This is a genomic window from Methylobacterium sp. EM32, assembly GCF_040593685.1.
Classification (GTDB): domain Bacteria; phylum Pseudomonadota; class Alphaproteobacteria; order Rhizobiales; family Beijerinckiaceae; genus Methylobacterium.
In genome coordinates, this window is sequence record NZ_JBEXZS010000140.1 from 1 (window position 1) to 47,307 (window position 47,307).

The following is a 47,307-nucleotide window of genomic DNA, read 5'->3' on the forward strand; positions in this document are numbered from 1 at the left end:
GCCCCCACCCCCGCCGCCGCGCCGCAGCCCACGGCCGCCTTCATCACCCCGATCGTCGCCAGCACCGTCGAGCGGTCGACCTTCTTACCCGACGGATCTGCCACGGCGACGGCCCGGATCGTCGGCAATCCCGTCCTGTCCGGACCGGCCTCCGTCGCCGATCCCCGGTTCGACAAGACCGTGGTCTGCCTGACGGGCGCGGGCGGCTGCTTCGTCGTCGCGCCGACCGGCCTCCTCACCCGGCCGCTCGGCGCCACCAACGGCCCTCGCGCCGAGGCCGTCCTGCCCACCCCCTGAGGAACGGGGCCCCAGCGGGCCATCCCGCCGGGGCCGCGTCCATGACTTCGTTCGCATGAGTCCCTGTGCATGACGTCCCTGCCGCTGTTCTACCGCTCGGTCATCCCCCTCGACCGTGACGCCCACCGCGCCTGGCACCTCGCCCAGCCGCAACGTTTCGCCTTCGCCCGAGCGAGCCACATCGTCCCGGCGCTGGCCGAGGAGATCGGCGCCGCCTGCCGCCACCTGCCCGTCGTCTTCCTGCCCGAGAGCCTCGGCCCCGTGCCGGTCTTCCTCGTCGGGGCCGCGCCGGGACAGTGCGCGCTGATCGACGACGCCGGCACCTGGACCGGCCGCTACCTGCCCGCCTACCTGCGCCGCTACCCCTTCATCATGGGCGAGAGCGAGGGCAGCGAGCCTCTTGTCTGCATCGACACCGAGACCGACCTCCTTCGTCGCGACGCCGCCGATCCGGCGGAGGCGAGCCTGCCGCTGTTCACCGGGGATGGCCGGGAGACGCCGCTGCTGCAGGAGCGGATCCGCCTCGTCGCCGACTACGCCGAGTCCGCCCGGCGCACCGCCGCCTTCGGGCGCCTCTTGCAGGATCTCAAGCTGCTGCGGGCTCTCACCATCCAGGTCCATCACCCGTTGACCGGCGAGAGCCACGTCCTGCACGGCGCGCTCGGCATCGACGAGGCCGCCCTGGCCGCGCTGCCGGAGGACGCCTTCGCCCGGCTTCGCCGCGAGGGCTGGCTGGCGACGATCTATGCCCACCTCGTCAGCCTGCAGGCCCTCTCGGACTTCCTCGTGCCTGGCTCTCCCCCCACGGCGCCTGCCGCTCCCATGGATGATGCTGCCTGATGCCTCCGTCTCTCCTGTCCTCCCCGCGCGACATGCGCCTCGTTCTCCGCTCCGCCCTCGTCGCCTCCGGCCTGCTCGCCGTCGCAGCGTCGATGCCGGCGCAGGCCCAGTCCCCGCGCGCCAAGCCGGCCGCCGAGGCCGCGCCGACGGTCCCGGCCGAGCCCGGGCTGACGACCGCCACCTACGGCGACTGGGTCCTGCGCTGCCAGCGGCTCGCCGGCGACAACGCGGGCCGCGTCTGCGAGGTGTCGCAGACGATCCAGGCGCAGGGCCAGCCGGCCCCGGTGGCGCAGATCGCGATCGGCCGCCTGCCGGGGCAGGACGGCCTGCGCATGACGGTGCTGCTGCCCGCCAATGTCAGCTTCCCCTCGAGCGTGCGGGTGGCGGAGGTGAAGGACGCGAAGAGCGGCCTCGACCTGGCGTGGCGGCGGTGCAACCCCGGCGCGTGCGTGGCGGATGGGGCGGCGACGGAGGCGGTGCTGGGCAACTGGCGCAAGACCGAGGATGCGGGCCGGATCGCGTTCAAGGATGCGGACGGGCGCGAGGTGGCCGTGTCGCTGTCCCTGCGCGGGTTCGGCCCGGCGCTGGACGCGCTCGCGAAGGAGAAGATCTGAGCCGCTATCCACGACCCGGGAACGCATCCGGGTCGCGCCGCCGCGCGAGCGGCCGGTGGCCGGTGCAGGTCCGCTTGCCGTCACTGCACACGAGGTCGTCGTGGGATTGCCCTGAAGTGTGTTATGAACCTATGCCATAGCGTGAGCGTCGAGGGGAATGAGCGCCGATCGCCCCGCCTACCCGTCCGATGTAGAATGGGCGGTGGTTGCGCCGTACCGAGCGCTTCTGCGCGAGGATTCGGGCCAGCGCGATCACGAGTTGCACGAGGTGTTCAACGGGCTGCGCTGCATCGTGAAGAGCGGCGCACCGTGGTGCTACTTGCCGCACGACCTGCTGCCCTGGGCGGCGGTCTACCAGCAGACCCAGCGCTGGTTGGCGGCCGATTGCTTTTCCGAGGTCGCCGGCGACCTGCGGGAGGCGGCGGGACGCGAGCCGGCGCCGTCTGCGGTGATCCTGGACAGCCGGACCCAACGCTCGTCGCCCGAGAGCGGCGAGCGGGCGGGCTACGGCGGAGCCGGCGCAAGCGCGGCTCGAAGGTGCAGCTGGCGGTGGACACGCCCGGGCACGTCACGCCGGCGAACGTGGACGACCGCATCCCGGTCGGCGCGCTGACGTGCGCGGTGCAGGCGGAGAGTAAGCGCTCGGTGACGGCCGGCTTGTGCCTGTAGTGCTTTGCTCTGGATACAGGTGCTGGCGTCAGATGGCGCTGTATCGGCCCTGTGTCTGGACCTACGACCAACTCTCCTCACGTCGTCGTTGCGGGCACGCGCCGCGTCTGGTCGCCCGAGCAGAAGCGCGCCATCCTGGCTGAGGCGGACGACCCCGCTACAACCGCCTCGGAGGTGGCGCGCCGGCATGGTCTGCACTCCAGCCTGCTGTTCCGATGGCGGCGCGCCTTGCTGGCCGAGCGGCAGGCCTCGGTTGCCCCACCGACCTTCACCCCGCTCGCGCTGCCGCCCCCGGTCACGACGGCAGCCGGCGTGCCGGCCGGGTCGGGCCTGATCGAGATCGAGCTGTCGGGCGGGCATCGGGTGCGGGCTGCAGCCGGGGCGGACCTGACGCTCCTGCGGGGCGCGATCGCCGCGCTGCTCGGTCGATGATCCCCGTCCCGTCCGGCTCGCGCGTCTGGCTGGCCCACCGGGCACCCCGACATGCGCAAGGGCTTCGACGGGCTGGCCGCCCTCGTCCAAGACCATCTGGCCCGCGATCCGTTCTGGGTGCCGCTGCCCGACCTCGTGACGGTGCCGCCCGTAGATGCTCCCGCGGCTGTGGAGCCACCGGCGGTGTCTCCAGCGCCAAAGCCTCCCGCGCCCGCGCCGGCACCACCTGCGTCGCTTCGAGCCGCTCGGCCTGCAACTGTCGTTGCCTGCTACACCTCCGCGCCACCACCGGCCCCGCCGAACCGAAAGGACATGGTGCTGAACGCCTAAGCCAGCTCGTTCCTGTTGGCTCGCGAGATCGGCGCGAAGCTCGGCATCGACCCGGCCACCGCCTCGACCTTCATCGCCAACGGCCGCACGGCCCGGGATCAGCGCGTGGTCCGCGGCGATGCGGCGTGCCTGGAGCGCGCCCCCGATCGCAAGGCGCCGACGAAGACCGCCAAGCCCGCGTCGGAGCCCGCGGTCCCGGCCTCGACTCCGGCCCGCTTCGAGCAGGTGCTCAACCTCTACGCCGAGACCCTGAAGGCGACCGGCGACATCGCGCTCGAGGCCGGCTTGCCCGGCACGCAGCTCGTCGGTGTGCTCACCCGAGCCCGCGACCGCAACGACCCCCGCGTGATCAAGGGCGACGCCGCGCGGCGAGCCAAGGCCGGCCAGACGGGGATCGCACCATGACGCCTCAATCGCTCAGTGAGGCTGCCATTTATTTCAGATTTGTCCTTGGGAAATTCGGTGATGCATTGTTGATCATGCTCTCGAACTCGTTGGCGACCTGTTGGAGCATTAGCTCAAACAGCGTTGGGAAGCGGGGCGCCACCGAGCGCAGCGCCCGGATCTTGGTAATAAGCGTGGCGTTGGCAGCCTGAGTCTCTGCGGGGACGAGGGCGGTGAGCGCCGCGTTCTTGATCCCGTTGAGGATGTCGATGACCTCGTCAACGGTCCGCTCGCCCGGCGAGCCTACAACGAGGTAGTGAAACTGCCTGAAGGCAGCCTCCATGTTGCCGACAGACACCGCGTTGTTGGAGAGCGCAAGGATCAGCAGCCCCGAGGGAGACTTGCTCGCGGCCGAGCGCTCCCGAGTAAGCCAAGTCTCGTCCCGCAGCGACTCGATCACCCTCTTGAACGGCGAGGTTGGCGAGGCGACCGCCTGCAGGGCAAGGTAGCGCGGCATGTCGCTGGACAGCGAGCGCAACTTCAGAAGCGCGAGAGCCTGGTTCCAGGCCGGGACGAAGTCGCGGCCGTAGAGCTTCAGCAGGTCACTAAACAGCGAGCGGTATTGCTCCCGGGCGCCCGGCTGCTCGCCGGCCGGGCCGAGCACCCAGCGGTCCCGGTCCACCGCCTCCTTAACGTCGCCGAAGCGGTCGATGAAGGCCTCGTAAAAACCCGCATAGGTGAAGAAGAAGGGTACGCGCACGCTATCGAGGTCACCGCCCACTGCCTCGAACACCATGATGGTGTCAGGGCCGCCGGCACGCACCGCCGTCCAGTCACGCTGCACCGCGGTGCGCGCGTCCGACTTCAGGATCTCGTAGGCCCGCTCGGCGACGCTCAGCCCCGCGAGGATGCGCTGGCAGTCCTCGACTAAGGACGCGTTGATCGAGAAAAAGGGGGCGCCAGTCTCAAGGTCGAGCATGGCCCGCAGGTGCTCCTCAAGTAATTCGCGGCCCCGGGCGAAGCCCTGTCCAGGGAAGAGGTTCTCGGCCCAGTCGCGCCGCATCCAGGCGATCACAAGGTCGCGGTCAAGCGGGGCCTCGGGACGCCCGCCAATCATCAGGTAGACCTTCAGCGCTTCGAAAAGGACGCTCGGGCTGTTGCGGCTAGCATCAAGCTGCTCCTCCAGGCGGAAGATTAGTCGCGGTCGCAGCATGCGCTCAAGACCGACCTGATAGGCCGTCAAGGCGGCTGACTTCAGGCGGCCGTACTGGCTCAGGCCGAAGCCCGCAAGAACGGGCGCCGTCTCGTCGCGCGAAGCGTAGCCAGCGGGCATGTAGCGCAGAGTATTAAGAAGCGGCAACACTCGTCCGAACTGCCGGTCCGCCACGATCGGCTCGCTCAGGATGTAAGTCGCGTCTCCTCTGTAGTGGGCGAGCATGGCTTCAGTTTGCCGGACCAACTTGCTGTTCGTTAAATAGCTCTCCCATATTGCTGTCAATAAACAAGCCGAGATTAAAGGTATGCTAGCAAACGAAAGGAATGTTTTTATATTCCTGAATAATTCCATCATTCCACCTATTGATGATCCTATTTGCTTAACACTCGTTTGATAATCATCTCGGTTTGTGGGTGAATGGACGCTAATGTTCCCGCTACAGTTTCTGCATCTTGACTAACGCTCAAGTACATAACGTACCACAATAAAGATAAAATGCAGATGGAAGATATATTAATGTAATTCGAAATAATTTGAATTCTTGATTTATATTTTATCGTAATTCGTCGCTGACGATTTGCCTCAATCGAGCTGGAATGCAAGGGATTGTTTGTTAATTGAGGAGCATTTAGATTATTGAAGAAATTATAAAACGAATATATATTCCGTTTATCTTTCAATATTCTATCTATAATCTTCGTTATACGAATCATATGAATATCAAAATCAATACCAGAACTTAAATTTACGGCGTTTATCTTGCAAATATTCTTCATAGACTCGGGTAGTTCTTCAGATTTGGGCGTTGTTGTGTGATCGATCAGTACAGGAACAATTGGAATTTTCAGACCTAGAGCTTCTTCGATTTCGATTCGGACGGGATCATTCGAGTCTCTGATTCTTTCGCCAGACGAATCGCCAGTCCATCGAGGGCCAATCACAGCTAGCATCACATCGCATTTACTAATCGCAGCCCGTGTATATTCGCTGAATTCTATCCCAAATGGAATGCTATCGATGTCTATAAAAACATTTTTACTTCCATATCTTTTTTTTAAGCGATCAGAAATTCTTCCGGTTATTCCGCCAGAGTCGGACCTCCTATAGGATATTATAATCTTGCATGACATTGTACAAATCCCTGGATATTCGTAACTTTTACATAATTGCCCTCAACTCGACACAAGCTTGACGATAACATAGACCATTTATTGGACTGGATCTCAAAATAAGCTCCGAACCACGTATCTCATAACACCTCCTCCTAAATATGATAGTAAGCCCATTGGCGGATTTTGAACACGGGAGAAGCGAAAATACCTCCGAATTCCTGTTAAATAATATATTATTCATATTCGCCATGATTGCTTATGAAAAATCGTATTATGCGAGGTGCGATATCAAGAATTACAATCGTATTTTGATGATTATTTTCCGAGAAGCGTCTTATTTGTATGGCGATTCACTTCAGTTTTAGCTTGCCTTATCAAAGTGGCTGCACGGTGCCGTCGTACGGGGCCGTGTCCGGATCGGCGGCTCTCGACGCGCCGCCGCCGGCGCGCAATGCTGCGGCCTCCTGCCCGCCGATCCCGGATCCCGCCGCATGCCCCATCGCCTGACCGCCTCGCCCGAGACCTGCCGCTGGGGCTACCTCGACGCGGGCGTCCCGCCGGTCCTCACGGTCCGCAGCGGCGAGCGGGTCACGATCGAGACCGTCTCGGGCGGGCCCGACGCCCTGCCGCCGGCGGGCTTCCACGTGCCGCCGGAGCTGCGGGCGATCCACGCCGCCGAGACCGGCATCCCCCAGGGCCACATCCTGACCGGTCCGGTGGCGATCGAGGGAGCGCGGCCCGGCGACGTGCTGGAGGTGCGGATCCTCGACGTGTCCTTGCGCCAGGACTGGGGCTACAACCGCCATCGGCCGCTCGCCGGCACCCTGCCGGACGACTTCCCGGTCCTCCACCAGATGAACATCCCCCTCGACCGCGAGCGGCTGACCGCCCGGATGCCCTGGGGGCTCGACATCCCGCTGTCGCCGTTCTTCGGCGTGATGGCGGTCGCCCCGCCGCCGGCCTGGGGGCGCTGCACCTCGATCATCCCGCGCGCCTTCGGCGGCAACCTCGACAACAAGGAACTCACCGCCGGCACCACGCTCTTCCTGCCGGTCTTCACCGAGGGCGCGCTGTTCTCCTGCGGCGACGGGCACGGCGCGCAGGGTGACGGCGAGGTCAACGTCACGGCGATCGAGACCGCGCTCTCGGGCACCTTCGAGTTCGTCCTGCGCCGGGACCTGCGACTCACGACGCCCCGGGCCGAGACACCGACCCACGTGATCACGATGGGCCTCGATCCCGACCTCGACCGCTGCGCCGAGCGCGCTTTGCGCGAGATGATCGACCTCGTGGTCGCCCGCGCCGGCATCACCCGCGACGAGGCCTACGCCCTGTGCAGCATCGCCGCCGACCTGCGGGTGACGCAGACGGTCAACCAGCACAAGGGCGTGCATTGCATGCTGCGCAAGGACTACCTGGTGCGGTGAGGCGATCTATGTCGGGCCTGGCGATTTTCGTGGAGAACCCGCCCGCCCGTTTGTAGTGCCGGTCGTGATCCGGCTGCGCCGTGCCGATCGACGGCGCCCACTGCGACTGGACCCCGTGGGCGACCCTGACGACGCCGCCGGGCGCACCGCACTCGCACTACGACGAGGGCGCATCCCGCGCCCGCATCCTGGTCGTGCAGGATGGCGGCCTGAACGACCATGCCCGCACGACGGACGTCGCGTTCCTGAGGTGAGCCGGGCGCGGGCAGGACAGCTGCCGGTCATCGCGCCAGTTGCACGCGACCGCGCTCATGAAATGAGCTTTACGCTCGCAATCGCCGATGCAATGATCATTGCATCGGCGGGCTCTTCTTCCCTCGCGCCGCCCGCAGCCTCGGAGGACAGTGCATGTCCGTGTCCGCTCCTGTGGCGATCGTGACGGGCGGGGCGCGGGGCATCGGCCTCGCGACCGCCCTCGCCCTCGCCGAGAAGGGTTACCGCATCGCCGTCTCGGACCTCGACGGGCCCGACCTCGCCGCGGGGATCGCGCGGCTCGAAGCGGCCGGCGCCACAATCCTGCCGCTGCCGGGCGACGTCAGCGCCTTCGCGGCCGTCGGCGCCCACGCCGCGACCTGCCTCGACCGGTTCGGGCGCATCGACGTGCTGGTCAACAATGCGGGAATCTCGCAGCCGAAATCCCTGATCGACATCTCGGAGGACGAGTACGACCGGACGATCGCGGTCAACCTCAAGAGCTGCTTCAACTGGTGCAAGAGCGTGGCGCCGGCGATGCTGGCGGCCGGGCGCGGGCGCATCGTCAACGTCTCGTCGGTCAGCGCCAATACCGGCGGCGCCCGCTCGGCGGTGAGCAAGTTCGCCTATTGCACCGCCAAGGCCGGCATCCTCGGCATGACCCGCGCCCTCGCCAAGGAGCTGGCGCCGGCGATCAGCGTCAACGCGGTCTGCCCGGGCTCGATCGAGACGGCGCTGACCTCCGGCCTGATCGCGGCGAACCGCGAAGCGATCACCAACACGATTCCCCTCGGCCGCATCGGCACGCCCGAGGACGTGGCCGTGGTCATCACCTTCCTGGCCACCGTCGAGCCGAACTTTCTCACCGGGGAGATCATCGATGTCGATGGCGGTCAGTGGGTCAACTGACGTCCCCTTCGCGGCCGCCCCGCCGCGGCGGACCATCCACCGCCAGGCCTTCGGGCTCGGCCTGCTGCTGGCGCCGGGCCTCCTGATCCTGGCGGCCGGGCTGCTGTGGCCGTGCCTGACGATGCTGCAGGTCTCGCTCCAGGACCGCTTCCCCGACCCGACCGGCTACACCCTCGACCATTACCGCGCCGTCCTCTCCGACGCCTACTACCTGCGCATCATCGGGCGCACCTTCCTGCTCGCCGGCGTGGTCACGCTGATCACCGCGGTTCTGGGCTTTCCGGTCGCCTGGTACCTCGCGCGCTCCTCCTCGCGGCGCAAGCACCTGATCTTCCTCGGGATCATCGCGCCGCTGCTCGTCAGCATCATCACGCGCACCTTAGGGTGGACGATCATCCTCGGCAACGAGGGCCTGGTGAACGCGATTCTACGCGGCCTCGGCGTGATCGACGAGCCGCTCAAGCTGATGCAGGGCTTCTGGAGCGTGGTGCTGGGCATGGTCCACATCCTCCTGCCGTTCATGATCCTCTCGGTCGCCGCGGTGGTCGGCAAGATCGACCGGTCCTGCCTCGAGGCCGCGACGGTGCTGGGCGCCGATCCGCTGCGCCGCTTCCTCAAGGTCGCCCTGCCGCTCTCGGTCCAGGGCATCGCCTCGGGCTCGGTCATCGTGTTCTGCCTCACGGTCGGCGCCTTCGTCACCCCGGTGATGCTCGGGCGCGGGCAGGTCAGCGTGCTCGCGGTCACCATCCACGAGCAGATGGTGGTGCTGGTCGACTGGCCGACCGGTGCCGCGGCGGCGATGATCCTGACCTCCGGCACCCTCGTGGTGCTCGCCGCCTACGGCCTGTTCCTGCGCCGCCACGCCCGCCGCTGAAGGAGCACCATCATGGCCGCTCACGATCTCCCCGCCCCGCCCGTCCAGGCGGTGCCCCGCGGCGAGCGCCTGCTCGCGGCCTATGTCGGCCTCGTCATCCTGTTCCTGGCCCTGCCGGTGCTGATCGTGGTGCCGCTCGCCTTCAGCAGCGACGTGTCGCTCACCTTCCCGCCCCGCGGATTCTCGCTGCACTGGTTCGCCAACATCTGGGCCAGGCCGGAATTCCTCAGCGCCTTCGCGCTCAGCGCCGGGGTGGCTCTGGTCGCGACCGCGATCTCGATGGTGGCCGGCGTGCTCGCCGCGATCGCGTTCGTGCGCCACACCTTTCCCGGCCGCGACGCCCTCCTGATGCTGTTCATGACCCCGCTGGTCTTCCCGGCCATCGTGCTCGCGGCGGCGCTCGCCCTGGTGATGACCCCGCTCGGGCTCCTGCGCAGCTTCTGGGGCCTGGCGCTGGCCCATGTCGTGCTGACGCTGCCCTACATCCTGCGCACCGCGGTCGCGACCCTGTCGGAGATCGACCGCAGCTACCAGGAGGCGGCCCACACCCTCGGGGCCGACCGCTGGCAGGCCTTCCGCCACGTGACGCTGCCGATGCTGCGCCCGGGGCTGCTCGCCGGCGCGACCTTCGCGCTGATCATCTCGTTCGACGAGTTCACGGTGTCGATGTTCCTGGTCGGCCCCGGCGTGATGACCCTGCCGCTCGAGATGTACAATTACAGCGAGTTCACCCTCGACCCGACGCTGGCAGCGATCTCGACGGTGCTGCTCGCCCTGACCAGTCTGGCGATCCTGATCATCGAGCGCCTCGTCGGCCTCGGCAAGCAGTTCGGCGGCTGAAAGCGCCTCCCCTCCCCCCTTCGCGCAGCAACGGGATGCTGAAGACCATGGCCGAGACCGACGACCTCCTCGCCGCCTTCGCGGGCCATCCCCACCGCCGCTCGCTCCTGAAGGGGCTGGTCGGCGCGGGCGCCGCCGGCACCTCGCTCCTGTCCTTCGCCGAGGCCCTGGCCCAGGCTCCGGCCGCCGAGGTCGCCAAGCTGGTGATCCTGTCCCAGCCCGGCATCGTCCCGGACATCCTGCGCGACGTCACCCTGCCGGCCTTCCGCAAGGAGGCGCCGAAGACCGAGGTGGCGTTCGAGGCCGCCTCGAACGCCGTCGCCTACCCGAAGATGCTGGCCCAGCGCGGCAACCCGGTGGTCAGCGGCGCGATGGTCAACGACCTGTTCGCCCAGCGCGGCCTCAACGACAAGATGTGGGCGAAGATCGATCCCGCCCTGGTGCCGAACGCCGCCGCCTTGCCCCCGGGCCTCTCCACCCCCGGCGGCTTCGGCATCCCGTTCCACCTGACGCCCTGGGGCATCATGTACAATCCGGACAAGGTCGAGGAGCCGAAATCCTGGACCGACCTCTGGAACCCCAAATACAAGGGCCGGGTGTCGATGTGGGACGCCTATTACGACACCTACGTCATGGCGGGCGTCGTCACCGGCAAGGGGCCGAGCGTCGAGGAGGGCATCAAGGCCTGGGCGCCCCACAAGGAGAATATCGGCGCCTGGGTGAACTCGCCGACCGCCGAGGAGGACCTGGTCCATCGCGGCGAGGTGTGGCTCGCGCCGCATTGGGGCTCCTGGACCGCGATGGCGAAGTCCCAGGGCAAGAACGTCGCCTTCACCATCCCGAAGGAGGGCGCGGTGCAGTGGACCGGTCACATGCAGCTCTGCGCCGGATTCTCGCCGGCGGTGAGCGAGCTGACCCAGCGCTACCTCAACACCTGGCTCTCCGACGAGTGCCAACGCGCCTGGATCGAGCGCGGCTTCTACTCGCCGGCGAGCACCCGGGTCGCGGTGCCGGACGCCCTCAAGAGCAATCCGGCGATCGTCACGGCGGCGGACGCGGTGGCCAAGCTGGTGCGGCCGGACTTCGTCAAGCTCGGCGCCGAGATGCCGCGGCTCAAGAACCTGATCGACCGGACGCTCAAGGGCTGAGGCGCGCGATGACCTCTCTTCCCCCTTCTCCCGCCCCTTCTCCCGACGCCGTCGGCGTCGACCTGCGCGGCGTGCGCAAGTGGTACGGCGCGGTCCCGGCGGTCCGGGACGTGTCCCTGGCGATCCGGCCCGGGGAGATCGTGAGCTTCCTCGGGCCCTCGGGCTGCGGCAAGACCACGACGCTCCGGATGATCGCCGGGCTCGAGCACCCGGATGCCGGCGAGATCCGCATCGGCGGCGGGCTCGTCAACGACGTCGCGCCGTGGAAGCGCAACATCGGCATGGTCTTTCAGAACTACGCCCTGTTCCCGCACATGAGCGTGGCCGAGAACGTCGCCTTCGGCCTCGCCATGCGGCGCGAGGGCCGGGCCGAGATCGACGCCAAGGTCGCCGCCGCGATGGCGCAGGTCCGGCTCACCGCCCTCGCCGACCGGCGGCCGTCGCAACTGTCGGGCGGCCAGCGCCAGCGCGTCGCGCTCGCCCGCGCCATCGTGACCCGGCCGAGCGTGCTGCTCCTCGACGAGCCGCTGGCCGCCCTCGACCGTAAGCTGCGCGAGCAGATGCAGGTCGAGATCCGGCAGCTCCAGCGCGAGGTCGGCATCACCACGGTCTTCGTCACCCACGACCAGGAGGAGGCCCTCACCCTGTCCGACCGCGTCGTGGTGATGGAGGCCGGCTGCGTGGTCCAGACCGGCACGCCGGCTGAGGTCTACGAGCGGCCGCGCAGCCGCTTCGTCTCCGACTTCATTGGCTTCACCAACGCCGTTGCGGGCCGCATCGAGGCGGTCGAGGCCGGCACCGCCACGGTGACGATGCGCTCCGGCCAGACCATCCGGGTGCCGGCCGAGGCAGGCCTGGCGGCGGCCCAGGCGGTCGACCTCGTGGTGCGGCCCGAGAAGGTCGAGCTCAACCCGCCGGCCGACGCCCGGCCCGGCCGGGCGCTGGTCTCCGGCACCCTGCGCCACAGCGTCTATACCGGTGCCGTCACCTACCACCACGTCGATATCGGTGCCGGCGAGACCCTGATCGCCATGGCGTCGAACGGCGACGGGCACGGCGAGGCCCCGGTCCTGGGCAGCCCGGTCACCCTGGGATTCCGCCCGGAGAACATGCTGGTCTTCGCCCGCGCGGTGTGACACCGAGGCGGCCCTGCTTGCGCAATCTGCGAAGGATCGCGGAACGATGACGCTGAACGACCGCGAGCGCGCGGTGCTCGCCTGGCTCGCCGACCGGCACGACGCCATGACGGATCTCCTCGCCGAGATCGTCGCGATCGACAGCGGCAGCCGGGACAAGCCAGGGATCGACCGGGTCGGCGCGGTCCTGCGCCGGAGCCTCGCCGGGGCTGGCATCCCGGCGCGGGTGATCGCCCACGCGCATCACGGCGACAACCTCCTCGCCGAGCTGCCGGGCGATGTGCCCGGAGGTCACGCCCTGCTCCTCGGCCACATGGACACGGTGTTTCCCGCCGGCACCGCGGCCGAGCGGCCGTTCCGGATCGCCGACGGCGTCGCCACCGGTCCGGGCGTCGCCGACATGAAGGCCGGATTGGTGATGAACCTGTTCGTGGCCCAGGCCTTCGCGGCGACCGGCGGCGCGCCGATGCCGCTCTCGCTGCTCTGCACCGGCGACGAGGAGATCGCCTCGCCGGTCTCGCGGCCGGTGATCGAGGCGGCGGCGCGCGGCGCCGCCCTCGTCCTCAACGCGGAGCCGGGCCGGGCCTCCGGCAACGTCGTGACGCGGCGCAAGGGCGCGCTCTTCCTGCGCGTCGCGATCACCGGCCGGGCCGCACATTCCGGCGTCGAGCCCGGCAAGGGTGCGAGCGCGATCGACGCGATGGCCCGCAAGATCCTGAAGCTGCACGCGCTCCAAGACCTCGCGGCCGGCACCACGGTGAATGTCGGGTTGGCCTCAGGCGGCGTCACGGTCAACACGGTGGCGCCGCAGGCGGGACTCGAGATCGACGTGCGCTTTCGCGACCACGCGGCGATGCGCGCCGTGCGCCAGGCGATCGAGGCCATCGTCTCCGAGGACGAGCCGGCGGGCACGCGCGCGCGGATCGTCGACGAGGCCGGCTTCCTGCCCCTCGTCGAGAGCGAGGCGGGCCGGACGCTGTTCTCCCTTTACGAGACTTGCGCCCGCGACGTCGGGTTCTCGGTCGAGGGCGAGTTCACCGGCGGCTCGGCCGATAGCGGCTTCACCGCCTCCGTCGGCGCGCCCACCCTCTGCGCCACCGGCCCGGTCGGTGGCGGTGCCCACACGCCCGAGGAATATTGCCGGCTCGACACGATGGTGCCGCGGGCCCAGGCCGCGGCGCTGACGATCCTCCGGGCATCGTCCTCCCGAGCCTCCCAAACCCAAGTGTCCCTGGCGTGAGCACGGCGACGGGCCTCGCCGCCGACGCCCCGACCCTGCTCGACCGGCTCGAATCCGGGCGCGACGCGCTCACCGCCCGGGAGACTGAGATCGCCCGCTACGTGATCGCCCACTATCCCGAATCCTGTCTCGACAGCGCCTCGGCGATGGCGCGGGCGACGGGGGTGAGCGCCGCGACCGTGGTGCGGCTGTTCGCCAAGCTCGGCTATGCGAGCTTCCAGGAGGTGCAGCAGGAGGTGCGCCGGGAAGTGTCGCGCAAGCTGCATTCCCCCGCCGAGCGGGTCCGGCTGCCGGAGGACGGCGTGTCGCAGGGCGAGATCACCGCCCGGACCCTCGAGACCGAGATCGACAACATCCGCGCCACGTTCGCGGCGGTCTCGGATCGCGAGATCGAGGCGATCGTCGCGCGGCTCTGCGCCGGGCGCGGCCGGATCTACGTCATCGGCGAGAAGAACAGCTTCCCGATCGCCTACTACATCCAGACCCACCTGAACCTCTGCCTGCCGGACGTCACGCTGCTCGAGACCGGCGAGGCGCGCATCGCCGACCGCCTGCTGTGGCTCAACGCTGACGACCTCCTGATCGCGATCAGCATCCGCCGCTACTCGCCCAACACCACCAGGGCCGCCGCGAGCCTGCGGGAGCTCGGCGGCGACGTGATCGCGCTCACCGACAGCCCGCTCTCGCCGCTCTGCCCCCACGCCACCCACCGCCTGCTGATCGAGACCCGCAGCCAGTCGGTGTTCGATTCGTTCACGGCGGCGATGAGCCTGTCCGGCCTGATCGTCGGCGCGGTCGCCCGGCGCCGGCGCGAGGCGATGCTGGAGATCCTGCGCCGGGGCGAGCGGCTGTACCAGACGTTCGGGACGTTCCTGGGCTGAAGGCCCTCGCCTCACGCCGCCGTCAGCTTCTCGATGCCATAGACCCGGTCGGTGACGACGAGGGCGACGACGGCGATCAGCATCTGCACGGTGCTGACCGCGGCGATCGAGGGATCGAACTGGTTCTCCATGTAGCTCAGCATCACCACCGGCAGGGTGTTGGTGGTGGCGCTGCCGAAGAAGAACGACAGGGGCAGGTTGTCGAGCGAGGTCAGCACCGCGAACAGCCCGCCGGCGAACACCCCCGGCCGTACCAGGGGCAGCGTGGTGTAGCGGAAGGTCTGCCAGCGCGTGGCGCCGAGCACGGCGGACGCCTCTTCGAGGTCGGGCGGCAGGGCGCGGTAGACCGCGAGCACGGTGCGGGTGACGTAGGGGATGCCCGCCACCGTGTGGGCGATCACCAGCGCCGTCAGCGACAGGCCGAGCGACAGGCTCGCCAGGAAGTAGAGCAGCGCGAGGCCGAGCACGATCGCCGGCACGGTGATCGGCGCGAGGAGAAGGTTGGCAATCAGCGCGGCGACGGCCGAGCGGGACCGGGCGAGCGCCAGGGCCGCCGGGACGCCGAGCAGGGCGGCCAGCACCGTCGAGGCGATGGCCACCTCGACCGAGACCCACATCGCTTCGAGGAACGGCCGGTATTCGAGGATCCGCCAGTACCAGCGCAGGGTGTAGCCGGGGATCGGGAAGGTGATGAACGAGGCCGAGGAGAACGACACCAGCACCACCGCGGCGATCGGCGCCACGATGAAAGCCAGGAACAGGACGACGTAGGCGCCAAGCGCCCAGGCGGCGAAGTTCGGCCGCCGGCGGCGGAGGATAGGCGCAGCGCTCGTCATGCCTTCACTCCGTTGCGGCGCAGGAAGCGGGCCTGGATCGCGAGGCAGATCAAGGCGACGAAGAGCAGGAGGTTGCCCATCGCGGCGGCGAAGCCCGTGTCCTGCGCCACGTTGAACTGCTGGTAGATCAGCACCGAGAGCGTCGTCACCTTGCCGCCGCCGAGGAGCAGCATGGTGAGGAAGCTGCCATTGGCGACGACGAAGACCAGGATGCAGCCGGTCGCGACCCCGTCGAGGCTGAGCGGCAGGGTGATGCGCAGGAAGGTCGCGAGCGGGCCGGCGCCGAGCACCCGCGAGGATTCCTCCAGCCGCCGGTCGACCTGCTGCAGCACCGCCACGATCGACAGCACCATGAACGGGATCAGCACGTGGACGAGCGCCACGTAGACCGCCACCGGATCGTCCGCGAGATTCGCCGGCCGGGCGATCAGGCCCCAATCGTGCAGGAGCAGCGTCACCGGCCCTTTCCGGGCGAGCAGCACCCGCCAGCCGAAGGTGCGCATGATGATCGAGGTCAGGAGCGGCGCGATCAGCAGGAAGACGATCAGCGCGTTCCAGCGCCCGGCATGGCGCACCATGAAGTAGGCGACCGGGTAGCCGAGGACGAGGCAGAGCAGCGTCGCAATCGCCCCGACCTTGAGCGTCTCGGCGAGGATGCCGACGTAGTAGGCGTCGCCGAGGAGCTTGGCGTAGAAGACGAACGGCCCGGCCGTCAGCGCATCGCCCGTCGCGACGCTGCGCCAGATATTGGTGCCGAGCGGGATGACGAAGAAGAAGCCGAGGAACACGAGGACGGGCAGCGTCCAGCGCGAGCGCACCAGGCGGTAGGGCCGGCGCCCGGCGCGCGCCGGCGCGGGGCTCGCCAGAGCCGGCGCGGGGCGTTCGGCGTCGGCGGTCATCTCGACGTCGGTGATCATGGGGCATCCTGCAGGACGATGGCGCCGTCGACCGGCCAGGACAGGCCGACGCGCCCGTCCGCCGGCACGTCGCGGCGCGACTGGCTGTAGGCGAAGACCGGGCCGGACTGCCCCGGCACCGCGAGCTCGTAGGCGAAGTAGCTGCCGCGGAAGACCACGTCCTGCACCCGGGCCGGGATCTCGCCCTCCCCGGCCGGGCGGATCGCCAGGCGCTCGGGCCGCACCGCGATCAGCACCCGGCGGCCGGCGGCCAGGGGCTCGTCGGAGCGCACGAGGCTCGGGGCGGCCCGGTCGATGTCGAGGGCCACCGCCCAGTCGAGCGGGCCGGCCCGGTCCGCGACCGTGCCGGCGAAGATGTTGGCGGTGCCGAGGAATTCCGACACGAAGCGGGTGCGCGGGCGGTCGTAGACCTCCGTCGGCGGGCCGACCTGGACGATGCGCCCTTCCGCCATCACGGCGACCCGGTCGCTCATCGTCAGCGCCTCCTCCTGGTCGTGGGTGACGATGATCGACGTGATGCCGAGCCGGCGCTGGATCTCGCGCAGCTCGAACTGCATGCGCTCGCGCAGGTTCTTGTCGAGGGCGCCGAGGGGCTCGTCGAGGAGCAGCACGGACGGGTTGGTGACGAGCGAGCGGGCGAGCGCCACCCGCTGCTGCTGGCCGCCGGAGAGCTGGTGGATCTGGCGGTCCTCGTACTGGCCGAGCCGCACGAGATCGAGCATCCGGCGCACCTGCACCCGCCGCTCCGCCGCCGGCACGCCGCGCATCCTGAGGCCGTAGGCGACGTTGTCGGCCACGCTCATGTGCGGGAACAGGCTGTAGTTCTGGAACACCATGCCGAGGCCGCGGCGGTTCGGCGGCAGATCGGTGACGTCGGCCCCGCCGATCAGCACCTGCCCGGTATCGGGCGCCTCGAACCCGGCGACGATCCGCAGCGTCGTGGTCTTGCCGCAGCCGGAGGGCCCGAGCAGCGCCAGCATCTCGCCGCCGCCGATCGCCAGCGTCAGCGGCTTGAGGGCCTGGAGCGACCCGAAGCTCTTGCTGACCTCGACCAGCGTCAGCGGCACGGCACTTGTCATCGGCAGGCCCTCGCAGATCGGAGCGCGGCGGCCGGACCGCGTCCGACCCCTCACGGCGCATATTCACTAGAATGAATAAGGATCGTCAAGCGATCGCGGGGACGTCGCGACCTTTCGCGCACCAAATCATAGGCCTTCCACCGGATTTCCGAAGGTGAAAAGAATGGGCAACTGACGATTTCGTGGGCAGGCAGGCACTTTGTCGTCGATGCCGGGTTGTGCGCTCGTTCATGATAGTGAATATTCGCGGCGACACAGACCGAGCGAGGGAGCCGGTTCATGGACGCGCAGCACGGTGACGGATCGGGGATCGACGGTGCGGCGCGCGGGCGCCCCCGCCCGGCGCGGGCCTCCGGGCTCCGGCTCGCAATCCTGGCCGGCCTCGCCACCGGACTCGTCTCCGGCGCGCAGGCGGCCGACCTCGTGGTCGGGGCCTTCGGGGGCGTCTGGGAGCAGAGCCTGCGGCGCTGCGTCGTCGAGCCGTTCCAGAAGAAGACCGGCAAGACGGTCGACGTGGTGCTCGGCGCGCCGATCCAGTGGCTGAACCAGATCGCCGCGAGCCCGGGCAAGCCGCCCCTCGACATCGTCTACAACCCGTCCGAGACCGCCTACGACGCGATCAACCGCGGCCTCGTCGACCGCTTCACCCCGGACAAGGTGCCGAACCTCGCCAAGCTCGGACCGCGCTTCGCGGGCCTCGGCGACGGCTACGGCGCGCCGCACAACTATGGCGGCATGGGCCTCATCTACAACACCGAGACGGTGCCCGAGCCGCCCAAGGACTGGAAGTCCTTCGTCGAGGGCACGGTGGCGGGCAAGTGGAAGGCCGCCATGCCGAACGTCAACTACCCGAGCGGCGGCCTGACCGTATCGGTCTGGAGCTTCGCCACGCTCTATGGCGGCGGCATCGACGACGTCGCGCCGGGGTTGAGCGCCGTCAAGCGCATGCAGAAGAGCGGCAATCTCAGCCTGTGGACCGACCCCAACGGCGTCCTCAACGGCCTGAGGAGCGGCGACATCGACGTAGCGATGTACTGGGACGGCCGCGCCTGGGCGTTCATCGACGACAAGAACCCACAGTTCAAGTACGTCAATCCCGATCCGGGCGTCATCGTCGGGCTGACCTGGATCCAGAAGGTCAAGAACGGCAGCGACCTCGGCTACGCCTTCGCCGACATGTCCCTCAGCGCCGAGGCGCAGTCCTGCTTCGGCAGCGCGATCCGCTACGGCGTGGTCAACAAGGACGCGGTGTTCGACCCCAAGATCGCGCACGAGATCACGGCGCCGGACCGCCTGATCTTCCCTCCCTTCCAGGAGATCCCGCCGCGCCAGGCGAAGTGGGTCGAGACCTGGAACAAGGAGATCGGACGCTGAAGTCCTGACCAGGTCTTCGACAGTCGAACAGGCTCTGACGGAACCACGAGCGCCGGGCTTGCCCGGCCGGGAGACACACGGATGGTGTACCGGGTAGGCGTCGACATCGGCGGGTCGTTCACCGACTTCGCCCTCTTCGACGAGGCGACGCAGAGCCTCAGGAGCCTCAAGGTGTTCTCGCGCCCCGACGAGCCCGGGGCGGAGGTGATCGCCGGCATCAAGCTCGCGGGCGAGCGCTACGGCATCAGCCCGGCGGACATCGCCTACTTCACCCACGGCACCACGGTCGGCATCAACACGGTGATCCAGCGCAAGGGCCTGCGCCTGGCGTTGTTCACCACCGAGCATTTTCGCGACGTGCTCGAGATCGCCCGGCTCAAGATCCCGGACATGTACAACCTGCTCTCGAAGCGCCCGGCGCCGCTGATCCCCCGCGACCGGGTCTTCGGCGTCGCCGGCCGCCTCGACGCGGAGGGGCACGAGCTCCAGCCGCTCGACCCCGGGAGCCTGCGCGCGGCGGTCGCGGGCGCGAAGGCGGCGGGGGCCGAGGGCATCGTGGTGTCGTTCCTCCATGCCTATCGCAACCCGGCCCACGAGGAGGCCGCGAAGGCGATGATCGAGGGTCTCGCGCCCGGGATCCCGGTCTTCCTGTCGAGCGCGACCTGGCCGATCATCCGCGAGTACGAGCGCACCATAACGGCGGCGATCGGCGCCTACGTGCAGCCGCGGGTCGCACATTACCTCGGCTCGCTCCAGGCCGCCCTGCACTCGATCGGCGTCACGCCCGAGCCGCGGCTGACCAAGTCCAACGGCGGCATCATGACCGCCGAGCAGGGCAAGAGCGAGTGCGTGCAGATGATCCTCTCGGGCACCGCCTCGGGGGTGATCGGCGCGGCCTACGTCGCCGAGACCTGCAGCATCCCGCGCTGCATGAGCCTCGACATCGGCGGTACCTCGGCGGACGTGGCGATCATCGTCGACGGGCAGCCGCAATACGGCACCGGCGAGCAGATCGGCGACTTCCAGATCCACATTCCGTCGGTCTCGGTCTCCTCGATCGGCGAGGGCGGCGGCTCGATCGCCTGGATCGACGGCCAGGGCGTGCTGAAGGTCGGGCCCGAGAGCGCCGGGTCGCGGCCGGGTCCGGCCTGCTACGGACGCGGCGGTGACCGGGCGACGATCACCGACGCCTTCGCGGCGCTCGGCCTCGTCGGCCTCGCCGAGATCGGCTACGCCGCCGTGACGATCGACCGCGAGCGCGCCCGCGCCGTCGTCGGCGACCTCGCCCGCCCGCTCGGGCGCAGCGTCGAGGAGACCGCCGAGGCGATCATCCGGATCGCGGTCTCGGGCATGTATACCGACGTGAGCGCGCTGGTGTCGCGCTTCGGCATCGACCCGCGGGAATTCTCCTGCCTCGCCTTCGGCGGCGCCGGGCCGATGATGGCCTGCTTCCTCGCCCGCGAGCTCGGCATGCGCGAGGTCGTGGTGCCGCTGACGCCGGGCGTGCTCTCGGCGCTGGGCGGCCTGATCGCCGACTTGAAGAACGACTTCATCAAGACCCTCTACGCCGACCTGACCCCCGACCTCGCGCCCGCCCTGCGCGAGGCCTTCGCCGAGCTGAAAACCCGCGGGCTCGCCTGGCTGCACGGCGACCAGGGCTATGACGGCCCGGCCGCCCTCACCTGCTCGGCGGAGCTGCGCTACCGCGGCCAGTCCTTCGAGATCGACACGGCCATCGACGCGGCGAGCGCCGAGGCCGGCGACGTGGCGGCGATCGCCGCGGCCTTCCACGCCGCGCACGAGCGGGTCTACGGACACGCCGACCGCCACGCCGCCCTTCAGGTGATCTCGCTGCGGCTCGTCGTCAGCGGCCGCACCGTCAAGCCGGACCTGCCGCGCCACGATCTCAGTCCCGGCCCGGCCCCGATGGTGCGCAAAACCACCGCCTACCTCGACGGGGCGGAGCGCGAGGTCGCGGTCTACCGCCGGGACGACCTCAAGCCCGGCCAGACCTTCGCGGGGCCGGCCATCGTCACCCAGGACGATTGCACCACGATCCTGCCCCCGGGCCTCGCGGCGCGGGTCGACGACTACGCCAATCTGCGCATCAGCCCGGAGGCCGCCCGGTGACGCTCGACCGCACGAATCTCCAGGTCCTCGCCAATTACTGCGCCGCCGCGGCGGAGAGCATGGGCTGGACCCTGATGCGCACCGCGCACTCGACCTTCGTCAAGGAGACCGAGGACTTTTCCTGCCAGGTGCTGACGCCCGAGGGACTGACGGTCGCATCTCCCAAAACCTTCGGGGCGACGTGGTATACCGGCCTCGATTACGGCGAGGTGATCCCGCTCTTCGACTACCGCGAGGGCGACATCTGCCTCACCAGCGATCCCTATGCCGGCTACGTCGCGACCCACACCCCGGACGTCCATATCTGGAAGCCGGTCTTTCGCGACGGCGAGATCGTCTGCTTCGTCGGCTGCCACATCCACAACACCGATGTCGGCGGCGCCGTGCCGGCGACCCTGTCGCGCAGCCTGACCGAGATCCACCAGGAGGGTCTGCGCATCCCGCCGATGCGGCTGATGCGCGACGGCGTCATGAACGAGGACCTGCTGCGGCTGATCGCCAACAACGTGCGGCTGCCGGAGCAGAACTGGGGCGACCTCAACGCGCAGATCGCCTGCGTCAATGTCGGCGAGCGCAAGATCCACGAGATCATCGACCGCTTCGGCAAGGACGATTTTCGCAATGGCCTCACCGGCCTGCTCGACTACGCCGAGAGCCAGGCGCGGGCGGTGATCGAAAAGATTCCCGACGGCGAGTACTTCTTCGCCGACTACGCCGACGAGGACCAGGCCGGCGGCTACCCGGTGCGGGTCGCCGTCACCCTGACGATCCACGGCGACAGCCTGACCCTCGACTTCACCGGCAGCGACCCGCAGCTCGCCTCGTCCCTGAACGTGCCGACCGGTGGCAAGGAGCGCCACGCGCTGGCGATGGTCGGCGTCGTCTACGCCCTCTACGCCCAGGACCGGACCGCGATGCTGAATGCCGGCTTCGTGCGGCCGGCCCGCGCCGTCCTGCCGGAGGGCTCGGTGATGAACGCCGTGATGCCGGCGGCGGTCGGCATGCGCAGCCTGATGTGCAACCTCGCCCAGACCGTGGTCCTCGGCGCCTTCTGCCGCGCCCTGCCGGACCGGATGCCGGCTTCACCCGGCAGCGGCATGAGCCTGATGAACGTCAAGACCTCGACCCGCACCGGGCGCGCCGTGATGGCCTCGATCGGGCCGGTCGGCGGCGGCGGCGGCGGCAGCCCGGGGGCCGACGGCGCCGAGGGCTGCGGCGCCAACATGTCCTACCTCAAGAACACCCCGGTCGAGATCAACGAGGCCGAGGTGCCGGTGCGGATCCTGCGCTACGGGCTGGTGCCGGATTCCGGCGGTCCCGGGCGCTGGCGCGGCGGCACGGCTCTGGAGATGGAGTTCCAGCTCTTCGCGCCGCAATCGATGGTCACCGCGCGCAACCGCGACCGCTCGGTCTTCTCGGCCTGGGGCCTGCGCGGCGGCCGCGCGGGCGCGCCGTCGCGCTTCGCCCGCAACCCCGGCACCGCGGCCAGCGTGGAACTCGGGTCCATCGACATCGTGCCCTGCGATCCGGGCGACATCATCCTGATCCAGGGCCCGGGCGCCGGCGGCTACGGCGACCCGCTCGCGCGGCCGACGGAGGAGGTGATCGCCGACGTGCGCCGCGGCTTCGTCTCGGCCGCGCGGGCGCGGGAGGATTACGGCGTCGTGCTCGGGCCCGACCTCGCCCTTGATGAAACGGCGACCGCCCGCCTGCGCAGCGAGCGGGCGCCGGAGAGCGACGGGCCGGCCTTCGGCCACGGGCCGGGCCGGGTCGCCTTCGAGCGGGTCTGGACGCAGGAGCGCTACGCGGCCCTGACCCGGATCCTCGCCGCGATCCCGGTGACGTGGCGCTTCTTCGTCAAGCATCAGGTCTTCGGCGCCCTCAAGGGCCGCGACGCGCCGGCCGATGGCGGGGCGCGGGACGTCGAGGCGGCCTACGAGGCCCTGTGCGGGCGCTTCGGCGACCTGCCGCGGCTCGCAACGATCCAGGCCCACGCGCAGGCCGCCGAGTAGGAGGGAAGCGATGGCCGACACCCTGCTGTTCAGCGAGTACCGCCTGCGCGAGGTCACCTTCCCGAACCGGGTCGTGATCGCCCCGATGCAGATGTACAAGGCGGCCCCCGACGGGGTCGCCACCGACTGGCACTTCCAGCACCTCGCCAAATACGCGGTCGGCGGGGCCGGCACGGTGATGACCGAGGCGCTGATCGTCGATCCGGTCGGCCGCAACACCTACGGCGACCTCGGCATCTGGTCCGACGACCATGTCCCGCCGCTCGCCCGCATCGCCGCCTTCGTGCAGGAGCAGGGCAGCCTCGCGGCGGCCCAGCTCCACCATGCCGGCCCGAAATCCTCGCGCCAGCGTCCCTGGGAGGGCCTCGGGCCCCTCGGCGCGGCCGAGGCGGCGCGGGGCGAGGTGCCCTGGCAGCCGGTCGCGGCCTCCGACGGTCGCAGCGTCGAGGGCTGGCACCAGCCGCGGGCGATGACCACGGACGAGATCGCCCGGCTGGTCGAGGATTACGGCCGCGGCGCTGCCCGGGTGGCGCGGGCGGGCTACGACGTGCTCGATATCCACGCGGCCCACGGCTACCTGATCCACTCCTTCCTCTCGCCGGTCTCGAACCGGCGCGAGGATGCTTACGGCGGCGACCGGGCCGGGCGGATGCGCTTCGCGCTGGAGGTCGCCGAGAGCGTGCGGGCGCATTGGCCGGCGGGCAAGCCGCTCCTGTTCCGCATCTCCTGCGTCGACTGGCGCCCCGACCTCGACACCCGCAGCGACGGCTGGACCATCGCGGACAGCATCGTGCTCGCCCGCGAGCTGGCCGCCCGCGGCGTCGACGTGATCGACTGCTCGTCCGGCGGGATCCGGGCCGAGAACTCGATGATGGACTATGCCAAGACCCGCACGCGGCTCCAGCGCGGCCATCAGGTGCCCTATGCCGAGGCGATCCGGCGCGAGACCGGCATTCCAACGATGGCGGTCGGGGTGATCCTCGACGGGCCGCAGGCCGAGGCGATCCTGCAAGCGGGCCAGGCCGACCTCATCGCCATCGGGCGCGAGGCGCTGACCGACCCGCACTGGGCGCTCCACGCCGCGCAGGCGCTCGGCGCCGACCCGGAGTGGCGCCGCTGGCCGCCCTCCTACGGCTGGTGGCTGGAGCTGCGCGAGCGCATCGGCATCGCGGGCTGACGATCGGGCACGAGGAGAACGGCGGTCATGGACATCCGTCTCGACGGGCGCGTGGTGCTGGTGACCGGCGCCGCGCAAGGGATCGGACGCGCCCTCGCGCAGGCGTTTCGCGATGCGGGCGCGCGGGTGCACCTGACCGATCTCGACGCCGACGGCGTCGCGGCCGTCGGGCGCGACCTCGGCCTGCCGGCCAAGGCTGGCGACCTCTCGGACCGGGAGGTGGCGCACGGGCTCGTGCGCGACGTCCTCGGCCAGGAGGGGCGGCTCGACATCCTGGCGCTCGCCGCCGGCGGCGTGCGCGGCCAGGTCGGCGGGCCGATCGAGGACGTGACCGACGCGGCGTGGCGGGCCCTGTTCCAGGCCAATGTCGACGCGGCCTTCTGGGTCGCCCAGGCCGCCGCCCCGCATCTGCGGCGGGCCGGCTGGGGCCGGATCGTCGCCATCGCCTCCGGGGCGGGCCTGCGGCCGAGCCTCACCGGCATCCAGGCCTACGCGGCGGCCAAGCACGCCCTCGTCGGGTTGGTGCGCCAGCTCTCCTGGGAGCTGGGGCCGCACGGCACCACGGTGAACGGGGTCGCGCCCGGGTTGATCCTCACCAATCCGGCCACCCACGCGCAATGGGAGGCCTACGGCGAGGCCGGGCAGGCGCGGATCCTCGATTCGCTCCACACCCGCCGCCTCGGCACCCCCGAGGACATCGCCGCGGCGGCCCTGTTCCTGGCGAGCGAGCAGGCGGGCTGGATCACCGGCCAGATTCTGGCCGTCGACGGAGGTCGTCTCTGAGCCTGTTTGTCGTTCCCGACAGACTTGCCACCCTCCGGTCATTCCGGGGCCGCGGAGCGGAGCCCGGAATCCAGACGCTCAGGTCATGCAGAACGAAGCGGAACGCTCTCCGCATGTTTCTGAACCATCAGCGGTTCTGGATTCCGGGCTCCGCTTCGCGGCCCCGGAATGACCCGGAGAGTGTCAGGCCGGTAGCGGCTAATCAAACAGGCTCTGCGAACGTTGATCGAGGGAGAAGCGAATGAGTGTGCGCGACGCCTATTGGTGGCAGGCCGCGCCCCTGGCGACGCTGCCGCAGGTGCCGGTCGCCCCGACCTGCGACGTGGTGGTGGTCGGAGCGGGCTATACCGGGCTGTCGGCGGCGATCACGCTCGCGCGGGCCGGGCGCTCGGTCCAGGTCTTCGACCGCCAGCATCCCGGCGAGGGCGCCTCGACCCGCAACGGCGGCATCACCAGCGGCAACCTGCGCCTCAGCCGCGCCGAGATGGTGCGCCGCTTCGGCGAGGCGCGGGCCGACGCGGTCCTGGCCGAGGCCAAGGCGGCGCGGGAGGACCTCTACTCCTTCATCGCGCGCGAGGGCATCGATTGCGACTTCAAGCTGACCGGCCGCTTCGCCGGCGCGGCGACGCCGGAGGATTACGACGGGCTCGCCCGTGAGGCCGAGCACCTGCAGCGCAATCTCGGCATCGACGCCCACCCGGTGTCGCGCGCCGACCAGCGCCAGTATATCGGCACCGATTACTACCACGGCGGCAATGTCCGGATGGATATCGGCGGCCTTCACCCGGGGAAATTCCATGCCGGGATGCTGCGCCTCGCGCGGGAGGCGGGCGCCACGATCCACGGCGAGACGGCGGTGCTCGGCATCCGGCAGGAGGGCGACGGCCACGCGGTGGAGACGGCGCGGGGACATGTGCGGGCCGGCCACGTCATCGTCGGCACCAACGGCTACACCGACGCCGCGGATCGCTGGCTGCGCCGCCGGATGGTCCCGGTCCGCAGCCGCATCATCGCGACCGCGCCACTCTCGCCGAACCTGATGGGCGAGTTGATGCCGCCGCGGATGATGTACACCGAGACGCGGCGGCTGCATTACTATTACCGACCCTCGCCCGACGGCACCCGGATCCTGTTCGGCGGCCGCGACGGCACGATCGCCGGCGACCCGGACTGGCCGACCGACAACCTGCGGCGGGCGCTCGCCGACATCTTCCCGGCCCTGGACGGGGTCGACATCGCCCAGAGCTGGTACGGCTACGTCGCGATGAACCGCGACATGATCCCCCGGATCTTCACCCGGCGGGGCGTGCGCTACGCCGCGGGCTATTGCGGCTCCGGCGTGGTCTGGGCGCGCTGGGCCGGCCAGAAGGCGGCCCTCCAGGTCCTGGGCGATCAGGCCGGTGTCTCGGCCCTCGACTTCCGGGCGCCCGGTTTCGTGCCGCTGATGAACGGTACCGCCTGGTTCATGCCGGGGGTGTTCGCGTGGCTCAGCCTGCGCGACCGCCTCGCCGCCCGGCGGACGGCGCGGCGGAGCGCGTGAGCGGGGATTGATTCCGACGTTGCGTCACGCGAAGGACGGGCGCGAGACCGGGAGAAGAACGAGATGGATCCGACGTCGCTCGAGCCGCTGGGTCCGCGGGACGCTCTCGACGGAACCCTCGACACCGTCGCGATGGGGGAGCGCGTCCGCAGCCTGCGCCTGCGGGCCGGCCTGTCGACCGCGGAACTCGCGATCCGGGCGGGATTGTCGGCCGGCGTGATCAGCCAGATCGAGCGGGGCCTCGGCAATCCGAGCCTCAAGACCCTGGAGCGCCTGCGCGTCGCGCTCGGGGTGTCGCTGATGACGCTCATCGAGGGGACACCGGCCCGCAATGCCGATCCGTCCTTCGTCCGCCGCCTCACCGCCCGGCCCCACCTCACCGTCGGTCCGCTGGCGATCGACAAGGCGATCCTCTCGCCCGCGGCGACGGAGGGCCTGCGCCTGCTGCTCGTCACCATGCCGGTGGGGAGCCGGATCGACGAGATGCTGCGCGAAGAGGGGCAGAAGGCCGGACTGGTGCTGCGCGGACGGATCTGCCTCACGGTCGACGACGAGGGCTGTGTCCTCAACGAGGGCGACAGCTTCCAGTTCTCCGCCGCCCTGCCGCACGTCCTCTGGAACGACGGCCCGCGACCGGCGGAAATCGTCTGGATCATGGCCGGGCCGACCTTCGCGACGCCGGCGTGACCGGATGATCTTGCGTCGTTCGTGAGAACAGCAATGGCCGTCCGCATTGAACCCCTCGATGTCATCCCGGGGCCGCGTAGCGGAACCCGGGATCCATAACCGCTGACGGTGCAGGATGAAGCGGACCACTGGCCGCCTTGCCCAGCGTCGTCAGCGGTTATGGATCCCGGGTTCTCGTCTTCGACGAGCCCCGGGATGACGTTGAGAGATGCCGGGCTGTGTGCAGATCGATCGGCGCAACCGCTCAAACATGATCTCAGGATGAGGTTGTGGGTAGGATCGAAGAATTGTCTTTGGTGCGGTCCTCGCAATTCGAACAAGCTCTGAGTAGACGCCCTGGATTGACATGCAGGGTGTCTACTCTGTGGGGTCCATTCATGGTCACTCCGTCGACCGAGAGCATCCGCATTGCCCCGACGATGACCAGCGCCAACCGATAGGAGGAGGGCCACGCCGGCAGCCTCCGTGTGACCGTCCGCAGGCGCGAGGCCCGTGACGCGAATCTCCGTCCGCCATATCCGCTCCCCCACCGCGTCCCGGATCTCCGCGGGCTTTCAGCGAATCCACTCTTCCATTTCGCCGGTTGAACGATATTCTCCACTGTAAACGTCCTGGAACACACGGGACGAGGACGGGCGGGGAACGGCGGGAAGCGGGCGGCATGATCCAGGCGGGCGAGCGGACGGAAGCGGCGGAGGCCGTGCAGCAGGACACGCCGCCGCAGGAGCGCCCGATGGGTCCGACGGCGGAGGCGTGGACGGACGACGTCGCCACGCCGGGGCTCCTGCGGCGGATGGCGGCCCTGCTCGACCGCGACGGGCGCGAGGTCGCAGAGCGGACCGTCCTTCCCCGCGGCTGGCATGTCGGCCTCTTTCCCACCGGCCTGGCGCAATCGGCCCTGCGGCCGGACGGCTATGCCGGGCCGGGCGTGGCGCTGCCGGATCTCGGCCTGCCCCGGGTGATGCTGGGCGGAAGACGGGCTGCTTATGCCGGCGACATCCCCCTCGGGGCGACCGTCAGGCGCCGGACCACGATCGAGAGCGTCACGGAGAAGACCGGCCGCAGCGGCGGCATCGCCGTCGTGACGGTCCTCCACGCCCTCAGCGTCGGCGGGCGCGAGGTCGTTACGGAGCGCGAGGATTACATCCTGCGGCAGGCGGCCCCGCCCCACCCTGAGCCCGCCGCCCCGCGAGAGGAGATCCGGCCGCCGCGGCCCTGCGACGTCGCGCGCACGCTCGTGCCCGACGAGACGCTGCTGTTCCGCTTCTGCGCCGTCACCTTCAACGCCCACCGCATCCACTACGACGCGCCCTACGCCACCGGCCGCGAGGGCTACCCGGCCCTCGTGGTCAACGGCGCCCTCACGGCGCTCCTCGCCCTGGAACTCGTCCGGGAGGCCGCCGGACGCGAGCCCGCCGCCTTCGGCTACCGCACCCTCGCGCCGCTCCATGCCGGGCGACCGATGCACCTGAAGGCGCGGCAGGAGGCCGGCGAGTGGCGGGCCTGGGCCGAGGACGAGACCGGGACGGTCGCCCTCGAGGCCACCTTCCGATGAGCGGGCCCTCCCCTGCCGCCCGGCCGCTCGCCGGCATCCGGGTCATCGATCTCACCAGCGTCGTGGTCGGCCCGGCCTGCACGCTGCGGCTCGCCGATTTCGGCGCCGAGGTGATCAAGATCGAGCCGTCCGGCGGCGACATGCTCCGCTGCCTCGGCGGCCCCTCCCCGGGCGGGCGCCATGCCGGCTCGTACCTCCACCTGAACCGCGGCAAGCGGGCGTTGGGCCTCGACCTCAAGGCCCCGGCCGCCCGCGCGCTGCTGGAGCGCCTGATCGGGGCCAGCGACGTCCTCGTCGCCAACATGCGCCCGGAGGCGCTGGCCCGGCTCGGCCTCGACGCGGCAAGCCTGCGGGAGCGGTTCCCGCGGCTCGTCCACTGCACGATCACGGGCTTCGGTCCCGGCGGGCCCTATCGCGGCCGCCCGGCCTATGACAGCGTGGTACAGGGCGTCTCCGGCATCGCCGGCCTCTCCGACCGGCGCGACGGCCGCCCGCTCTACGTGCCGCTGCTCCTCGCCGACCACGTCACCGGCGAGATTGCCGCCGCGGCGATCCTCGCCGCCCTCGTCGGCCGGGAGCGGACCGGGGACGGCGCCACCCTCGAAGTGCCGATGCACGAGACCATGGCGGCCTTCGTGCTGCAGGAGCATCTCGGGCCGCGGAGCTTCGACCCGCCGCTCGGCCCGGCCGGCGACGCCCGCGTGCTCAATCCGGAGAACCGGCCGCTCGCCACGGCCGACGGCTGGATCAGCCTGACGGCCAATTCCGACGCGCAGGTCCACGCCTTCCTGCGCGCGGTCGGGCGCCCGGAGCTGATCGACGACCCGCGGCTCGCCACCGTCGCCGACCGGTTCCGCAATGTCGACCTGTGGTTCCGCATCCGGGCCGAGGCGCTGGCGGCGCGGACGACCGCCGAGTGGCTCGCGGTCTTCGCCGCGGCCGACGTGCCGGCCATGCCCTGCCACAGCCTCGAGTCGCTCGAGCACGATCCCCACCTCGCCGCGGTCGGGCTGATCGGCACGGATGCGCACCCGACCGAGGGCAGGGTGCGCACCATCCGGCCGACGATCCTGCACGACGGCGCACCCGCTCCTGCCGGCCGCCCGGCGCCCCCGCCGGGTTTCGACACCCGCACCATCTTGCGCGAGCTCGGCCTGACCGAGGCGGAGACCGACGCGCTGATCGCCGCCGGGGCCGCCTTCGAGGCCGGAGCCGGCTGAGCAAGACCACGGCCCGACGGCGAACACGCCGCGGGCTTCGAGAGACAGGGAGGAGACGCCACGATGACAGGGTTACGATGGAAGGGCCTTTCGATGGGGCTCGCGGCGGCGTGCCTCGCCGCCGGCCTCGCCCCTTCGGCGCGCGCCGCCGAGCAGGGTCCGGTGAAGATCGGGGTCCTCGTCGATCTGGAGGGCACCTACGCCGATATCGGGGGCTTAGGCGCCGTCGAGGCGGTCAGGATGGCGGTCGAGGATGTCGGCGGCAGCGTCCTCGGGCAGCCGATCGAGGTGGTCTCGGCCGGCGGGCAGAACAAGGCGGACGTCGCCGCCTCGATCGCCCGGCAATGGTACGATTCGGGCGTCGACGTCATCACCGACCTGCCCTCCTCCGCGATGGCGCTCGCGGTGATGAACCTCGCCAACGAGAAGAAGAAAATCGCCCTCGTCACCAGCGCCGGCTCCTCCGACATCACCGGCAGGTTCTGCTCGCCCTACACGGCGCACTGGACCTGGGACACCTACGCGATGGCGAAGGGCACCGGTTCGGGCGTGGTCGCCCAGGGCGGCACGGACTGGTACTTCCTCACCGCCGACTACGTGTTCGGCCAGGCGCTGGAGCGCGACACCGCCGCGGTGGTGAAGGCGAGCGGCGGGCGCGTCCTCGGCGCGGTGCGCGCGCCGCTCAACACGCAGGACTTCTCCTCCTTCCTGCTCCAGGCACAAGCCTCGAAGGCGAAGATCCTGGGCCTCGCCAATGGCGGCACCGACACGACGAACGCGATCAAGCAGGCGCGGGAATTCGGCCTCACCGACTCGATGCAGCTCGTCGCGCTGATCGCCTTCCTCAGCGACGTCCACTCGCTCGGCCTCAAGGTGGCGCAGGGCCTGCTCCTGACGGAGGCCTTCTACTGGGACCAGGACGAGGCGACGCGGGCGTGGTCGCGCCGCTTCTTCGCCCGGATGAAGCGCATGCCGAGCATGACCCAGGCCGGCGCCTATAGCGGCGCCCTGCACTACCTCAAGGCGGTGAAGGCGGCCGGCAGCAAGGATCCGGACGCCGTGATGGCACAGATGCGCCGCACCCCGATCGAGGACTTCATGACCCATGGCGGACGCTTGCGCGCCGACGGGCGGGTGATCCGCGACATGTACCTGTTCCAGGCCAAGACCCCGGCGGAATCGACGGGCGAGTGGGACCTCTACAAGCTCGTGCGCCGCATCCCCGGCGACGAGGCGTTCCGTCCGCTCAATGAGGGCGGCTGCCCGCTGGTGCGCACCGAGAAGGAGACCCGCCCGTGAAGCGCTTCGCCGTCACCGAATTCGGCCGCCCGCTCTGCGCGTTGGTCGAGGACGATCCGGCACCGAGCGGCAGCGAGGTCCTGCTCGACCTCGAACGCTGCGGCGTCTGCCACACCGACCTGCACCTGCGCGAGGGCCATTACGACCTCGGCGGCGGGCGGCGCCTCAGCCTCGCCGACCGCGGGGTAACGCCGCCGGTGACCCTCGGCCACGAGATCCTCGGCCGCATCGCCGCCGCGGGACCCGAGGCGGGCGATGTCGGGATCGGCCGGCGCGTCCTCGTCTTCCCGTGGATCGGCTGCGGCAGCTGCCACCGCTGCATGGCCGGCGAGGAGAACCTGTGCGCAACTGGCCGCTGCCTCGGCGTGCACCGGCCGGGCGGCTTTGCCGAGAAGGTCGTGGTCCCCCATCCCCGCTACCTGATCGATGTCGAGGGTCTCGACCCCTCCGCCGCCGCGACCCTCGCCTGTTCGGGGCTGACCGCCTACTCGGCGTTGCGCAAGGTCGGGGGCGATCCGGCCCGGGACTGGCTGCTGCTGATCGGCGCCGGCGGCCTCGGGCAGAGCGCGCTCCGCCTCGCGCGGGCGCTCGGCCACGCCCGCATCGCAATCGCCGACACGGCGCCGGACAAGCGCGCCCGGGCCCAGGCGCTCGGCGCCGACCTCGTCCTCGATCCGGCCGATCCTGAGGCGCGCACGGCTCTGCTCGGCCTCGAGACCGGGCTCGCGGCGGCGATCGATTTCGTTGGCAACGCGGAGACGACGCGCTTTGCCATCGATACATTGCGGCGCGGCGGCCGTTCGATCACCGTCGGCATGTTCGGCGGCGAGATCACGCTGTCGCTGCCGCTCCTGCCGCTGCGCGCCCTGACGCTGACGGGCTCCTATGTCGGCAATCTCGGCGAGTTGCGCGACCTCGTCGCCCTCGTGCGAGAGCACGGCCTGACCCTCGTCGAGACCGAAACGATCCCCCTCGCCGAGGCGGAGGAGGCGATGCGGCGGCTCGAGGCCGGGGCGGTGGCCGGCCGCTTGGTCCTGGCGAACCGGAGCTGACGCGGTGCGCCGGTCCCGGGTGGTGCGTTCGCCCGGGAGTCAGATGTTGAGCATCGGACTCTGCCGCATCATACGGTTTCCGCTCGATTCACTCAGGTATAGATCGAGCGCGCCTCCCCTCTCCCGTGTGGGAGAGGGGTCGGGGGTGAGGGTGCTACGGTTCCGTGTGAAGCACTTAGCGTAGAGCTGCCAGCACCACGCTGAGCGTTCTACACTGAAGCGTGTCACCCTCACCCCTACCCCTCTCCCACACCTTGCAGCGATACCGGGCAAGCCCGGCATCGCCTGGAGAGGGGATCCCGCGCTATACTTGGTTGGGAACAGATCAGGCGGAAACTGTATCAGCCGTCCTCCCCGACGAACTCCTCCCCCACGAACTCCTCCCGCATCGGCGTGAACACGTCGGTCAGCGCCCCGGCCTCGACCGCGACGGCGGAGTGGACCGCGCCGGAGGGAACGAGGAAACTGTCGCCGGCGACGAGGCGGGCGGTCTCGCCCGCGATGGTGATGTCGAACACGCCCCGCTCCACCAGCGTGCATTGCACGTGGGGATGCGTGTGCGCCGGGCCGACCGCGCCGGCCTCGAAGGCGACCCGCACCAGCATCACGCCGTCGTCGTAGGCGAGCACCTGCCGGCGCACGCCCTCCCCCGCCGGCTCCCAAGGAACCTCCGCCCCCCGGGTGAAGACCTGTCCGCGCCGTCCCATCCGCTTCTCCTACTTCACGAAACCCATGCTGCGGGGCAGCCACAGGGTGATCTCCGGCACGAAGGCGATCAGCACCAGGCAGACGAGCAGCAGGAGCAGGTACTTGCCGATCGGCCGCACTGTCTCCTCGAGCGAGACGCCGCCGACCGCGCAGGCGGTGTAGAGGCCGAGGCCCAGAGGCGGCGCGAACAGGCCGAGCCCCATCGCGATGATGAGCACGATGCCGTAATGCAGCGGCGCGATGCCGAAGCCCTGCGCCACCGGCAGGAGCAGCGGCCCGAAGATGATCAGGGCCGGCGCACCCTCGAGCGCCGCCCCCATCACCACGAGGAGCGCGATCGAGACGAGCAGGAAGATCCAGGCGCCGCCGCCGTGGCTCAACGCGATCATCGCGTCGGCGAGCGCGTGCGGGACCTGGTTGATGGTGAGCGAGAACGCGATGGTCTGCGAGGCCGCGACCACGAACAGGATCATGCCGGCGAGCGTCGCCGAGCGCACGAACAGGTCGGCCAGTGCCCGGAACGACAGCTCGCGGAAGCAGACGATCCCGGCCGCGATTGCGTAGACCACCGCGAAGGCGCCGATCTCGGTGGCGGTGGCGAAGCCCGAGCGGTAGCCGCCGAAGATGATGACGATCACCCCGAGGCTGACCGCGCTCGACCACAGGAGATGGCGCAGGCTGTGATGCGAGCGCTCGACCGGGGCCGGGCGCATGCGCGCCGAGAACACCACCACACCGGCGATGAGGGCGGCGGCCATCAGAAGCGCCGGCAGGATGCCGGCGGCGAACAGCCCGCCGATCGAGATGTTCGCGACGTAGCCGAGGATGATGAGGTTGATGCAGGGCGGGATCGTCTCCGCCATGATGGCGCTGGCGGCGAGAAGCGCCACGCCTTCGCGCGGGTCCTGGCCGGAGCGGCGCATCGCCGGCACGGTCACGGTGCCGACCGCGGTGACGTCCGCGAGCTTCGAGCCGGAGATGCCGGAAAAGAGCACCATGGCGAGGATCGTCACGATGCCAAGCCCGCCCCTGCGCTCGCCGATGCCCCGGCGCAGCAGCTCGATCAGCCGCACCGACATTCCGTTCACCTCCATGGCGAGGCCGGTCAGCACGAAGAACGGGATCGCGAGCAGCACGAAATTGTCGATGCCGCTCGAGGCCTGCTGGGCGAAGACCGCCGGGTCGATGCCGCCGTCGGCGGCGAGGAAGGCGAGCGCGCCGACCGAGAGCGAGAAGGCGATCGGGATGCCCGATCCCAGCGCCAGGGCGAAGCCGAGGAGCAGGAGCGCCAGCGGGCTTGGGGATGCATCGGGGAGAAGGATCGTCCAGGCGGCGACGAAGCCGACGATCCCGGTGAGTGCGAGCGCGGCGAGGCCGACGTCCCGCCCGCGCAGGGCCGCGAGCCGCGCGGCGATGAACACCGCCATGCAGGCCCCGCCGACCACCATCGGGTAGATGAACAGGTTCTGCGGCAGGCCGAACGGCGTGACCTGGGTCGCCGCGGTCGCCGCGTAGGACAGGGCGCAGGCGGCGAGCGCGAGCGCGACGCCGAGCTCGACGAGGAGGCCAGCGGCCTCCATCACGGCGCTGACCGCCGGCGGCACCGCGTCACGCACGATGCGGATGCCGACATGGCGCCCATGCGCCACCGCCGCCGCACCCCCGAGGAAGGCCACGACGATGAGCAGCATGCGGGCGACCTCGTCGGCCCATTCGAGCGAGTCGCCGTGGACGAAGCGCCACAGGACGGCGGCCGCCACCACCCCGAGGTCGGCGAGCAGCGCAAGGGCCGCCAGCGTCTGCACGGCGCGCAAGAGACTCGCGACGATCGCGGCCGGCAGGGGGACGCGGGCCGCGACAGTGGTCGGGCCGGTCTCGACGAGCATGGGGTGGCTCCTCAGGCCTGGGTGATGGCGGCGAGGATCGGCTTCGTTGCCGGGTAGGACTTGGCGAACTCGTCCCAGAGCGGCGTCACCAGGGTGCGGAAGGCGGCGCGGTCGCAGTCGTGGATGCCGACGCCGTTGCCCTTCAGGGTCGCGAGCGCTTTGGCCTCGATCGCGGCGGCTTGGCCGCGCTGGAACGCCGTTGCCTCCGCGGCCGACGCCAGGAACGCGTCACGATGCTCGGCCGGCACCTTGTTGAAGGCTCGGTTGCCGATGACGATGGTCTGCGGGTTGCAGATGTGCCGAGTCAACGTGACGTGCTTCGCCACCTCGTAGGCCTTGATCGCGAGGATCGTCGGCGCGTCGTGCTCCATCCCGTCGATCACCCCGGTCTGGAGCGCGGTGTAGACCTCGCCGAGCGACATCGGGGTCGGCGAGGCGCCCATGGCGCGCAGGGTCGCGACGAAGTTCGCGACCGGCAGGACGCGGATCTTCTTGCCCTTCATGGCGGCCGGAGTCTCGGCGGCCTCCCGCACCGTCACGTTGCGGCCGCCCAGGCTGTAGCCCCAGCTCAGCACCTTCACGCCGATCCGGTCGGAGAAGATCCGGTCGAGCTGCTGGCCCGCCGGCCCGTCGAGGATCGGCCCTGCGCTCTCCATGGTGGGGAACAGGTAGCCGAGGTCGAGGACGCCGATCTCCGGCGCCAGCGTCGACCAGATCGAGGAGCCGGAGATCATCATGTCGACGACGCCGAGCTTCACCGAGCCGACGACGTCCGATTCCTTGCCGAGCTGGTTGTCGGGAAAGTAGCGCACCTGCACCGCGTCGCCGGTCTTGGCCTTCAGGCTCGCGGCAAAGCGGTCGTACCAGAGCCAATGGGCCGAGTTCGGATCGGCCGGCAGCGAGGAGGAGAGCCTCAAGGTGACGGGCGCGGCGCGCGCCGGCCCCGCGCGCAGGAGGGCGGCGGCGGGCAGCGCGCCGAGGCCGAGCGCGACGGCGCGGCGGGTAAGGCGACCTTGGGTCATGGTTTCCTCCGCAGAAACCGGCGCCCTTCTGGTGGGGCGTCCGACTTGTATGGTAGTGTATGCATATCGCGCGGAGGCTGTGAAGCGGAATGATCGAAGTGACGACAGGCTCTGCGGCGGAGCGGGTGGAGGCGTCGCTCAGGCGCTCGATCATCGCGCTCGACGTGCTGCCGGGCACGCGGCTGTCGGAGCAGGAGATCGCCGTCCGCCACGGCGTATCGCGCCAGCCGGTGCGCGAGGCCTTCATCGGGCTCTCCCGCACCCGCCTCGTGGAGGTGCGCCCGCAGCGCGGGACGGTGGTGACCAAGATCTCGGTCCCGCGGCTGATGCAGGCGCGCTTCGTGCGCGAGGCGATCGAGACGGCCGTGGTGCGGCGCGCCTGCGAGACGTTCGATCCCACGAGCCGGCGGCGGATCGACGACCTCGTCGCGCTGCAGGCGGAGCGGGCGGCGGCCGGCGACCATGCGGGCTTCCAGCGCGCCGATACGCTGTTCCACGCGGCCCTCGCGGAGGGGGCGGGCTGCGCGCTGGCCTGGGAGTCGGTCCAGGACGTGAAGGCGCATCTCGACCGCGCCTGCCAGCTCACCCTGGCCGATCCCGCCACGATGCTGCCCCTGGTGGAGCAGCACCGGGCGATCCTCGCCGGCCTCGACGCCCGCGATCCGGAGGCGGCCACGGAGGCGATGCGCCATCACCTGTGGGAGATCGTGCGCGCCCTGCCGCGGGCCGAGGCGCGCTACCCGGACCTGTTCGAGTAGGCGCCGCCCCCTCGCCGCGGCCGGTCGAGCGACGTCTCCGTGCCCAGCAGCGCCGTGAGCTCGCGGGCGCTCTTCGCGGCGGCCGCGGCGCAGCGCATCGCGCAGCGATAGCCCGCGAGGTCGTTCTCGGTCAGCCGCTCGGCGGCGGCCGCGAAGAACGTGGCCGCAAGCTCCATGCATTCGGCCGCGCAATGCCGGATCATCTCCGGGGTCCCGTGCGCGGGGCCGGCCGCTGCCTCGTCCATCGCTCTCCCATCCCAGACGGTCACGGCCTAGGACCGCGCGCCCGGTGGTCCCCGTCCACCTCCTGGAACGTCGCCGCTCTCCGCGCAACGGCGTCGTCGCGCCGCGCCGCCGGGCTCGCTCAGGCGACCAGCGTCGTGAGGGCGTAGGCCCCCGCCCCGATCAGGGAAGCGGCCGGCAGGGTCAGCACCCAGGCCACCACGATGTCGCTCGCCACGCCCCAGCGCACCGCCGAGGTGCGCCGCGCCGCGCCGACCCCGACGATCGCCCCGGTGATGGTGTGGGTGGTCGAGACCGGTACGCCGAGCCAGGTCGCTCCGAACAGGGTGAGCGCCCCGCCGGTCTCGGCGCAGAAGCCCTGCATCGGCGTGAGCCGGGTGATGCGCGAGCCCATCGTGTGCACGATCCGCCAGCCGCCCAGCAGCGTGCCGGCGGCCATCGCGGCCTGGCACGACAGCACCACCCAGAGCGGCACGTGGAACTCGGAGCCCAGATGGCCCTGGCTGAACAGCAGCACCGCGATGATGCCCATCGTCTTCTGGGCGTCGTTGCCGCCGTGTCCGAGGCTGTAGAGCGAGGCGGAGACGAATTGCAGCATCCGGAACCGGCGGTCGACCGTGAACGGCGTCGAGCGGACGCAGAGCCACGACACGACGAGGACGAGCAGCAGCGCGAGGGCGAAGCCGAGCAGCGGCGAGAGCACGATGGCGGCTGCCGTCTTACCGAGGCCGCCCCAGACCACCGCCTGCCAGCCGGCCTTGGCGAGCCCCGCCCCGACGAGGCCGCCGACCAGCGCGTGCGAGCTGCTCGACGGGATGCCGAGCACCCAGGTCAGGACGTTCCACACGATGGCGCCGGTGAGCGCGCCGAAGATCACCCGGGCATCGACCAGGCTGGCATCGACGATGCCGGTGCCGAGGGTCTGGGCGACGTGCAGGCCGAAGAACAGGAAGGCGATGAAGTTGAAGAACGCCGCCCACATCACCGCGTATTGCGGCCGCAGCACCCGCGTCGAGACGATGGTGGCGATCGAGTTGGCGGCGTCGTGCAGGCCGTTGAGGAAGTCGAACAGCAGCGCGATGGCGATCAGGCCGGCGAGCACCGGCAGCGAGAGAGCGGCCTCCACGATCGGCGCTCCTACACGTTCTCGATGACGATGGCGCTGATCTCGTTGGCGACGTCCTCGAACCGGTCGACCACGTCCTCGAGATGGCCGAGGATCTCGCTGCCGACGATGTAGGCCATCGGATCATTGCGCCCGCTGGCGTGGTAGAGCGCCTTGAGGCCCTGCTCGTGCAGGGCGTCGGAGCGTCCCTCGACCTCGATCACCCGCTCGGTGAGGGAAGAGAGCCGCGTCGAGTGCTTGCCGAGGGACGCGAGCAGCGGCACCGCCTCGGCAGTGAGCCGGGCCGCCTCCAGCACCGTGCCGCCCATCTCGCGCATCACCGGATCGAAGGTCCTCACCTCGAACAGCGTGATGGTCTTGGCGGTGCGGTTCATCTGGTCGATGGCATCGTCCATCGACTGGATCAGGTCCTTGATGTCGCCGCGGTCGAACGGCGTGATGAAGCTGCGGCGCACCGCCTCCAGCACCTCACGGGCGATCCCGTCGGCCTCCTGCTCGCGCTCGGCGATGATCCGGCAGAAGTGCGGCACGTCCTCGCCGCCCTTCAGCAGCTCTTCCAGCGCCTCGGCGCCGGCGACCAGCGTGCGGGCATGCCGCTCGAAGAGGTCGAAGAAGCGATCCTCCCTGGGCATCAGCGCCCGGAACCAGCCCAGCATATCCCGCGCGCCCCGCTGTCGGTCGAACCTCCTGGGTGATCTGGAAGCCGGCTAAGGTCCAGCAAGGGGGTGGTGGCGCGGTTCTCGTCCGACGCGATGGGCCGCCGCCCCGGGGGCGGGATGCATGGGCGGGCTCGGCCGGGGTTCGGGCCCTCGGCCGCGCACCGGAATGAAAGCCTGTTTGACCGGTCGGCAGTATCTTATCCCACCCGCAACCTCATCCTGAGGTGCTGCGTAGCAGCCTCGAAGGAGGCCTCCAGATCACGCTCAGATCTCTGGAGGCCTCCTTCGAGGCTCCCTCCGGTCGCACCTCAGGATGAGGTCGTGGGTGGGAGAGGAAAGTGTCCCTTGCTGCTGGCCTCGCAAATCAAACAGGCTTTGATGGTCACACGTCCACCCGCAGACCCACAGCCGCGCCCCGGCGCCAGAGGGCCATGCTGGCGAACACGCCGTCCCGGCGGATCAGCGCATGGACCAGAGCCGCGCCGAGATGCGCCAGGACGACGCCGAACAGCGCGTAGGCCAGGACGCCGTGGAGCGCGCGCAGCCAGGCATAGGCGGTCGGGCTGTGCGGCAGGATCGGCGGCAGCACGAGCGGCCCGGCGAGGGCGACCGGATAGCGCGCCGCCGACAGCATCGCCCAGCCGACGAGCGGCATGGCCAGCATGAGCCCGTAGAGCGCGACGTGCGAGGCATGCGCGGCCCACCGCTGCCACGCGGGCAGGTCCGCCGGCAGGGGCGGCGGCGGATGGCGCCAGCGATTCGCGAGCCGCATGACGAGGAGGAGCAGGATCAGCAGGCCGAGCGGACGATGCACCGCGACCAGCACGTGGTAATCGGCCAGCGAGGTTACCATCGCCACGCCGATCAGCAGCATGGCGAGGATCGCCGCCGCCATGCTCCAGTGGAGCAGGCGCGCGAGCAGGTTGAAGCGTGGCAGGTCGCTCACAGGCCGGCTCCTCGGACAGGTGTCGCCGCGACGGCGCTCGGGCTCTTCGCCTCGCCGGCACGCCGCGTGAAGGAACGGGAATAGGCGGCCGAACGGGCGCTCAGCAGCGGATCGTCGGAGGGCGCGATCCCGTCGGGCAGGACGAGCGGGTCGAAATTGACGTCCCGGCAATTGCCCTCCGCCTCGGGCTCCGCTCCGTCGAGGGTGAGCGTGCCCAGATCGACGCGCTCGCGGTCGGGAGGCCAGGGCTGGGTCGCGTCCGCGACCGGATCGCCTGCCCGCCCGAGCGTCGCGACGAGGTGCCAGCGCAGGGGTCCCTGCCGGAGCTGCGCGGCGAGATCGTCGAACAGGAAGTTCTTGTCCGTCCGCGCGGCCCTCGCGGCGGTTTCCGGCGCGGCCTGCCGCTCGGGCTCGACGGCCCATCGCACCGGCGTCGCCCGACCGTCGGCGGCCACGAACCGGAAGGCGTTGAGGCTCCAGTAGGTACTGTCGCCAAACTTGGTGGTGATCGTGCGCGCCTTGATCAGGGCGGCGGCCTTCGCGCTTTCCGGATGCGCCGCGAAGAAGGCCTTCAGGCGCTCCGGGTCGGGCTTGCCGGTCGCCGGATCGGGCTTGGCGGCGAGGAGCTGCTCGTAGAATGCTTCGGGCGTGCGCACCGGGAAGACCGGGATGTCGTTCATGCCGGTGCGCCACTCCTCGCCGTCCGGCAGCCGGAAGCGCAGGGCGAGGCTGCGCACCGTGGCCTCCGCATCCGCCGCGTAGGGCTGCCCGCCCGCCAGCGCCACCCGTCCCTCGACGGGCGTCACCCGCCCCGAGGCGAACAGGCTCGCCTTCGAGAGCCTGGCCCCGGCGCCGCTGGCGGCAAAGCTGCCCGCCACGCACAGGCCCTTGGCATGGTTGCGCCGGAAGCCGGGATGCGGGCCGTTCACCTGCTCGAACCGGTCGACGATGCGGGCGGGCGTCAGCGCGCCCGGCGACAGCCAGCCGCCCGCATAGGCGAAGGTGCCGGCACTTCCGGCCAGCACCGCCCCGATGGCGGAAAGCCGCAACAGCAGGGCGCGTGGGGTCGTGCCCGCGGGTGCCCCGGTCAGGTCGTGCAGCAGGGTCATGGCGGCCTCAGGTGTTCGTCGCGGTCGTGCGGCGGATCTCGTTGGCGAGGGGATGCAGGCCGGCCAGGTCGGCCGGTCCCACGAGGCTGTAGCCGAGCCCGTCCTTGGCCCAGGCGTAGCCGGCGACGGAGCCGGTCGTGTGCTCGCGCATCGGCGCGTCGCCCGGCTCGGCCATCGGGCGGATCAGCATGACGAGACGCGTGCCGCGCGGGTCGTCGTACATCAGCAGGCCCGCGGGACCCTGTGCCGTCGCGACGAGGCGCCCGCCCATCAGGCGGTAGCCGGCCGGGCTCAGGTCCGGCACGCCGACCCGGCGCGCGAGCCGGGCGGAGAACCAGCGGGCGATCTCGTCCCTGTCGGCGCCGGCGAGTTCGACCGGCCGGATCCGGTCCGGCGCATAGACGGCGAAGCTCGCGCTCGCCTCTTGCGCCAGGGCCTCGACGCCGGCCGGGCTCGGCGCGAGCGCGCCGTGCAGGGCCCAGCCGCCGAGGCCGCCGAGCGCGAGGAGCACGGAAGCGGCCGCGGCGTACTGGGCCGGCACCCATCGGGCCGGCACCCATTGGGTCGGCCCCCTTGGGCTTCGCCGCGCCGCAGCGATGTGCGCCAGATTGAGCCGGGCCGGGACCGGCTCGACCGCTACGGGGGCGAAGGCGGCGCGCAGGTCGCCGCCGAGGCGTCGCAGGCGCTCGACGCGGGCGCGCGCGTCGGGGTTGCCGGCGAGATAGGCCTCGACCTCGGGCCGGCGGGCCGGGTCGAGCCGGTCGTCGACGAGGGCTTGCAGGTCGTCCTCGTGGATCGGGCGCGCGGTCACTTCACCCTCCTGAGCAGCGGGCGCCTGGTGGGAACGGCGTCGGTCTCGCCGTCCATGAGCCGGATCACCCGGTCGCGGGCGCGGGAGAGGCGCGACATCACGGTGCCGGTCGGGATGGCGAGCACCTGGGCGGTCTCGGCGTAGGACAGCCCCTCCACGGTGACGAGCAGCAGCACGCTGCGCTGCTCCTCGGGCAGCGCGTCGAGGGCCGCCATCAGGTCGCGGTGGCGCAAGGCCTCGTCCTGGCTCGGGGCGACCGACAGGCTCGCCTCCGGCGCGTCCTCGACGGGCAGGTGCGGCCCGCGCCGCGCGCGCCGGCGCATCTGGCTGACCGCGAGGTTGTGCAGGATCGCGTAGAGCCAGGGGCGGGCATCGCCGTCGGATCGCCGCTGGTGCCACTGGCTCACCGCGCGTTCCAGGCAGTCCTGGACGAGGTCGTCGGCGTCGGCGGGGTCGCGCAGGAGAGCCCGGGCGTAGCGGCGCAGGGCCGGGATCAAAGGCTCGACGAGCTGCATCATGTCGCTCACGGCCAGCCTCCCGACATGCGCGCACTCCTTGTCCGTCACGGGCCGCCCTACAACGGGGCGGCGGCCCGACCCGGACAGAGACGCCGCCCCGCGCGACTTATTCCTTCGGGCCGCGGAATTTTTTCGCAGTGCCGCCGAGGCCGCAACCGCGGTCGGCCGCGTTGCTTGACGCCGCGGGTCGGGGCGCGATCAGAACACGGCGTGGTCGCCGCGCTCGGCCTCGGCCTCGCCCCGGAGCAGGCGCGCGTAGTAGTCGAACAGTGTCTCGGATCCGGTGCCGGGCGTCGCTAGCGCGTCGTACCGGCCCGAGGCGGGGTCCAGGACGAGCATCGATTCCGTGGCGTAGTAGCGCCCGATCCGCGCGAGCTCGGCCTTGTCGGCCAAGGCGGGGACCACGCGGCCGGACGCGGACAGCCCCCGGACGATGACGTCCAGCAGGCCCACCGGCACGTGCCGGAAGCGCGGGGGGCGGCCGAGCAGCGCGAACAGGGCCTCGCCCTGCGCCCTCGGCGTGATCGCCGCGCCCGGTCCGCCGATCGGGAGCACGCGGTTGCGCCGCTCGGGCTCCTCGACGCAGGCGGCGAGGTAGCGGGCGAGGTCGTCGTCGCTGATCGGCTTGCAGGCGGTGAGCGTGCCGTCGCCGAACAGGAGCCACGGCCTGCCCCGCCGGACGCGCTCGACTTGGCCCGAGAGCGACTTGAAGAAGGCTGTCGGCCGGACGATCGTGTAGTCGAGCCCTGAGGCGATCAGGGCGTGCTCGAAGGCCAGCTTGGCCTGCTGGAACGCGAGCAGCGGCTTCTGCACGCAGATGGCCGAGAGCAGGACCATGTGCCCGATGCCGGAGGCCCGGGCCGCGTCCAGCAGCCCCAGATGGGCGTCGTGGTCGATCGCCCAGGCGTCGCGCGGGTGCCCGGTGCGCGAGGCGAGGCACGAGACGAGGGTGTCGAAGCGCTCGCCGCGCAGGCCGTCCCGCATCAGCGAGGCGGGATCGGTCACGGTGCCGAACCGGATGGTGGCGCCCGGGGGCAGCCGGAGGGACGCGGCGCCATCCGACCCGGGCGACCGGCCGGGCCGGGACCGGACGAAGCAGACCACGTCGTGGCCGAGCGCCACGAGGGCCCGCGCCGTCGCGCGGCCGATCGTGCCCGTCGCGCCGACAAGGAAGACCCGCTGCCCGCGACGGCCGGAGGATGCTGGCGCCATGGTTCTCCCCGAGGTTCGTTCGCGCGAGCATAGCGCCCTCCGGCACCGCCGTGGGATCCCACGTCCCTTGGACCAAGTCCCTGGCATCAGGCGGCGAGCAGCGGGAACGTGACTCCGAGGATCCACGCGAAGGCGACCGCCCGGGTAAGCCCGCCGATGGCTCGAACAGGGTGGCGGCGTGTGCCGGCGAGTCCGATCGCCGACGGCGCCACCCGCATCCCGGTCCGCTCCACGTCCGGGCGGGAACCACCGCGCGAGCGGCCGGATCGGGACCGGAAGCGGCCGGCCGCCGGACGAAGCACCGGCGCGCCGTGAGTCGGCCGCTCCGCTCCCGGCCTTGACCGGAGAAACCAGAACTGAGATGGTTCTATTATGGCAGCAAACAGCCTCCTTGCGAGCGCCGTTCAGGCGCTCTGTGTCGTCGCATGGCGGGGCGCTGAGGGCGCGAACGCGGAGCTGCTCGCCAAGAGCCTCGACACCAACCCGGTCGTCGTGCGGCGCATTCTCAAGGCCCTCGAACGGGGCGGCCTCGTCCGGTTGCGCTCCGGGCGGAACGGCGGGGTCGAGCTCGCGCGGGCACCGGCCGACATCTCCCTGGAAGACATCCATCGCGCGATCGAACCGGACGGGGCGTTGTTCGCGCTGCGCGCGCGCGGCAATCCCCGCTGTCCCGTCCAGGCGACGGTGACGCGCGCGCTGCCGCCGGTGTTCCAGGCCGCCGACGAGGCCGTGGCGGGCGTGCTGCGCCGGACCACGCTCGCCGCCCTCGCGCACCAGATACCTCCACCGAACTGACACGGCCCGGGGCACTAAGCAGAGTTGCACAGGGCAACTCTGCTTAGTTCCTTGTTTTTGCGTCATTTTCGTCGCCGAACCGGTGACCGCTTCGGCGAATGTTGCTTAGGCCGCGCCCGCGCTGCAAACAAAACATACCTTGTTACGTATCAGGAAACCGACCGTGAGTGTCCTGCCCTCCGCATCCACCGCGCCGGACGACCGGACGCCCGACCGCCACGCAGGCTCAGTGGAGGGTCGAGGCGCGGAGGCGGACCGCGCGGTCCGCCCCAACCAGGTGCTGGCGATCGTCAGCCTCGGCATCGTCCTGGCCAATCTCGACCTGTTCATCGTCAACGTCGCCCTGCCCGACATCGCGCGCGATTTTGCCGGCAGCGGCCTCGACCGGCTGTCCTGGATCCTGAACGGCTACGCCATCGTCTATGCCGCCCTCCTGGTCTTCTTCGGGCGGCTCGCCGAGCGCTACCGGCGCGACCGGAGCTTCCTCCTCGGCGTCGCGCTGTTCACCTTCGCCTCGGCCGCCTGCGCGGCGGCCCCCAGCGTCGAGGCGCTGGTGGCGTTCCGCCTCGTCCAGGCTGCGGGCGCCGCGCTGATGACGCCGACCTCCCTCGGATTGCTGCTCGCGACCTTCCCGCCGGAGGGGCGCGGCGGCGCCGTCCGGTTCTGGACCGCGATCGGCGGGTTCGCGGCGGCGCTCGGGCCGGTGGTCGGTGGCCTCCTCGTCGCCTGGAGCTGGCGCTGGATCTTTCTCGTCAACCTGCCGATCGGGCTCCTCGCGCTCGTCGTCGGGCTCTGGAAGCTGCCGGCGGTCCCGGGCCACGCGATCCTCAGGCCCCGGGTCTGGGGCGCCCTCCTCGTGACCCTCGGGGTCGGCATCCTGACCTACGGCATCATGAAATCCCCGGAATGGGGATGGAGCTCGGGCCCGCTGGCCCTCACGCTCGGGACGGCGCTGGTGCTGTTCGGGCTGTTCGTGCGCGACTGCCTGCGCTCCACGAACCCGCTCGTCGACCTGTCGCTCTTCCGCATCCGCGCCTTCACGGGATCGGCCCTGATCCTGGTGCCGTTCTCGATCGCGTTCGGCGCGATGCTGCTGTCGATCGCCCTGTGGCTGCAGGACGGCTGGGGCTGGTCGGGCCTGAAGGCCGGCCTCGCGATCGCGCCGGGACCGTTCGTCGTGCCGCTGACCTCCCTGTTCCTCGCCGGCCGCCTGATCGCGCGGCTGGGGCCCGCCCCGGTGGTCGCGCTTGGCGTCGTCTCCTTCGCGGCGTGCTTCGGCTGGTGGGCCGCGATGGTGGGCCCGGAACCGAGCATGGCCGTCGCCGTCGTCGGCATGCTGCTCTCGGGGCTCGGGGTCGGGCTCACCGTTCCGACGCTGATGGGCGCCGGGCTGGCGACGTTGCCGGCCTCGTCGTTCGCGACCGGATCGGGCATCCTCAACATGGTCCGGCAGACCGCGATCGCGCTCGGTGTCGCGATCCTCGTGGCCGTCATCGGCGGTCCGGATACGGTGTCCGGGCGGTTGGCGGCCTACGAGCACGCGTGGTGGCTGATGGGGGCGGTCGCTCTCGCGGGCCTCATCCCCCTGCCCCTCCTGAGGAGGCGCACGCAGGGGCGGGCGTGACCCCGCGAACCGTGTGCACCCGACGATGGCCTGCGGACCGAGAGCCTCGTTCCGGGACCGGGAAGCGGGACGGCATCGACGGCCGTCCCGACGTTACGGTCGTCGCTCCGGCGGCCAAGCGCCCTGCGGCGGACCCGTCCAGGTACGATCCCGCCTCGGGGTACGACATCCGGCGTAAGGCCTCATGACGAGGACGGACGACGGCTCGTTTGCCAGATTATCCCGAAGTAAATGCCCTTAACATAACTTTCCAGAACAGGGTTTTTGCGCTACGTCTGCCAAATGGCTCGTCGCGTAACATATCAGATCTTTGACATGCCGGATGGACGATTTTCCGTCACGGTGACCATCGAGCCGGACAAGACGATGGTCCGCACAGGCTTCGCGAGCCAGGCCGAAGCGGATGCATGGGTCGAGGACTTGCGGGAAATCATGGCGGCTCTCGGTGCACCGGTCGCCCTTGCCTTCCCGGACTATCCCGGATCGCTGCCCTTGAACGAGGTGCTGGCCTTCATCCGCAAGGCCCCCACCGACGCCGAATAGCCGCCCCCAGCCTGTCGCCGATCTGCTCCGCGCCGACGCCTTTCTCCCGGGAGGGGCTCGTCCCCATCGGGGCGTCGGTGGTCATTCGGCCGCCGCCGTGAGCACGGTCCGGAGTTGCGCGTCCAGGTCGTCCGCGACGACGTCGACCTCCGGCGTCCCGAACTGTCCGAAGGTGGTGGCCGGACTGTCGTACTCGAACGCGACACCACCGTCGGCATCCTCGCGCAGAAGCACCCGGATCGGCGCGTACAAGGCGGCCGAGAGGGCGTGCCGGGTCATCCGCGCGCCCGTCAGCGGGTTGCCGATGTCGTACTGGATGGCCTTGCGGGCCAGCCCGGCGGTCAGGAGCAGGCCGCCATGATCCCGGAAGCCGAAGATCGAGAGCGGCGCCTGCCGTGCGAGGAGGTCGCGCGCCTCGTCCACCTTTTGCTCCAGCAGAAGCGTCGCATAGGCGTGATCGAGGGGAGGCACCGAAGCCTCCAGGGCGGACCGCACCGCCTCGAACGACTTGAGCGAGCGGAGCGTCACGTGCTCGATCGTCACCGTGGTCGAGGACACCTGCGCATTCATGGGATCGACTCCGTGGTTCTCGACCGCTGGGAAGACGCCGGTTGCCTGTCGTGAGTGGTACGGTGCCAGGGCCCCCGCCCGGCGCGTCCGCTCGCGCGCGACGCGGTGGCGGATCGCCGGAGGACCCCGGACGCATCCCCTTGCTCAGGCGCCGACGAGCTTCGTGTTGGCGACCGGCAGCGACCGGATCCGCTGCCCGGTCAGAGCCGCGACGGCGTTGAGGATCGCGGGCGGCACCCCCGGCAGCCCGGGCTCGCCGACGCCGCCCATCGGGGCGCCGCTCTCGACGATCCGGACATGGACCGCCGGCATGTGCTCGCGGCGCAGGATCGGGTAGGTGTCGAAGTTCTGCGACTGGCGCAGGCCGTCGCGGTAGACGATCTGCTCGAACAGCACCGAGGAGGTGCCGAGCGCCGCCGCCGACTCGACCTGCGCCGTTACGATCGCCGGGTTGACGACCGAGCCCGGATCGAAGGCGATCCAGAGGTTGTGCACCCGCGCCTCGCCGTCCGCGA

General features: G+C 70.4%; 47 protein-coding genes and 1 pseudogene. 30 read left to right on the forward strand and 18 right to left on the reverse strand.

Annotation, left to right across the window (positions count from 1 at the left end; genetic code table 11):
• The 6 genes and pseudogenes from ABZT49_RS18270 to ABZT49_RS18295 form a co-directional block, all read left to right on the forward strand.
• Positions 1–297: hypothetical protein (locus ABZT49_RS18270; RefSeq protein ID WP_355287785.1), on the forward strand; the 297-nt coding region annotated here is incomplete at its 5' end.
• 69 nt (positions 298–366) lie between these two features.
• Positions 367–1,137, forward strand: coding sequence for a SapC family protein (locus ABZT49_RS18275; RefSeq protein WP_355287787.1), 771 nt, complete (start codon positions 367–369; stop codon positions 1,135–1,137).
• The gene (locus ABZT49_RS18280) at positions 1,137–1,751 is read left to right on the forward strand and encodes an invasion associated locus B family protein (RefSeq protein ID WP_355287789.1); all 615 of its coding nucleotides are present in this window, start codon (positions 1,137–1,139) and stop codon (positions 1,749–1,751) included. Before ABZT49_RS18275 ends, ABZT49_RS18280 begins: the two co-directional genes overlap by 1 nt.
• Positions 1,752–1,908: 157 nt before the next feature.
• A pseudogene (locus ABZT49_RS18285) lies at positions 1,909–2,399 on the forward strand (transposase); the annotation flags it as partial.
• Between the two features lie 72 nt (positions 2,400–2,471).
• Positions 2,472–2,852 carry an IS66-like element accessory protein TnpA gene (gene tnpA, locus ABZT49_RS18290; protein ID WP_355287791.1) on the forward strand — a complete coding sequence of 127 codons (381 nt, stop codon included), beginning with the start codon at positions 2,472–2,474 and terminating at the stop codon, positions 2,850–2,852.
• A gap of 345 nt (positions 2,853–3,197) precedes the next feature.
• Positions 3,198–3,587, forward strand: coding sequence for a hypothetical protein (locus ABZT49_RS18295; protein WP_355287793.1), 390 nt, complete (start codon positions 3,198–3,200; stop codon positions 3,585–3,587).
• A 28-nt stretch (positions 3,588–3,615) separates the two neighbouring features.
• Here the strand turns inward: ABZT49_RS18295 and ABZT49_RS18300 are convergent, their stop codons facing one another.
• Positions 3,616–5,004, reverse strand: a complete 1,389-nt coding sequence (locus ABZT49_RS18300) for an ImcF-related family protein (RefSeq protein ID WP_355287795.1) — start codon at positions 5,002–5,004, stop codon at positions 3,616–3,618.
• A gap of 149 nt (positions 5,005–5,153) precedes the next feature.
• Positions 5,154–5,912: a toll/interleukin-1 receptor domain-containing protein gene (locus ABZT49_RS18305; RefSeq protein WP_355287797.1), complete on the reverse strand. Its 759-nt coding sequence runs from the start codon at positions 5,910–5,912 to the stop codon at positions 5,154–5,156.
• 473 nt (positions 5,913–6,385) lie between these two features.
• Between ABZT49_RS18305 and ABZT49_RS18310 the strand changes: the two genes are divergently transcribed.
• From ABZT49_RS18310 to ABZT49_RS18350, 9 genes are all read left to right on the forward strand, one after another.
• On the forward strand, positions 6,386–7,321 hold the full coding sequence (locus tag ABZT49_RS18310) for an acetamidase/formamidase family protein (RefSeq protein ID WP_355287799.1): 936 nt from the start codon (positions 6,386–6,388) through the stop codon (positions 7,319–7,321).
• An 80-nt stretch (positions 7,322–7,401) separates the two neighbouring features.
• Positions 7,402–7,575, forward strand: coding sequence for a hypothetical protein (locus ABZT49_RS18315; protein WP_355287801.1), 174 nt, complete (start codon positions 7,402–7,404; stop codon positions 7,573–7,575).
• Between the two features lie 154 nt (positions 7,576–7,729).
• The gene (locus tag ABZT49_RS18320) at positions 7,730–8,482 is read left to right on the forward strand and encodes an SDR family NAD(P)-dependent oxidoreductase (RefSeq protein WP_355287803.1); all 753 of its coding nucleotides are present in this window, start codon (positions 7,730–7,732) and stop codon (positions 8,480–8,482) included.
• Positions 8,454–9,356, forward strand: a complete 903-nt coding sequence (locus tag ABZT49_RS18325; protein WP_355287805.1) for an ABC transporter permease — start codon at positions 8,454–8,456, stop codon at positions 9,354–9,356. Before ABZT49_RS18320 ends, ABZT49_RS18325 begins: the two co-directional genes overlap by 29 nt.
• A gap of 12 nt (positions 9,357–9,368) precedes the next feature.
• Positions 9,369–10,196: an ABC transporter permease gene (locus ABZT49_RS18330; RefSeq protein WP_355287807.1), complete on the forward strand. Its 828-nt coding sequence runs from the start codon at positions 9,369–9,371 to the stop codon at positions 10,194–10,196.
• Between the two features lie 35 nt (positions 10,197–10,231).
• The gene (locus ABZT49_RS18335) at positions 10,232–11,344 is read left to right on the forward strand and encodes an extracellular solute-binding protein (protein ID WP_355287809.1); all 1,113 of its coding nucleotides are present in this window, start codon (positions 10,232–10,234) and stop codon (positions 11,342–11,344) included.
• 8 nt (positions 11,345–11,352) lie between these two features.
• Entirely contained in the window at positions 11,353–12,480 is a 1,128-nt protein-coding gene (locus ABZT49_RS18340) for an ABC transporter ATP-binding protein (RefSeq protein WP_355287811.1), read from the forward strand.
• A gap of 46 nt (positions 12,481–12,526) precedes the next feature.
• Complete coding sequence (locus ABZT49_RS18345; protein WP_355287812.1) at positions 12,527–13,720, forward strand: M20 family metallopeptidase; 1,194 nt, start codon at positions 12,527–12,529, stop codon at positions 13,718–13,720.
• Positions 13,717–14,601 carry a MurR/RpiR family transcriptional regulator gene (locus tag ABZT49_RS18350; protein WP_355287814.1) on the forward strand — a complete coding sequence of 295 codons (885 nt, stop codon included), beginning with the start codon at positions 13,717–13,719 and terminating at the stop codon, positions 14,599–14,601. Before ABZT49_RS18345 ends, ABZT49_RS18350 begins: the two co-directional genes overlap by 4 nt.
• Positions 14,602–14,612: 11 nt before the next feature.
• Here ABZT49_RS18350 and ABZT49_RS18355 read toward each other — a convergent pair whose 3' ends face one another.
• From ABZT49_RS18355 to ABZT49_RS18365, 3 genes are read right to left on the reverse strand one after another with little or no spacing between them, the layout of a single operon-like run.
• Positions 14,613–15,437, reverse strand: a complete 825-nt coding sequence (locus tag ABZT49_RS18355) for an ABC transporter permease (RefSeq protein WP_355287816.1) — start codon at positions 15,435–15,437, stop codon at positions 14,613–14,615.
• Complete coding sequence (locus ABZT49_RS18360) at positions 15,434–16,354, reverse strand: ABC transporter permease (RefSeq protein ID WP_355287818.1); 921 nt, start codon at positions 16,352–16,354, stop codon at positions 15,434–15,436. The genes ABZT49_RS18355 and ABZT49_RS18360 overlap by 4 nt, the downstream gene beginning before the upstream one ends.
• A complete protein-coding gene (locus ABZT49_RS18365) occupies positions 16,351–17,433 on the reverse strand; it encodes an ABC transporter ATP-binding protein (RefSeq protein WP_355287820.1) in 1,083 nt (360 codons plus the stop codon). The genes ABZT49_RS18360 and ABZT49_RS18365 overlap by 4 nt, the downstream gene beginning before the upstream one ends.
• Positions 17,434–17,712: 279 nt before the next feature.
• Here ABZT49_RS18365 and ABZT49_RS18370 point away from each other — a divergent pair, with 279 nt between their 5' ends.
• From ABZT49_RS18370 to ABZT49_RS18420, 11 genes are all read left to right on the forward strand, one after another.
• Positions 17,713–18,807, forward strand: a complete 1,095-nt coding sequence (locus ABZT49_RS18370; protein ID WP_355287822.1) for an extracellular solute-binding protein — start codon at positions 17,713–17,715, stop codon at positions 18,805–18,807.
• Positions 18,808–18,888: 81 nt separating this feature from the next.
• Complete coding sequence (locus ABZT49_RS18375; protein ID WP_355287824.1) at positions 18,889–20,937, forward strand: hydantoinase/oxoprolinase family protein; 2,049 nt, start codon at positions 18,889–18,891, stop codon at positions 20,935–20,937.
• Positions 20,934–22,949: a hydantoinase B/oxoprolinase family protein gene (locus ABZT49_RS18380; RefSeq protein ID WP_355287826.1), complete on the forward strand. Its 2,016-nt coding sequence runs from the start codon at positions 20,934–20,936 to the stop codon at positions 22,947–22,949. The genes ABZT49_RS18375 and ABZT49_RS18380 overlap by 4 nt, the downstream gene beginning before the upstream one ends.
• A 10-nt stretch (positions 22,950–22,959) precedes the next feature.
• Complete coding sequence (locus ABZT49_RS18385; protein ID WP_355287827.1) at positions 22,960–24,126, forward strand: NADH:flavin oxidoreductase/NADH oxidase; 1,167 nt, start codon at positions 22,960–22,962, stop codon at positions 24,124–24,126.
• Positions 24,127–24,153: 27 nt separating this feature from the next.
• Positions 24,154–24,909, forward strand: coding sequence for an SDR family oxidoreductase (locus ABZT49_RS18390; RefSeq protein ID WP_355287829.1), 756 nt, complete (start codon positions 24,154–24,156; stop codon positions 24,907–24,909).
• A gap of 241 nt (positions 24,910–25,150) precedes the next feature.
• The gene (locus ABZT49_RS18395; RefSeq protein ID WP_355287831.1) at positions 25,151–26,449 is read left to right on the forward strand and encodes an FAD-binding oxidoreductase; all 1,299 of its coding nucleotides are present in this window, start codon (positions 25,151–25,153) and stop codon (positions 26,447–26,449) included.
• 63 nt (positions 26,450–26,512) lie between these two features.
• Positions 26,513–27,136 (forward strand): cupin domain-containing protein, encoded by a 624-nt coding sequence (locus tag ABZT49_RS18400; protein ID WP_355287833.1) that lies wholly within the window; start codon positions 26,513–26,515, stop codon positions 27,134–27,136.
• 661 nt (positions 27,137–27,797) lie between these two features.
• Positions 27,798–28,691: a MaoC family dehydratase N-terminal domain-containing protein gene (locus tag ABZT49_RS18405; RefSeq protein WP_355287835.1), complete on the forward strand. Its 894-nt coding sequence runs from the start codon at positions 27,798–27,800 to the stop codon at positions 28,689–28,691.
• A complete protein-coding gene (locus tag ABZT49_RS18410) occupies positions 28,688–29,911 on the forward strand; it encodes a CoA transferase (protein WP_355287837.1) in 1,224 nt (407 codons plus the stop codon). The genes ABZT49_RS18405 and ABZT49_RS18410 overlap by 4 nt, the downstream gene beginning before the upstream one ends.
• Positions 29,912–29,974: 63 nt before the next feature.
• The gene (locus ABZT49_RS18415) at positions 29,975–31,210 is read left to right on the forward strand and encodes an ABC transporter substrate-binding protein (protein WP_355287839.1); all 1,236 of its coding nucleotides are present in this window, start codon (positions 29,975–29,977) and stop codon (positions 31,208–31,210) included.
• Complete coding sequence (locus ABZT49_RS18420) at positions 31,207–32,262, forward strand: alcohol dehydrogenase (protein WP_355287841.1); 1,056 nt, start codon at positions 31,207–31,209, stop codon at positions 32,260–32,262. The genes ABZT49_RS18415 and ABZT49_RS18420 overlap by 4 nt, the downstream gene beginning before the upstream one ends.
• A 341-nt stretch (positions 32,263–32,603) precedes the next feature.
• On the opposite strand, the gene ABZT49_RS18425 is transcribed toward ABZT49_RS18420, so the two are convergent.
• The 3 genes from ABZT49_RS18425 to ABZT49_RS18435 are packed head-to-tail and all read right to left on the reverse strand — an operon-like array spanning position 32,604 to position 35,878.
• On the reverse strand, positions 32,604–32,969 hold the full coding sequence (locus ABZT49_RS18425) for a cupin domain-containing protein (protein ID WP_355287842.1): 366 nt from the start codon (positions 32,967–32,969) through the stop codon (positions 32,604–32,606).
• A gap of 9 nt (positions 32,970–32,978) precedes the next feature.
• A complete protein-coding gene (locus ABZT49_RS18430) occupies positions 32,979–34,856 on the reverse strand; it encodes a TRAP transporter large permease subunit (RefSeq protein ID WP_355287844.1) in 1,878 nt (625 codons plus the stop codon).
• Between the two features lie 11 nt (positions 34,857–34,867).
• Positions 34,868–35,878 (reverse strand): TRAP transporter substrate-binding protein, encoded by a 1,011-nt coding sequence (locus tag ABZT49_RS18435; RefSeq protein WP_355287846.1) that lies wholly within the window; start codon positions 35,876–35,878, stop codon positions 34,868–34,870.
• A gap of 89 nt (positions 35,879–35,967) precedes the next feature.
• Between ABZT49_RS18435 and ABZT49_RS18440 the strand changes: the two genes are divergently transcribed.
• Entirely contained in the window at positions 35,968–36,636 is a 669-nt protein-coding gene (locus ABZT49_RS18440; RefSeq protein WP_355287847.1) for a GntR family transcriptional regulator, read from the forward strand.
• On the opposite strand, the gene ABZT49_RS18445 is transcribed toward ABZT49_RS18440, so the two are convergent.
• The 8 genes from ABZT49_RS18445 to ABZT49_RS18480 all read right to left on the reverse strand — a co-directional run bounded on the left by ABZT49_RS18445 (position 36,615) and on the right by ABZT49_RS18480 (position 43,260).
• On the reverse strand, positions 36,615–36,881 hold the full coding sequence (locus ABZT49_RS18445) for a hypothetical protein (protein WP_355287849.1): 267 nt from the start codon (positions 36,879–36,881) through the stop codon (positions 36,615–36,617). The genes ABZT49_RS18440 and ABZT49_RS18445 overlap by 22 nt on opposite strands.
• Positions 36,882–37,000: 119 nt before the next feature.
• Positions 37,001–38,005: an inorganic phosphate transporter gene (locus ABZT49_RS18450; protein ID WP_355287851.1), complete on the reverse strand. Its 1,005-nt coding sequence runs from the start codon at positions 38,003–38,005 to the stop codon at positions 37,001–37,003.
• Positions 38,006–38,016: 11 nt separating this feature from the next.
• A complete protein-coding gene (locus ABZT49_RS18455; RefSeq protein ID WP_355287853.1) occupies positions 38,017–38,661 on the reverse strand; it encodes a DUF47 domain-containing protein in 645 nt (214 codons plus the stop codon).
• A 385-nt stretch (positions 38,662–39,046) separates the two neighbouring features.
• The gene (locus ABZT49_RS18460) at positions 39,047–39,610 is read right to left on the reverse strand and encodes a cytochrome b/b6 domain-containing protein (protein ID WP_355287855.1); all 564 of its coding nucleotides are present in this window, start codon (positions 39,608–39,610) and stop codon (positions 39,047–39,049) included.
• Positions 39,607–40,719, reverse strand: coding sequence for a catalase family peroxidase (locus ABZT49_RS18465; protein ID WP_355287856.1), 1,113 nt, complete (start codon positions 40,717–40,719; stop codon positions 39,607–39,609). The genes ABZT49_RS18460 and ABZT49_RS18465 overlap by 4 nt, the downstream gene beginning before the upstream one ends.
• Before the next feature lie 7 nt (positions 40,720–40,726).
• Positions 40,727–41,530, reverse strand: a complete 804-nt coding sequence (locus ABZT49_RS18470) for an anti-sigma factor (RefSeq protein WP_355287858.1) — start codon at positions 41,528–41,530, stop codon at positions 40,727–40,729.
• Positions 41,527–42,057, reverse strand: coding sequence for an RNA polymerase sigma factor (locus ABZT49_RS18475; protein ID WP_355287860.1), 531 nt, complete (start codon positions 42,055–42,057; stop codon positions 41,527–41,529). The genes ABZT49_RS18470 and ABZT49_RS18475 overlap by 4 nt, the downstream gene beginning before the upstream one ends.
• Positions 42,058–42,246: 189 nt before the next feature.
• Positions 42,247–43,260, reverse strand: a complete 1,014-nt coding sequence (locus tag ABZT49_RS18480) for an NAD(P)H-binding protein (RefSeq protein ID WP_355287862.1) — start codon at positions 43,258–43,260, stop codon at positions 42,247–42,249.
• A gap of 372 nt (positions 43,261–43,632) precedes the next feature.
• Here ABZT49_RS18480 and ABZT49_RS18485 point away from each other — a divergent pair, with 372 nt between their 5' ends.
• From ABZT49_RS18485 to ABZT49_RS18495, 3 genes are all read left to right on the forward strand, one after another.
• On the forward strand, positions 43,633–44,055 hold the full coding sequence (locus tag ABZT49_RS18485) for an Rrf2 family transcriptional regulator (RefSeq protein ID WP_355287863.1): 423 nt from the start codon (positions 43,633–43,635) through the stop codon (positions 44,053–44,055).
• A 163-nt stretch (positions 44,056–44,218) separates the two neighbouring features.
• Positions 44,219–45,679 carry a DHA2 family efflux MFS transporter permease subunit gene (locus ABZT49_RS18490; RefSeq protein ID WP_355287865.1) on the forward strand — a complete coding sequence of 487 codons (1,461 nt, stop codon included), beginning with the start codon at positions 44,219–44,221 and terminating at the stop codon, positions 45,677–45,679.
• Positions 45,680–46,021: 342 nt separating this feature from the next.
• On the forward strand, positions 46,022–46,222 hold the full coding sequence (locus ABZT49_RS18495; RefSeq protein ID WP_355287866.1) for a hypothetical protein: 201 nt from the start codon (positions 46,022–46,024) through the stop codon (positions 46,220–46,222).
• A gap of 81 nt (positions 46,223–46,303) precedes the next feature.
• Here the strand turns inward: ABZT49_RS18495 and ABZT49_RS18500 are convergent, their stop codons facing one another.
• Entirely contained in the window at positions 46,304–46,792 is a 489-nt protein-coding gene (locus ABZT49_RS18500) for a DUF302 domain-containing protein (protein WP_355287868.1), read from the reverse strand.
• Between the two features lie 144 nt (positions 46,793–46,936).
• Positions 46,937–47,307 (reverse strand): molybdopterin cofactor-binding domain-containing protein (locus ABZT49_RS18505; RefSeq protein ID WP_355287870.1); only part of this gene is annotated, 371 nt, incomplete at its 5' end.

Bases quoted from the DNA above. Each gene is read 5' to 3' on its own strand.
- ABZT49_RS18275 (WP_355287787.1), top strand. From the start codon at position 367: ATGACGTCCCTGCCGCTGTTCTACCGCTCGGTCATCCCCCTCGACCGT.
- ABZT49_RS18280 (WP_355287789.1), top strand. From the start codon at position 1,137: ATGCCTCCGTCTCTCCTGTCCTCCCCGCGCGACATGCGCCTCGTTCTC.
- ABZT49_RS18300 (WP_355287795.1), bottom strand. From the start codon at position 5,004: ATGCTCGCCCACTACAGAGGAGACGCGACTTACATCCTGAGCGAGCCG.
- ABZT49_RS18305 (WP_355287797.1), bottom strand. From the start codon at position 5,912: ATGTCATGCAAGATTATAATATCCTATAGGAGGTCCGACTCTGGCGGA.
- ABZT49_RS18310 (WP_355287799.1), top strand. From the start codon at position 6,386: ATGCCCCATCGCCTGACCGCCTCGCCCGAGACCTGCCGCTGGGGCTAC.
- ABZT49_RS18320 (WP_355287803.1), top strand. From the start codon at position 7,730: ATGTCCGTGTCCGCTCCTGTGGCGATCGTGACGGGCGGGGCGCGGGGC.
- ABZT49_RS18325 (WP_355287805.1), top strand. From the start codon at position 8,454: ATGTCGATGGCGGTCAGTGGGTCAACTGACGTCCCCTTCGCGGCCGCC.
- ABZT49_RS18330 (WP_355287807.1), top strand. From the start codon at position 9,369: ATGGCCGCTCACGATCTCCCCGCCCCGCCCGTCCAGGCGGTGCCCCGC.
- ABZT49_RS18335 (WP_355287809.1), top strand. From the start codon at position 10,232: ATGCTGAAGACCATGGCCGAGACCGACGACCTCCTCGCCGCCTTCGCG.
- ABZT49_RS18340 (WP_355287811.1), top strand. From the start codon at position 11,353: ATGACCTCTCTTCCCCCTTCTCCCGCCCCTTCTCCCGACGCCGTCGGC.
- ABZT49_RS18345 (WP_355287812.1), top strand. From the start codon at position 12,527: ATGACGCTGAACGACCGCGAGCGCGCGGTGCTCGCCTGGCTCGCCGAC.
- ABZT49_RS18355 (WP_355287816.1), bottom strand. From the start codon at position 15,437: ATGACGAGCGCTGCGCCTATCCTCCGCCGCCGGCGGCCGAACTTCGCC.
- ABZT49_RS18360 (WP_355287818.1), bottom strand. From the start codon at position 16,354: ATGATCACCGACGTCGAGATGACCGCCGACGCCGAACGCCCCGCGCCG.
- ABZT49_RS18365 (WP_355287820.1), bottom strand. From the start codon at position 17,433: ATGACAAGTGCCGTGCCGCTGACGCTGGTCGAGGTCAGCAAGAGCTTC.
- ABZT49_RS18370 (WP_355287822.1), top strand. From the start codon at position 17,713: ATGGACGCGCAGCACGGTGACGGATCGGGGATCGACGGTGCGGCGCGC.
- ABZT49_RS18375 (WP_355287824.1), top strand. From the start codon at position 18,889: ATGGTGTACCGGGTAGGCGTCGACATCGGCGGGTCGTTCACCGACTTC.
- ABZT49_RS18385 (WP_355287827.1), top strand. From the start codon at position 22,960: ATGGCCGACACCCTGCTGTTCAGCGAGTACCGCCTGCGCGAGGTCACC.
- ABZT49_RS18390 (WP_355287829.1), top strand. From the start codon at position 24,154: ATGGACATCCGTCTCGACGGGCGCGTGGTGCTGGTGACCGGCGCCGCG.
- ABZT49_RS18395 (WP_355287831.1), top strand. From the start codon at position 25,151: ATGAGTGTGCGCGACGCCTATTGGTGGCAGGCCGCGCCCCTGGCGACG.
- ABZT49_RS18400 (WP_355287833.1), top strand. From the start codon at position 26,513: ATGGATCCGACGTCGCTCGAGCCGCTGGGTCCGCGGGACGCTCTCGAC.
- ABZT49_RS18405 (WP_355287835.1), top strand. From the start codon at position 27,798: ATGATCCAGGCGGGCGAGCGGACGGAAGCGGCGGAGGCCGTGCAGCAG.
- ABZT49_RS18410 (WP_355287837.1), top strand. From the start codon at position 28,688: ATGAGCGGGCCCTCCCCTGCCGCCCGGCCGCTCGCCGGCATCCGGGTC.
- ABZT49_RS18415 (WP_355287839.1), top strand. From the start codon at position 29,975: ATGACAGGGTTACGATGGAAGGGCCTTTCGATGGGGCTCGCGGCGGCG.
- ABZT49_RS18425 (WP_355287842.1), bottom strand. From the start codon at position 32,969: ATGGGACGGCGCGGACAGGTCTTCACCCGGGGGGCGGAGGTTCCTTGG.
- ABZT49_RS18430 (WP_355287844.1), bottom strand. From the start codon at position 34,856: ATGCTCGTCGAGACCGGCCCGACCACTGTCGCGGCCCGCGTCCCCCTG.
- ABZT49_RS18435 (WP_355287846.1), bottom strand. From the start codon at position 35,878: ATGACCCAAGGTCGCCTTACCCGCCGCGCCGTCGCGCTCGGCCTCGGC.
- ABZT49_RS18440 (WP_355287847.1), top strand. From the start codon at position 35,968: ATGATCGAAGTGACGACAGGCTCTGCGGCGGAGCGGGTGGAGGCGTCG.
- ABZT49_RS18445 (WP_355287849.1), bottom strand. From the start codon at position 36,881: ATGGACGAGGCAGCGGCCGGCCCCGCGCACGGGACCCCGGAGATGATC.
- ABZT49_RS18455 (WP_355287853.1), bottom strand. From the start codon at position 38,661: ATGCTGGGCTGGTTCCGGGCGCTGATGCCCAGGGAGGATCGCTTCTTC.
- ABZT49_RS18465 (WP_355287856.1), bottom strand. From the start codon at position 40,719: ATGACCCTGCTGCACGACCTGACCGGGGCACCCGCGGGCACGACCCCA.
- ABZT49_RS18480 (WP_355287862.1), bottom strand. From the start codon at position 43,260: ATGGCGCCAGCATCCTCCGGCCGTCGCGGGCAGCGGGTCTTCCTTGTC.
- ABZT49_RS18485 (WP_355287863.1), top strand. From the start codon at position 43,633: ATGGCAGCAAACAGCCTCCTTGCGAGCGCCGTTCAGGCGCTCTGTGTC.
- ABZT49_RS18500 (WP_355287868.1), bottom strand. From the start codon at position 46,792: ATGAATGCGCAGGTGTCCTCGACCACGGTGACGATCGAGCACGTGACG.